The organism is Brevundimonas sp. GW821-FHT12C05 (genome assembly GCF_058807475.1).
Map to the genome: position 1 here is coordinate 219,749 of NZ_JBXAQS010000004.1, position 48,259 is coordinate 268,007.

The following is a 48,259-nucleotide window of genomic DNA, read 5'->3' on the forward strand; positions in this document are numbered from 1 at the left end:
CGGCTTGTGCCGAACTTGAGAACCGTTTGCAAGATGGAGCGCATGCGACCTTTGGGAGCGCTTTCCGTGGGTCGAGGAACGCCGATCTCCATCAGCGGTTGATCTCGCCGCTGCTTTGGATTGAATCAGGGCGACGGGAACGGAACGCGGGAGGCGGCCTTGACCAATTGGACGGATCGTTTCGGCGGGAAGCTGGTGCTGGTCCTGCTCGACAACAAATTCAGTCCGTCGATCAAGAAGGGGCGCAGCCTCTGGGGGCTGCAGCGGGACCTCACCTACAGGACCGGGGACGGAGACGACCTGATCACCGCGCCCGCCGGCTTCGTGACCGACCTCACCTCCATACCGCGCTGGGGCTGGATCCTGCTGCCGCCCGACGGCCCCTGGGTGAAGGCGGCGATCGTCCATGACTTCCTCTACGCCACCTCGGGCACGGGAGAGTGGAAGCGCCGCCGGGACGGGCGGACCCGCGCCGAACCCTACGACCGGGCCGAAGCCGACGGCGTCTTCAGGGAGGCGCTGGAGAACCGCGGCGTCGATCCCGTGCGCCGCTTCATCATCTGGGCCGCCGTCCGGGTGGGTGGAGCCAAGGGGTGGGGAACGGACGATTCGCGCCAGCCGGTCTCGGCGGCCGACGAGGCCTTCGTCCTGGACCGATAGCGGCGGCGACCGCGTCGCGCTGAGGCCATGCGTCGCACGGCCTGCAGAGGCTCTGGTCACTGAATCCTCAAAGCCTAGGGTCCGGCCGTCCGAGTTCAGGAGGCGCGTGTGCAAAGTTCGGGGCGTTTGATCATTCCGGCCCAATCCGGGCGCGGGTTTCGGTTGCGGAAGGGACAGCAGGCCCGCGTGATTGATCCGCAGGGCCAGCAGGTCGCGGACCTGTGGGCCGTGGCCGACCTGGACGGCGAGCCGGACTGGCTCAGCGTTTCCTGCACCCGCGACTTCACGGAACGTCTGTTCCCCCAGATCGGCGAGAGCTTCTTCAGCGGGAAGGGGCAGCCGCTTCTGACGCTGGTGGAGGACAATTCGCCCGGCCCGCACGACATGCTGTTCCCGGCCTGCAACGCGGCGCTCTACGACCAGTTCGGCCGGCCCGGCCATCCGAACTGCCGGGACAATTTTGCAAGCGCTCTTCACGCGGCCGGGGTCGTCGCAGCCTTCACCCCCGAGCCGGTGAACCTGTTCCAGAATTCTCCGCCGCAGCCTGACGGCCGGCTGCAGGTGCTGGCGTCGCGCAATCCGCCCGGCGGCAACGTCGTTCTGCGGGCCGAGACGGACCTGCTGGTGATCCTGACCGCCTGCTCGGTCGACTTCCATCCCACGAACGGGGGGACATGCACCGAGATCGTGGTCGAGATCGAATGATCGACCGGTTCAGCGCGTGAACCGCACGCCCACGGCCAGGGCGCGCGGCGGGCCGTAGCCGGCGATCCCGGTTCCGGTTTCGGACACCTCGATCTCCGCATCGAACAGGTTGGCGGCGCTGATCCATAGGACGGCGGAGTCGTTCAGGCTCCAGTCGGCGCGCAGGTCGGCGGTTCCGCCGGCGTCCAGGACCCGGCTGTTGAGGTCGTCCTCGAACCGGTCGCTCTCCCAGCGCAGGTCGGCGGCGAGGGTCAGACGATCGGTGGCCCGCCAGTCCACCCCGGCGACGGCGCTGAAGCGCGGGGCCTGGGCGGGGCGTAGGCCGGTCAGCTGGGCCGCGGCGGACCCGCCGTCGACCTCGGCGTCGGTTAGCGACAGGGCGGCGCGGAGGCTGAGGGCATCGGTCAGGGTCAGGCGGCTGTCGAGCTCGATCCCCGTCGCGTCGATGGTCCCGGCGTTCTGGCGCTGGCGCAGGACGCCGCCCGCGGGGACGAAGCCCGCGCGCGGGAAGGTGGCCGGGCCGGTCCCGATGGTGACGTTGACGATGGCCTGGTCCAGCCGGGTCCAGAAGGCGGTGGCGGTCAGGGACGCCCGGTCGCCGGTCCAGCTCCAGCCCGCCTCGACGCCGCTGAGGGTCTCGGGCTCGAGCGCGGCGTTGGCTTCGGTCAGGTCATTGCCGACGCGGAACGGGCGGTGCAGTTCGTTCAGGGTGGCGGGACGGAAGCCGTTGTAGGCGGCCAGCCGCAGCGCCTGCCCGGCGCCGATGTCGCGCCGGACGCCGAGGCGGGCGCTGATCACCTCGCCGGAGCGGTCGGGGTCGGTCTCGTCCAGGGTCGGCAGGCCGGTGGCCAGATCCCGCTCGATGCGATGGCCGTCGGCGTTCTCCCAGCGGTCGGCGCGCAGGCCACCGGCGACCAGCCAGGGGCCATGGGTCCACGATCCCTCGGCGTAGAGGCCCATCACTGAGGTCTCGCCGCCGGCGATGCGGTCGCGGGTGAACTGGCCGCCCATGTAGCGGAAGCGCTCGTGCGTCTCGCCCTCGGCGAAGCGGGCGTCGGCGCCCAGCTCCCACTCCAGCCGGGCGACGCCGCTGACCACGACCCGGCGCAGGGCGGCGTTGACGCCCCATCCGGTGGCGGGGGTTTCGTACTGGTCATTGGCGGGGGTGGTGGTGGCGCGGTCGGCGGCGACGGCGACCGAGGTGTTGGCCAGGTCGCTTTCGCGGCGCCAGGCCTGCAGCCGCCAACCGGGGCGGTCGGCGGAGGGCTGGACGGCGGCGGTGGCGGACAGGGCGTTTCCGCTGGCGGTCGACCGGGCGCCCGCGAGGCCGGACCCGCGATCCTCCTCGAAGGCGGAGGCGCGCAGGGAGACGGTGGCCGGACCGACGGGAAGGTCGGCGCGGAGCGACCCGCTGCGGACCTCCAGATCCAGCGGCGTGTCGGCGGCGCCCGCCGCCGCGCCGCGCACCGGGACGTAGCCGTCGCTGGTCTCGTACAGGCCCGAGGCGACGAGGCGGACGGGACCGGCGTTCGTGGCGCCGGAGGCCGACAGGCGCGCGCCGCCGCGCTCGGCCAGCGAGGCGTCGACCGTCCAGCCCGTATCGCGCTCGCGCAGCTGGATGACGCCGGTCAGGGCGCCCGCGCCGTAGGGACCGGCCCCGGCGCCGCGCACGATGTCGAGCCCGGCCAGGCTCTCGGTCGGAACCTGGGACCAGATCACCCAGCCGCCGAAGGGATCGTTCAGCGGCGCGCCGTCCAGGGTCACCAGCGTCCGGCCCGCGCCGGAGGGAGCGATGGCGCGCAGGCTGATGCCCTGCGTGGTCGGATTGGCCGCGAGGCTGGAGGTGCGGCGGAACAGGGAGACGGCGGGAACGCTCGCCAGCGCCTCGTCCAGCCGTTGTTCGGCGCGCAGGTCGCGATCGTCCAGGCGAATGACGGCGAAGGCGGCTTCGCCCGCCGCCGGGGGCAGGCGCGCCCCGGTGACGACGACTTCGGGAAGGTCGGTGGGCGGGGGCGGGGGAATCTGCAGCATGAAGCGCTACAATACGCGGGCGGCGTCCGGGTTGCGCCCCCTCAGGCCGCGACCGCCGCTTCCGCCAAGGGTGTGGCCGACATCACGCGGCGGATGGCGTTGAGCAGGACGTCCGGCTGGATCGGCTTTTGCGCCACGCCGTCCATACCGGCGGCCAGATAGTCGGCCTCGTCGCGCGGGTCGGCGTTGGCGGTCAGGGCCAGGATGGGCAGGCCCGAGACCGGGCCGGGCAGGGCGCGAATGGCGCGGGTGGCCTGGACCCCGTCCATCACCGGCATCTTCACGTCCATCAGGACCAGGTCGAAGCGGGCGACCTGGACCCGCTCCACCGCCTCGCGGCCGTTCTCGGCGGTCTCTGACGTACAGCCGAACAGCTCCAGCACCTTGCCGGCGACGAAGCGGTTGGTGGCGTTGTCGTCCACTACCAGCACATGCAGGGTCTCGTGCGGCGTCGGCGGGAGGGGGCCGTCGTGGGCCGTCGCGACCTCGGCGGAGGCCAGCGGCAGGCGCAGGTCGAAGGTGAAGCGGGCCCCGCCGTGCGGCGAGCGCTCCACGGCGATCCGGCCTTCCATGCGCTCGACGATCTGGCGGCAGATGGCCAGGCCCAGCCCGGCCCCGGCGCCCTCGCGGCCCGCGCGACCGGTGTTGAAGGGATCGAAGATGGAGAGGGCGGCGTCCTCGGCGACCCCCGGGCCGCTATCGTCGACGGTGACGATCATGCGGGCGCCGCCGCCGTCCGGGACCGCGGCGATCTGGACGGCGACCTGGCCCGCGGGCGTGAATTTGATCGCGTTGCCGATCAGGTTGTTCAGCAACTGCTTGAGGCGGACCTCGTCCGCGAGGACGTGGCCGGCGTCCGGGGCCTCGCAGGTCACGGTCAGGGCCAGCGCCTTCTCTTCGGCGCGCGGGCCCCACAGGGCGGTCAGATCGCGGGCCACGGCCTCCAGCGACACCACCCCGGTCTCGAAGGTCATCAGCCCGGCCTCGGCGCGGGACATGTCCAGGGCGTCGGTCAGCAGGCGCAGCAGGCTCTGGCCGGAATCGAGGATGGTGCGGACGTAGGGGCGCATGGTCTCCTGCGTCAGCTCGCGCTCCATCAGGGCGGCGACGCCCAGGACCCCGTTCAGGGGCGTGCGGATCTCATGGCTCATGACCGCGAGGAATTCGGACTTGGCGCGGCTGGAGGTGCGGGCCTCCTGTTCGGCGCGGGCCAGGTCGCGGGCCAGGACGCCCATGGCCTGGGCGCGCTTGCGGTGGATGGCGCTGCCCGCTTGCAGCAAATGCACCCCGGCGCCGACACCGGCGTATCTGCCCTTGGAGACGACCACGAAGCCGTTCAGCAGGGCGCCCAGATTGGCGGCGTCGATCGACTCGAACAGGGTCTCGGCGTCCGCGTCGGCGTCGAGCACGCGCGGGGCCGGGTCCATGAAGCTGGAGGCGGGGCGGCGGGCGTACAGGGCGCGGCCGAACTCGGCGGCCATGCGCAGGGTGAAGGCGTTGCGCTCGACCAGGCCGACCGGGCGTTGTTCCGCATCGACGACGGCGATGGCCAGGGTGTCGGGTTCGCGTTCGAAACGCTCGAAGACATGGGCGCCCGGAGTCTCCGGAGAGATCGGCTCGGCGCCGCTGGCGAAGTCTCCGATTCTGGCCATGCACGCGTACTCCCGATGACGGGGAGTCGGATAAGCGCCGCCACTTAATACGAGCTTTGCCGTACGTGAATGTTTCGAGATATTCTCTTGAAAATCAGTCCGTAAGCGGAGTTTAGAAACGCTTCAGCAGATCGGCGGCGAAGACCGACAGGGTGTCGTCCCGGGCGCCCATGACGATGACCCGGTCGCCCGGTCGGGCCAGGTCGACGATGCGATCGCCGCAGGCCTCGCGGGTGGGCAGGGCCTCGGCCTCGCGGCCGGCGGCGCGGACGCCCGAGGCGATGTCCTCGCTGCCCACCGACTTGTCGGTGGTGCCGCCGTAATAGACGGGCTCGGGCATCAGCAGGACGTCGTCTTCGCGCATCAGGCCGACGAAGGTCTCGATGAACTCAGACTTCATCAGCTTCAGCGGGCCGAAGCCGTGCGGCTGGAACAGGATCAGCAGGCGGCCGTCGAAGGCGTGCAGCGTCTTCAGGGTGGCGGCGATCTTGTCCGGGTTATGGGCGAAGTCGTCGATGACGGTGACGCCGCCGGCGGTTCCGACCACCTCCATGCGGCGACGGATGCCCGAGAAGGTCTCCAGCGCGTGGGCGGCCTCGGCCAGGGGCACGCCCAGCGCGCGGACGGCGCCGAGGGCGGCCAGGGCGTTGGCGACGTTGTGGGCGCCGGGGACGTTCAGGGTGACCGGGTGCTTGGCCCCGCCCTGCTCGGTCAGGGTGAAACGCATGCCGGTCGGCCGGGGCTCCAGGTCATGGGCGTTCAGGGTCGCGCTCTCTTCCCCCAGCGCAAAGGTGACGACCTTCTCCGGCGGCAGGGTCTGGGCCAGGGCGGCGGTCTCGGGATTGTCGAGGTTCAGCACGGCGGTGGCGGCGCGGGCGGTGAAGCCGCCGAACAGCTCGCGCAGCTCCTCCATCGACTTGTGGTCCAGCGAGATGTTGGAGACCACGGCGACGGTCGGATCGTAGCGGGCGATGGAGCCGTCGCTCTCGTCCACCTCGGACACGAACAGGTCGGGCTCGCCGACCAGGGCGCTGGCGAAGGGGTGATCGGCGTCGGCGAAATTCTTCATCACGGCGCCGTTCATGACGGTGGGCTCGCGTCCGGCCTGGTGCAGGATCCAGGCGATCATGCCGGTGATAGTCGACTTGCCGCTGGTGCCCGCCACGCCGATCGAGGTAGGCGCGGCGTTGAACAGTTCGCTGAGCAGCTCGGGCCGGGTCTTGATGGTCGCGCCGACGGCCCTGGCGGCGCCGATGTCCGGGACCGTGTCCTCGATCGCGCCGGTGGCGACGACGATCTGGGCCGCGCGCGCGACGCCCGAGCCGTCCTGGGGATGCAGGGTTACGCCGTGGGCTTCCAGCCAGGCGAACTTGTCCGGGGTGCGGCCCTGGTCGCGCGAGCGGTCCGAGCCCTCGATCCGGTTCCCGCGCGCCTGCACGATCATCGCCAGGGGCAGCATGCCGGAGCCGCCGATGCCGCAGAAGAAATAGTCGTTCGCCATGACGGCTGAGTAGAGGGCGAAACGGGCGAGGGGAAGGGATTGGTTCGCGGGCGCGGCGCGGACTATGAAGGAGGCTACACCGTCCGGGGATCGCGTCTTGAAGATCGGCATCGTCAACGCCAGCTCGCGCTTCTCCAAGGAACGCGGCGAGGCCATTCAGGCGTGGTTCGCGGCCAATGTGCCGGAGGACTCGATCAAGATCGTCTTCCACCCGGCGACCTTCCAGAAGCATGGCCATTTCGGCGGCGACGACGCGACGCGCGCCAATGCCTTCGTCGAGTTCGCCAACGATCCCCGGCTGGACGCCGTCTGGTTCGCGCGCGGCGGCTACGGCTCGTGCCGGATCGCGGAGGCGGTGCTGCCGCGCCTGACGGACGAGGCGCGCAAGAAGCGGTATCTGGGCTATTCCGACGCCGGCAGCCTGCTGGCCATTCTCTACAAGGCGGGCTTCCCGCATCTGGCGCACGGGCCGATGGCCTCGGACGCGGTGCGCCATGACGACACCGCCTGGCGGGCGCTGAACTGGCTCAAGACCGGGGCGTCGTCGTCATGGGAGCCGTCGCTGCATACGGACCCGCGCCCGGCGGTCGCCTTCAACCTGAGCATCCTGGACGCCCTGGTCGGCACGGCGCTGGAGCCGGACCTGACCGGCCATGTGCTGATGCTGGAGGACGTGTCCGAGCCGCTGTACCGGATCGACCGGATGATGTTCCACCTGACCGGCCAGGCCTCGATCCGGCGCGTGGCGGGCATCCGGCTGGGCCGGGTGTCGGAGATCGTGGAGAACGATCCGGACTTCGGCCTGACCGCCGAGGAGATCGCCCGCTACTGGTGCCAGCGCGCGGGCATCCCCTATCTCGGCGCCGCCGACATCGGCCATGACGGGGCGAACAAGGTGGTGCCGTTCGGACACCGTTAGAACACATTTTGCTCGCGTCGGCGGCGAAGTGGATGGACAGCGGTGTCAGTCCTGGGCCATTAACTCGCCGGTAACCCTGTGATCTTGGATCCGGGGTTCGCGGGGGTACGGGGGATGCCGGCCTCGCAGGCGGGCCGGTCGGCGTCGGGGGGCGCCGGCCGGTTCGTCGTTTCAGGACCTCAGCGCGGCGTCACGCCGCTGGCGCAGGTCGCCCGCACGGGCCATCTTGGCTCCGATGAACCGCCGCACCCTTCTGATCCGCGCCGCCGGGCTGCTCGCTGTCGCCGGCGGAGCGTGGTGGGCGCGCGATCACCTGTTGTGGCCCAAGCCGCGCCTGACGTTCGGGCCCGAGGGGGCGACGCCCTGGCTGCCCTATGCGCGGCGCTCAGCCACGCCGACGGTGCGGATCGAGGTCGGCGGCCGCAGCGTGTTGGCCTTGATCGACACGGGCGCCCAGTATTCCGTCATCGACCGCGCCCTGTTCGACGCCCTGCCGAGCGAGGGCCGCTCGCTGTTCGACATGCCGCTGGTGGCCTACGGCGTCGGCGGCGGGGCGCAGGTGGGGCGCGGGACCTCGCTGGACCTGACCCTGCCGGGACTGTCGATCAAGGGACTGCGGGCGGGCATCCTGAACCTGGGGCCGCTGGCCTCGGAGGAAGGGCTGCGGACGCCGCTGATCCTGGGGCAGGACGTGCTCGGCGAGGCGGTGCTGGCGCTGGACCCGGCGCGCCGGTACGCGCGGCTGGTGCGCCGCGAGGCCTTCGTGCGCCCGCCCGACCTGGTCGAGGCGGCGGTGCGGCGCCAGGGCACGGCCCTGCTCGCCGAGCTGACGGTCGAAGGGGCGGCGGTGCACGCCGTCGTGGACACCGGCGCCTCGTCCCTGCTGGGGCTGAGCCGCGAGGCCGCGCACTCGGCGGGCCTGCTGGACGGACGGCCGCAGCGCGAGGGGGTCAGCCTCGTGCTGGGCGGCTCCATGCGCTCGACCATCGTGGAGGCGCGGACGGTGACCTTCGCCGACCAGCTGTACCATCGGGTGGACGTCGGGGTGTTCGACCAGCCGCCGCTGCCCAACTTCCCGGGCGGGCTGGTGGGGATGGAGGCGTTCAGGGACCGGCGCGTGGCGCTGGACCTGGGCAAGGGCACACTGCACCTGTCGCGGTCGCTGGACCTGACGGTAGGCTAGAGCGAAATCGGCTGAGTTGGACGCCGTCCAACTCAGCTCAGATTTCGCTCCAGCATAATTCTGGAGCCTGATTCACGGCATCGCCGGAATCGCGAAGCGATTCCACCTCAGCCGATCAGGCTCTAGGGGCGCGTCTGCCCGGTCCCGCGCACCACATATTTGTAGCTGGTCAGCTGTTCCGCCCCGACCGGGCCGCGGGCGTGCAGACGCGAGGTGGAGATGCCGATCTCGCCGCCGAAGCCGAACTCGCCGCCGTCCGCGAACTGGGTTGAGGCGTTCCACATGACGATGGCGCTGTCGACGGCGTTCAGGAAGGCGGCGGCGGCCTCGGCGTCCTCCGTCACGACGGCCTCGGTGTGGCCCGAGCCGTAGCTGCGGATGTGATCCACCGCCTGATCGAGATCGTCGACCACGCGCACGGCGAGGACGGGGGCCAGGTATTCGGTGGTCCAGTCGTCTTCGTTCGCCGCCGCGATGGAGGGGACCAGCGTCCGGCTGTCGGCGTCGCCGCGCAGGCTGCATCCGGCGGCCTCCAACGCGCCGGCGAGACGGGGCAGCAGGGCCGGCGCGCAGGCGCGGTCGATCAGCAGGGTCTCGGTGGCGCCGCAGACGGAGACGCGGCGCATCTTGGCGTTCAGGACGATCTGCTCGGCCATGTCCGGATCGGCGGCGGCGTGGACATAGGTGTGGCACAGGCCCTCGAGGTGACCGAGCACGGGCACGCGCGCCTCGGCCTGGACCCGGGCGACCAGACTCTTGCCGCCGCGCGGGATCAGCAGGTCCACCGTCCCGTCCAGCCCGGTCAGCAGGGCGCCGACGGCGGCGCGGTCCGGGGTGTCGACCAGCTGGACGGCGTCGGCGGGCAGGCCGGCGGCCTGAAGTCCCTCGACTATGGCCGCATGGATGGCCAGCGAGGATGACAGGCAATCGGAGCCGCAGCGCAACAGGGCGACATTGCCCGAGCGCAGGCACAGGGCGGCGGCGTCCGCCGTCACATTGGGGCGGCTTTCATAGATGATGGCCAGCACGCCGATGGGGGTGGAGACGCGGGCGATGTCCAAGCCATTGGGCCGGGTCCAGCGAGCGGTCTCGCGCCCCAGGGGATCGGGCAGGGCGGCGACTTCGTCCACGGCGTCGGCGATCGCCGAGATGCGGGCGGAGCTGAGCGCCAGCCGGTCGATCAGGGCCTCGGACAGGCCGTTCTCGCGGGCGCGGGCGATGTCCTGGGCGTTGGCGGACAGGATGGCGTCCGAGCGGGCGCGCAGGGCGGCGGCGGCGGCCTGGAGCGCGCGGGTGCGGACCTCGGGCGGGGCCATGCGGATCGCCTCGGCGGCGGCGCGGGCGCGGCGGCCCCGGTCGAGCATCTGATCGGCGATGGTCACGCGTCGCCCTCCAGCACCAGGTCGTCGCGGTGGATGGCGACCTGCGGCCCCTTGTAGCCGACCAGCCCCTCGATCTCGCCGGTCTGACGGCCCTGGATCAGGGTCATCTCCTCGGCGGAGAAGGCGGCCAGGCCGACGGCGGCGGAGCGGCCGTCAGGGGTGACGACGCGGACGCTGTCGCCCCGGTCGAAGCGGCCCTCGACGGCGCGAACGCCCGAGGGCAGCAGGCTCTTGCCGGCGCGCAGGGCGGCCACGGCGCCGTCGTCGACCACCAGCCGACCGGCCGGATCGACGCTGCCCGCGATCCAGGACTTCCACGCCGCCATTGGACCATTCGGGGCGGGGATGAGCGTGGCCCTCGCGCCGCCCAGGACGGCGGCGAGCGGTCGGTCGGCCAGCCCCGAGGCGATGACGGTGGCGCAGCCCGCCGAGCGAGCGATGCGGGCCGCCTCCAGCTTGGTGCGCATGCCCCCCGTGCCGACCGAGGCGGCGGCGTTGGCGGCGCCCGCCATGGCCATGACCTCGGGCGTCAGGGCTTCGACCAACGGCAGGTGGGCGGCGCCGGGATGCGAGCGAGGGTCGGCGTCGTACAGGCCGTCGATGTCGCTGAGCAGGACCAGCAGGTCGGCGCGGGCCAGCTGGGCCGTGCGGGCCGCCAGCCGGTCGTTGTCGCCGTAGCGGATCTCCTCGGTGGCGACGGTGTCGTTCTCGTTGACCACGGGCACGGCCTTGAGGCGCAGCAGGGCGTCCAGGGTCGAGCGGGCGTTAAGCCAGCGACGGCGGCGCTCGGTGTCGTCGCGGGTCAGCAGGACCTGGGCCGGGGTCAGGCCGTGGGGCGACAGGGCCGTCTCCCACGCCTGCATCAGCAGGGACTGGCCCGCGGCGGCGGCCGCCTGTTTCTCATCCAGCCGGGCGGACTTGGACAGGCCGAGGCGGCCGCGTCCGAGCGCGACGGCGCCGGACGAGACCACGACCACCTCCACGCCCCGGGCGCGCAGGTCGGCGATCTCCTGTCCCAGAGACGCGAGACGCGCGCCGTTCGGCCGCCCGTCTTCGATCAACAGGGCGGAGCCGACCTTGAGGACAAGGCGGCGCGAGGCGGCGAGGGCGGAGGCGGCGGAGGAGGACACGGATCGACCTTGCCGCGCCGTGTGCGCCGCAACAAGACGTTCTAGAGATTGCTGAACGTGTCGCAGACCGCCGGATCGCCGCTGTCGTAGCCGCGCCGCAGCCAGACCATGCGGTCGGCGGACGAGCCGTGGGTGAAGCTGTCGGGCGAGACGCGGCCGCCCGAGCGGCGCTGCAGGGTGTCGTCGCCGATGGCCGAGGCGGTCTTCAGTCCCTCTTCCAGATCACCGGCGGTCAGCGCGACCTGGCCGTTCGACACCGCCGAGGCGTTGGCGGCCCAGACGCCGGCGTAGCAGTCGGCCTGGAGCTCGAGCGCGACGGAGTAGCGGTTGGCTTCCGCCTGGCCCGAGGCGCGCTGCTGGGCCCGCCGGACCTGATCCGAGGCGCCGGTCAGGGTCTGGACGTGGTGGCCGTACTCGTGGGCGATGACATAGGCGCGGGCGAAGTCGGCGCCCGAGGCCCCCAGCTGGGTCTCCATCTCCTGCCAGAAGCCCAGGTCCAGATACACCTTGCGGTCGGTGGGGCAGTAGAAGGGACCCATTGCGCTTTGGCCCATGCCGCAGCCGGTCTGGGTGCCTTGTTCGTACAGGACCACGGTCGGCGGCTGATAGCCTTGCAGCTTGGTGCGCCAGACGTCGTCGATATTGGCGCCGATCACGTCGACGAAGCGGCCCGCCTGATCCTCCGGCGTGCCCGCCTTGCCTTCCTGCTGCGCGGCGCCGGCGCCGCCCAGCTGGCTGGTGATCTGCTGGGTCGTCGAGGGATCGATCCCGAAGACGAAATAGCCGATGGCCGCCAGCACCAGGGCGCCGATGCCGCCGCCCGCCAGCCCGGCGGGACCCATGCCGCGCCGGTCCTCGATATTGCCGCCGCGGCGGCCGCCTTCCCAACGCATGACCTGTCCTCCCTCGCCTCAGACCCGAGCGAAGCCGTAACGCGGTCCGGACGCAAGGGATGCGCCCGATTTAGGCATGCTAATTCGGTCTGCGGTCCAGCCAGGCGTCGATCTGGCCGACGCCCGCTTCGGTGGCTTGGCGGCGCTCGGCAGCCGACCGGCGCAGGGCCTGTTCATCCTCCGGCGCGCGCAGGGCGCGGGGCGCGGACGGGACATAGGGGTCGGCGGTGCGGCGGCTCTGGAGATCCATGCGGTTCAGCCGGGTCTCCAGTTCGAGCTCACGCGCCGTGGCCTCGCGCTGATCCGCCTGGAGGCGGAGGCGATCGATCTCGTAGCGGTGCTGCTCGGCCTGCAAACGGTGCTGGTCATAGGCTGAGGCCCCGGGCGGCAGGGACTGGGTCTGGGCTTGCGCCACGCCCGCCAGCAGCAACGGCGCGGCGACGGCGGCGAGGATCAGGGCGCGGGTCATGATCCGAAGATGGTCCCGAGGGGTGGGATCTCCAAGCGTGACCGGAACCGGACCGGGCTGATTCCGGTTGTGGAGATGGAGCGTCGTCCGCCGAAGGAGCCTGCCGTGACCACTTCCCCCGCTGATCCGGGCTTCAGCCGCGATCCGGAACTGGAACAGGCGCGCGGCACCGGGCGACCGGCGAAGTCGGAGATGTCGGGCGAGGATCACACCGACGACCCAGCCCCTGAGCGCCACATCCATTTCTCGCCCGACCCCGAACAGGATCAGGTCATCGCCCAGACCGACGAGCGCTTGACCTCCTGATCCTCCAGCTCGCGCGTGGTCTGCACGCGGTATTCGGCGAGGAAGTCGAGGCCGGTCTTGGGGAAATAGGTCCGGCCCGGGTCGCCGATCAGGACGCGGGTTCCGTTGGCGCGGGCCTGCCCCAGCCAGTCCAGCACCTGTTCGGTCATCGGCGCCTCATAGCAGACGTCGCCGGCGCAGATGACGTCGACCCGGGGCGGCGGGGCGTCGAGCAGGTTCCGGTCCGTGAAGGACAGGGCGACGCCGTTGGCCTCGGCGTTCAGCGCCACCGCGGCCGCGCAGAACGGATCGATGTCCGCGCCGAGGGCGGAGACCGCGCCCGCCTTCAGCGCCGCGATCCCGACCAGGCCCGAGCCGGTGGCGAAGTCCAGCACCCGCTTGCCCGCGACCTCCTGAGGATTGTCGAGCAGCCAGCGCGCCACCGCCTGTCCGCCCGCCCAGGCGAAGGCCCAGAAGGGCGGCGGCAGGCCCAGTTCGCCCAGTTCTTCCTCGGTCAGACGCCAGATCGGCGTGATCTCGTCGGCCAGCCACAACGACAGCTCCGGCGCGTGCGACACGGCCTGCAGTCGGGTGTTGGCGAGGATGAAGGCGGTCGGATCGGTGATGGCCATGGGGCTCCCTAGCATGGCGGGGGGCGCGGGACCCGGCTTGCCGCGACGCCCGTCAGACTATATGTGGCGTATACATATCGTATATTCTGGAGCGCCCGATGGGGATCGTGAACATCGAGGATGAGCTGCACGAGCAGCTGCGCCGGGCCAGCCGGGCGTCGTGCCGGTCGATCAATGCCCAGGCGGCGTTCTGGATCAGGATCGGCATGCTGGGCGAACTGAACCCGGGCCTGACCTTCCAGGAGCTGGCGGCGCGCGAGCTGAAGGCCGCGGGCGTCGGCGCCGCCGATCTGACGGGCGCGGCGGCGTGATCAAGACGCCGGCCGAGGTCGAGCTGATGGCGGAGGCCGGGCGTCTGCTCGCCTCGGTGTTCGCCCATGTGGATGGGCTGCCCCTGGCGGGCATGGACACGCTTGCGGTCAACGATCTGGTCGAGGCCTTCATCGTGGAGCGGCTTCAGGCCCGGCCCGCCAGCAAGGGTCAGTACGGCTACGGCTTCGTGCTGAACAGCTCGCGCAACGCCGTCGTCTGCCACGGCGTGCCGTCGCGCGCCGACGTCCTGCGGGACGGCGACATCGTCAATTTCGACATCACGCTGGAGAAGAACGGCTTCATCGCGGACTCCAGCAAGACCTATCTGATCGGCGAGGGGGCTCCCCCGGCGAAGCGGCTGGTCCAGACCACCTATGAGGCGATGTGGAAGGGCATCCGCGCCGTGCGCCCGGGCGCGACCCTGGGCGATGTCGGGCATGCGATCGAACAGCATGCCAAGCGCGCCGGCTATTCGGTGGTGCGCGACTACTGCGGTCATGGCATCGGGCGCGAGATGCACGAGGCGCCGCAGGTGCTGCATTTCGGAAAACCCGGGACCGGCCTTAAGCTGCGCGAGGGCATGGTCTTCACCATCGAGCCCATGCTGAACCAGGGCCGCCGGACGGTGCGCACCGAGGCGGACGAATGGACCGTGGTGACGGAGGACGGCAAGCTGTCCGCCCAGTTCGAGCATACGGTGGCGGTCACCCGCGACGGCGTCCGCGTGCTGACGCTTCGGGCGGAAGAGGCCAAGCCGGCTCGGGCGCGGCGGGCCGTGAGGGCCTAGGCGGGCCGATAGTGCTGCAGCACGAACCGGTTCCAACCGGTCTTGGTGCGGCTCTCGACGGCGAAGCGGAAGCCGGGCTGTCCGTCCTCGGCGGGCCAATAGGTCATCCGGGCCAGACCGGCGGGCATCTGCGCCTCGAACGCCACCGCGGCCGGGTCGATGTCCGCGCCATCCGCGAGGCGGCCGACCGACCGCTTGCCGTCGTTGGTGAACGAGAAGACGCCCAGTTCGCCGTTCTCGCCGCGGCCGAACAGGGCCGTCTCACGATAGTCGACGCCCGGCAGGGCCCAGGCCGCCTCCAGCCGGATCCAGCCCTTGCCGAACGGCTCGAAGCGGCGCGTGCAGGTGAAGGGCATGCCGTTGTGCTGGCCCTCGGCGACCCACGATCCCAGCAGCGGTTTCAACGGTCCCATCAGACCCCGGCCCCGGCTCCAGCTCACGACGGGATCCGGCCGCTGGCGGCGCGCAGCACCTCGACGTAGCCGCCCGCCACCTCCATCCGCTCGCCCTGCGGCTTGCCCCGTACGGCCCGGTGCAGGGCCGGCAGCCGCCAGCAGGGGACGTGCATGAACAGGTGATGCTCGGCGTGGAAATTGACCCAGTAGGGGGCGATGAAGGCGCGCTCCCACCAGCTTGCACGGGTGGTGCGCGCGGCGCGGAAGGGGTCTTCGGCCGAGCCCTCGACGCAGGCGTGTTCGGCGATGTTGCGCAGGCGGGTGACCATCGGGAACCATGTCGCCATCGGCAGCAGCCACAGGGCGAAATACGCCCACCAGACGCCGACGAGAATGGCGGCGGCGAGCAGGGCCAGATTGACCAACACGAAGGGCAGGATCGAGCGCCCGGTGACGATCGCTTCGTAATCGTGATCGTCGGTCGCCCGCGCAGCCCTGGCGCCGCGCATCGCGGCCAACGGCAGCAGCACCCGCTGCTTGAAGAAGGTCTGTCCGGTCAGGTCGCGGATGATCTTGCGGCGCAGGGACGCGGGCGAGACCGGGAAGGGCGCTGACAGCACCAGGTCGGGGTCTTCCGGCTGTTGGGCGAAGCGATGGTGCGACAGGTGATAGGGGCGGTAGGCGCCGAGCGAGGCGCCGATCGGCACGGCGCACAGCCAGTGGCCGAGAAAGTCGTTCAGCCGCGTGTTCGTCGACAGGCCGCCGTGCGCCGCCTCGTGCATCAGGATGGCCAGACCCAGCTGGCGCGTGCCGATGACAGCGGCACAGAACGGGATCAGCACCGGCCAGAGCACGCCGACGACGACCGCCAGCGCGATGACGCCCCAGCAGTGCGCGACCAGCAGCGGCCCGACCCAGGCGCGGCGCGTCTGGAACGGCGCCCATTCCTCGGGCGTGAACAGATCGGTCGGACGGGCGCGGGGCGCGGCGGGCATGACCGCAGGATACGTCCGTAAGGTCCGTGCGCAAAGAGGACGGTCAATTGTCGGGCGATCCTGACACAAAGTCAGGTTGACATGACATTTTGTCGGTGTAAGGTGAGCCTTACATTCAGTCAGGAGAAGCTGTCATGAGCGTCGTCAACAATGGAACGCCCGCCGGCCGTCGCTACGTCATTCGAACGTTCGCCTTCATGGTCCCCTACGTGCTGATCTGCCTGTCCATGACCATGACGGACGCCTTTGACCAGATCATCGGCAAGCCCGCCGGATGGGGTCTGGCCGCCGTGGTGTCGGCGCCTGTGATCGGCCAGTTGTGGGCCACGCTGAGCCTGATGCGCGAGAGCGACGAGTTCGTCCGCGCCGTCGTCGCCAAACAGTTCATCATCGCCGCCGGCCTGGCCATGGCCCTGGCGACCTTCTGGGGCTTCGCCGAGAATTTCGCGGCGGCGCCGCACCTGCCGGGCTGGCTGATCTATGCCGCCTTCTGGGGCGCTTTCGGCTGCATCTCGCCGTTCATCCGGGCGTCGAACTGATGAAGAACCGTCTCAAGCTTCTGCGGGTCGAGCGGGACTGGACCCAGGAACAGCTCGGTCAGGCGCTGGGCGTGTCCCGGCAGGCCGTGAACGCGCTGGAAACCGAAAAACACGACCCCTCGCTGGACCTGGCCTACCGCATCGCGGTGCTGTTCGACCGGCCGGTCGAGGACATCTTCGAGAACCCTCACGCCTGACCCTCGTCAGGCTCAATCCAAGGACATCGTCATGCTGCACCACCGTCACTTCGCCGGGCGTTCGACCTTCCGCGCCCTGTTCATGGCTTCCGCCGCCGTCGCCGCGATCGGTGGAGGCATCCTGTTCGCCACGGACGTGTGGGCCAAGCCGGCCGCCGCCACGGCCCTCGCCCCCTTCGTCTCTGACCGGCTCTCGGTCGAGGTGGTGGGACAGGGTCCGGACGTGATCCTGATCCCCGGCTTCGGCTGTTCGCGGGAGGTCTGGCGCGCCGAGGCCGAGCGGCTGAAGGCGACGCACCGGGTGCATCTGGTGCAGCTGGCGGGCTTCGCCGGCGAACCGTGGACTCATGGCGACGGCCCGTTCGTCCAGCCGGTCGTCGATGAGCTGGCCCGCTACATCCGCGAGCAGGGCCTGACGGCTCCCGCCGTCGTAGGGCATTCGATGGGCGGCCTGAGCGCCCTGATGCTGGCGCAGCAGAAGCCCGATCTGGTCGGCAAGGTGATGACCGTCGACAGCCTGCCCTTCTTCAGCGCCATGTTTGGTCCGCAGGCCACGGTCGAGGGCGCGCGGCCCTACGCCGAGCAGGCCGCCGCCGGCATGCTGGCCGCCGACGACGCGAGCTTCCGCGCCGGGCAGGTTCGCGGCGCGGCGGGTTATTCGCGCGATCCGCTGACGCGGGAGCGGATGGTGGAATGGAGCGTGGCGAGCGACCGCCACGCCATGGCGGCGGCGATCCGCGACGTCATGCTGACCGATGTGCGCCCCGGGCTGGCGACGATGACCACGCCCGTCTGGGCGCCCTATGCCTCGGACGCCGACGGCGGAGCGCCGGCCGCGATGGCGGACGCGATGTGGCGGCAGGAGTACGCGACCCTGCCCGGCGTGCGCCTGATCCGGGTCGACGGCAGCCGCCACTTCATCATGAGCGACCAGCCGGCGAGGTTCGCCGAGCTGATGGACCAGTTCCTGGCGGACTGAGCCCGACGACGGCGCCCGCTCTCTAGCGGGCGGGCGCCGCCACCGGCGTGACGTCGCCGGTCTTGGCCAATCGGCCGCCGAACTCGTCGGCATAGCCCACGGCCAGCAGCGACCGGAAATTGGCCGCCGGAATGGCGATCTCATAGGCGCCCTCGACGCGTGGGCCGACCTGGTAGGGTCCGATCAGGAAGGTCAGGCCCGCCGCCTTGCCGGGGGCGTCGCCCGGCGTCAGCACGAACTCAGTGACCGAGGCTCGCGGGCAGGAGCCGGGCTTGTCGCCCAGGGGGATGGAGACGCTGTCGGGCACGCGGGCGCGCTTGGCGGCGTTGATCGCGGAGCATAGGGCTTGATCCAGCACCGTCAGGTCCGCGCCGCGCCGGAACAGATCGGCGAAGCCGATCTGCCGCTTCAGCGCCTTGTCCCACAGGATGCCGCCGGTCAGGGTGTTGGGGTGGGCGCCGCCCGAATAGTCGAAATCGACGCGCTTCAGGCTGAACAGCTTGCCGGTCTCGCCCGCGACGGTCAGCTCGATGGTCTTTTCATAGGGCGGGATGTCGGCGTCGTTGCCGGCCTCGGTGCGTTCGCCCTGGGCTCCCTCGATGAACTGGCGCAGCTTGCGGACCTCTTCGGCGTAGAGGCGGGCGTGCAGGTCGGTCTGGCTCTTCAGGCCCTGCGGCAGTTTCAGGCTGACGTTGGCCCAGGGCGTCTTGGACTCGAAGGTCATGGGCGCCGCGGCGTCGGCGGGGGTCTCGATCGCGCCGACGGCGGGTGGAGCAGCAGGGGCCTTGTCCGTCTCGCGGTCGCGGTTGCAGGCGGCCAAGGTGGCGGCGACCGCGGTGGCGATCAGAAGGGCGCGAACGGGGGAGGACATGCGGATCTCCTTCAAAGCGGAAGCTGCACAGAACCGAGGATGATGGCGAGAAGCAGGACCAGCCCCGCCTCCCGGTTCGATTTGAACAGGGCCAGGGCGAACGGGCCGTCGTCCGGACGGATGGACCGGGTCTGCCACGACAGGTGGACGGCGTAGCCGGTCAGACCGACATAGAAGAGCGGGCCGAGCCCGGCCAGAACGCCCGCCAGCGCGGCGAAGGCGACGGCCAGCAGGTAGAAGACGCCGACGCCGAGACGGACATTGGAGCCCAGGCGGCGGGCCGAGGACTTCACCCCGACCATGGCGTCGTCCTCGATGTCCTGCAGGGCGTAGATGGTGTCGTAGCCGAGGGTCCAGAAGACGCCGCCGACGTAGAGGGCGAGGGCGGCGAGGGAGAGATGGCCCGCGCGGATGCTGACAGCCACGGTCGAGTCGGGCGAGACCAGGAAGGCGACCCATGCGGTCGACGCCGCCGCGAAGCCCATCAGGGCGCCCCAGTTGAAGGTCAGGCCGAGCCAGGCCTGGGGCCACCAGGTGATGCGCTTCATGAAGGGGTAGGCGGCGACCAGCAGCAGGGAGGCCACGCCCAATCCGATGGCGGTCCAGTTCAGCGTCAGCAGGATCAGCAGGCTGACCAGCGAGCAGCCGGCGACGAAGCCCAGCGCCTTCTTCACGCTGATCCGCCCCGAGGCGACAGGACGGGCGGCGGTGCGGGCGACCTGCACGTCGATGTCGCGGTCGACGATGTCGTTGAAGGCGCAGCCGGCGGCGCGCATCAGGCAGGCCCCGATGGCGAAGCCGAGGACCAGCCAGAGGTCATAGACGCTGGAGGTCCGCCGCTCGGAGGCCAGCGCCAGGGCGATGCCCTGCCAGCCGGGGATGAGCAGCAGCCAGATGCCGATGGGCCGGTCGAAGCGGCCGAGCTTGAGCCAGGGCTTCAATCCCTCCGGCGCATGGCGGTCCACCCAGTTCGATCCGGCGTCAGGAAGCGGGGCGGAAGTCATGGCGAAGGTTGTAGCGGGTCCTAGCGGGAAGGGGAAAGGGCGCGGATCGTCTCTCCCTCCCCCTTGTGGGGAGGGATGTCGGCGCGAAGCGACGACAGGGTGGGGCATGCCAGAGGATGCTCGACCGTGCGACGGTTCCCCACCCGTCTGTCGCTACGCGACAGCCACCCTCCCCAGAAGGGGAGGGAGAAGGTCAAAGCCCCAACTGCTTCAGCACCGGCCGCAGGTTCGTCTCTGCGGCGCGGAAGTCCTTCCAGGGGTCGGGCTTCTTCAGCAGGGCGGCGGCGTCCGGAAGGGTGAAGGCCTTCGGATCGAGGCCCTTCTTCACCTGGCCCCAGGACAGGGGGAAGGCGATGCCGGCGCCGGGGCGGGCGCGCGGTGACCAGGGAGCCACCGCCGTCGCCATCCGGCCGTTGCGCAGATAGTCGAGGAAGATCTTCCCGCCCCGCGCCTTCTTGGCCAGGGTCGTGGTGAAGCGGTCGGGGTCGGCGGCGCGGACCCGTTCGCTGACCGCCTTGGCGAAGGCCTTGCACGAGTCCCAGTCGATGCGCGCCCTGGCGTCGGCGCGGATGGGGACGACGACGTGCAATCCCTTGCCGCCGGTGGTCTTCACGAAGGGCGTCAGGCCCAGGGACTCCAGCTCGGCCTTCACCACCCTGGCCGCCGAGACCACGTCGTCGAAGTCGAGGCCCTCGTCGGGATCGAGGTCGAAAGTGACCTGTTCCGGCGTCTCCGGATCGCCCGGCTTGCAGCCCCAGGGATGCAGCTCCAGCCCGCCCGCCTGGCCGAGGGCGACCAGGCCGCCGACATCGCTGACGCCGACGTAGGGTTTGGGCTCCTTCACGTCGATCAGCTTCAGCCGCGGGTTGGAGCCGGGCATGGCCTGGCGCTGGAAGAACTTTTCGCCGTCGATCCCTTCCGGCGCGCGGATGATGGACACCGGGCGGTCGGCGACGTGGGGCAGGATGCGCTCGGCGGCCCGTTCGTAGTAGCGGACGAGGTCGGCTTTGGTGATGGCCGCGTGCTCGGCCGTGGCGGGCCACAGCACCTTGTCCGGACTGGAGATGCCGACCCCCGCCACGACCAGCTTTTCTGACCGCGCCTTTTCACCGGGGACGGTAAGCTGGGGCGGGGCGACGACCTTGCTCTTCATCGGTTTCAGCTCGGCGGGGGGCTGCGGTTTGTCGGTGACCTCGGCGGCCGACTTGTCCTGGCGCAGGCCCTTGAAGGCGGCCTGTCGCAGGGTTCCGTTGTCGGTGTAGCCGCCATGTTCGATCTCGGCGACCAGAACGGGCTTCACCCAGTGGACCCTGTGCGGGCCGGAATGGCGCGCGGGCGCCGTCTTGCCGACGAAGGGGCTGGTCTCGGCGGCGGCGGCCTTCAGCGCCGGCAGCAGGGTCTTCATCAGGGGCGCGGAGTAGCCCGTGCCGACGCGGCCCAGATGGCGCAGTCCGCCCTTCTCGCGCACGCCGACGATCAGGGAGCGGAAACGGTCGCCCTCCGAGGTCCAGCCGCCGATGACCACCTCGTCCCGGCCCCGGCATTTCGACTTCAGCCAGGTCGCCGACCGGCCTTCGCGATAGGGCGCGTCCAGCTTCTTGGAGATGACGCCTTCCAGGTCCATGCGGCAGGCGCTTTCCAGCACCGCCGCCCCGGTGGAGGCGAAGTGGTCGACGTAGCGGATGCGCGACCGGGCGGCCTTGGGGATGCGGTCGATATAGGCCTGCAGCCGCGCCTTGCGGTGCGACAGGGGCAGGTCGCGCAGGTCCTCCGGTCCCTCGAACAGCAGGTCGAAGGCGAAATAGATCAGACCGCCGGTGTCCTCGTCCGAGATCGCCGCCTGCAGGGCTGAGAAGTCGGGCATGTGGTCCTCGGCCAGGGCGCACAGCTCGCCGTCGAGGACGGCGTCGGGCCAGCGCGCGGCGTCGGCGGCGTGCTCCGGGAATTTCTTCGACCAGTCCAGGCCCTTGCGGGTGCGCAGGGTGGCGCGGCCGCCGCCGGTGGCGATCTGCAGGCGGTAGCCGTCGAACTTGATCTCATGCGCCCAGCCCGCGCCGCCGGGCGGATAGTCGGTGATCTTGCACAGCTGGATGGGCACGAAGGCGTGGGGCTTCTTCGCGTGAGTGGTGACCGCAGGGCGGGCCGTAGGCTTGGCCGGACCCTTGCGGGTCACCGGCTTGGACGAGGTCCACCGGGCCTTTCCCTCGGCGATCTCGGCGAGGCTGCGCCCGGTTGTGACCGAGGCGTCGATCTCCATGTTCGCGTCGCCTTCGCCGGGGACCGCGAACGCGTCCTTCTCCTTGATCAGCAGCCAGTTGGCGCGCTTGCTCGGCTTGCCCCGGTCGGTGCGCAGGCGGACCAGCACCCATTTGCCGGACAGGCGCTCGCCGTGGAGCACCATCTTGACCTCGCCCTTCCTGAAGGCGGCGTCGAGGTCGTCGGACTGGGGCTCCCATTCGCCCGTGTCCCACATCTGCACCGTGCCCGCGCCGTAGTTGCCGGACGGGATGGATCCCTCGAACGATCCGTAGTCGAGCGGGTGGTCCTCCACCTCGACGGCGAGGCGCTTGACGGCGGGGTCACGCGACGGAGCCTTGGTCACCGCCCAGGACTTGAGGACGCCATCGACCTCGATGCGGAAGTCATAGTGCAGCCGGGTCGCCGCATGCCGCTGGATCAGGTAGCGCAGACCGGTGGCGCGCACCTTGCCCTTCCTGCCCGCGGGCTCGGGCGTGGCGGCGAAATTCCGCTTCTTCTTGTAGGTGTCGAGTTCGCCGGTGGCCGCCATGGCGAGTCGAACGCGGGGCGGCGGGGAGCGTTGCCATTCCTCCCCCGTTGGGGGAGGAATGCCTCACTGGTGGATCGTCTCGCCGTGCTGGGTGTAGTCCAGCCCCTCGATCTCCTCTTCCTTCGGCACGCGCAGGCCGACGGTGTATTTGCAGATCATCAGGATGACGAAGGTGCCGATGCCGCTCCAGGCGATGACGGCGGCCAGGCCGATGATCTGGTTCAGGACGTTGGCGTTCGCCGCCGCCGGATTGATCGCGGCGGTGGCCAGCAGGCCGGTCAGGACGGCGCCGACGATGCCGCCCACGCCGTGCACGCCGAAGGCGTCCAGGCTGTCGTCGTACTTCAGGGCGCGCTTGAGCCAGACGGCGCCGGCGTAGCAGGCCGGGCCCGACAGGATGCCGATGATGAAGGCGCCCTTGGGGTCGACCAGGCCGGCGGCGGGGGTGATGCCGACCAGGCCGGCGACAATGCCGGACAGCAGGCCCAGCAGGGTCGGGCGCTTGTGGTCGATCCATTCGACGGCGGTCCAGCCGATGGCGGCGGCCGCGGCGGCGAGGATGGTGTTGAAGGCGGCCACGGCGGCGATGCCGTCGGCGGCCCAGGCCGAGCCCGCGTTGAAGCCCAGCCAGCCGACGAACAGCAGGCCGGTGCCGATGGCGGTGAAGGCCAGGTTGTGGGGAGCCATGTTGTCCCGGCCGAAGCCCTGACGCGGGCCCAGCACCAGCGCGGCGACCAGGCCGGCGACGCCCGCGTTGACGTGGACCACCGCGCCGCCCGCGAAGTCGAGCACGCCCAGCGAGCCCATCCAGCCGCCGCCCCAGACCTGATGGCAGATCGGCGCGTAGACGATCAGGTGCCACAGGAAGAAGAACAGGATCGAGGCCGAAAACTTGATCCGCTCGGCGAAGGCGCCGGCGATCAGGGCCGGGGTGATGATGGCGAAGGTCAGCTGATAGGCGATCCACAGGAACTCGGGCAGGCCGGGCGCGAGACTGTGCGCCGTGGACGGGGTGACGCCGTTGAGGAAGGCCGCCTGCAGGCCGCCGATGACGCCGTTGGTCGCTTCGGGACCCGTCCCGAAGGACAGGCTGTAGCCGACCGCGAACCACAGCACGGTGACGATGGCCAGGGCGGCGGTCGAATGGGCGATGGTGGCGATGACGTTCTTGCGCCGGACCATGCCGCCGTAGAACAGCGCCAGGCCCGGCAGGGTCATCAGCAGGACAAGCGCCGTCGAGGTCAGGATCCAGGCCGAGGACGCCTCGTTGAGATCCAGCGCCGCCTGGTGGGCCAGAAGCGGGGCGGCAGGGGCGGCAAGCGCTGGGCTTGCGACCAGACAGCAGAGCGTTGCGAGGGCGAGCGATTTACGGATCATGGGCGCGGCGTCCGATGGGCAGATGTCAGAATGCTCGGCCCGAACCGCGTTCGACGCCGCGGATAGGGATAGGACCCTATTGCAGCGCCGCAGGCAATTCATTTCGTGTGCGGTGCAATACTTCGTTTCGCACTGCACGGATCGAGGTTCGAGACCGTCTCCGCGCACGGACCTGTCTTTCGGCCTCGCACCTGCGAAATGAACCTCGGAAGGTTACGAATCTGAAATGTCATTTCGCTTGCGAGTCAATCGCAGGCGGATACCACTGTCATCACCCGGCTTGCCGGGTTGTCTTAATTCAGGGGGTCTCCGTATGCGTTCGTTCCGTCCCGTTCTGCTGGGAGGCGCCGCCGCGGCCGTCCTTCTGGCGTCCGCCTTCCAGGTCCAGGCCCAGGTCGCGACATCCGTGGCCGCTTCGCCCGCCACGCAGGAACGCCTCGCGCCGCTGCCGGACGTCGACATCCCCTTCACCCGGTTCGTGCTGAACAACGGCCTGACCGTGATTGTCCACGAGGACCACAAGGCGCCGATCGTGGCGGTGAACATCTGGTACCACGTGGGCTCCAAGAACGAGCCGGCGCGCCGTTCGGGCTTCGCCCACCTGTTCGAGCACCTGATGTTCAACGGGTCCGAGAACTTCAACAACGACTTCTTCAAGGCGACCGAACTGCTGGGCGCGACCGATCAGAACGGCACGACCAACAACGACCGCACCAACTATTTCCAGAACGTCCCGACCTCGGCGCTGGACAGCCTGCTGTGGCTGGAAAGCGATCGGATGGGCCACCTCGTCGGCGCGATCGACCAAGCGCGCCTCGATGAGCAACGCGGCGTGGTCCAGAACGAGAAGCGCGAGGGCGAGAACCAGCCCTATGGCCGCGTATGGGATCTGATCACGGCGGCGACCTATCCGTCGGATCACCCCTATGGCCACACGGTCATCGGCTCGATGGACGATCTGGAAGCGGCCTCCCTTGACGACGTGAAAGCCTGGTTCCGCGACTATTACGGTGCGGCCAACGCCACCATCGTTCTGGCCGGCGACATCACGCCGGAAGAGGCCCGCGCCAAGGTAGAGCACTATTTCGGCGACATCCCCTCGGGGCCGCCGGTCAGCCAGCCGGAGCGCATGATCGCCCGCATGGAGGGCGCGCAACGCGAGGTCATGTACGACCGTGTCGGCCAACCGCGCCTCTACAAGGTGTGGAACGTGCCGCCGGGCGGCGAGGCGGAGACCCACTACCTGGGAATGCTGGGCCAGGTGCTGTCCTCGGGCCGCACTTCGCGTCTCTACAAGCGCCTTGTGTTCGACGATCAGGTGGCGACCGGCGTGTCCGCGCGGGTTTCGGAAGGCGAGATCGGCAGCCAGTTCACGGTCGTGGTCACCGCCAAGCCGGGCCAGGATCTGGCCAACATCGAACGCATCGTCGATGAGGAGATAAGCCGCCTGCTGCGTGACGGTCCGACCGCCGACGAACTGGAACGCGCCCGTACGGCCGTCGGCGCGTCCTATGTGCGGGGGCTGGAACGGATCGGCGGGTTCGGCGGCAAGTCCGACCGTCTGGCCGCGAGCCAGGTTTTTCAGGGCGATCCGGCCGCGTGGAGAGTGGGCTACGAACGCCTGCTGAACGCCACGCCGGCCAATCTGACCACCGCCGGTCGCGAGTGGCTGACGGATGGCAGCTACGCGCTCGAGGTTCGCCCGTTCCCCGACTTCACGGTCGCGGCGACGGGCGCTGATCGGACCCACATGCCGACGCCGGGCGCGGCCCCCCAGGCGGACTTCCCCAATGTCGAGCACTTCACCCTGTCCAACGGACTGAAGGTGGTGCTGGCGCCGCGCACCGGCGTGCCGACCGTCAGCATGAACCTGATCGTCGAGGCGGGCTCCGCCGCCGACCCTGCCGGAAAGAACGGCGTCGCCGCGCTGACCCCCGCGGTGATGACCAACGGCACCGACAGCCTGACCGCGCTCGAGATCGGCGACCGGGCGCAACTGTTGGGCGCCTCCATCGGGGGGAGCTCATCGGTGGACTACACCAGCGTCTCGTTGAACGCGATCGAGTCGCGGCTCGAGCCGTCCCTGGCGCTCTATGCCGACATCATTCAGCATCCCGCCTTCCGCGCCGATGACTTCCAGCGCTCGCGGGCCCAGCAGATTTCCGGCATCCAGCAGAGCAACCGCAGCCCTGGCGCGATCGCCAGCCGCGTGATGGTGGCGTCCGTGTTCGGCCCTGAGCATCCCTACGGTCGCCCGGCCTCGGGGACGGAAGCGACGGTGAACGCTCTCAGCCCGAGTGACGCCGAAGCCTATCACGCGACCTGGTTCCGTCCGGACAACGCCACCCTGGTGGTGGTCGGCGACACCACCCAGGCCGAGCTGGCGCCGGCGCTCGAACGGGCGTTCCGCACCTGGCGCGCGCCCGCCACGCCCTTGCCGGTCAAACCCGCCGCGCCCGCGATGCCCGCTAGTCACGCCCCGCGGATCTACATCGTGGACCGCGCCGGTCCGCAGTCGTCGATCATCACGGGCCGCCTGGTCGCGCCCTTCGATCCGGCGACGGAAGGCCCCATCAGCGTCGCCGACACGGCGCTGGGCGGCGCCTTCACCAGCCGCATCAACATGAACCTGCGCGAAGACAAGCACTGGTCCTACGGCGCCGGCTCCTTCGTCGGCATCGCGCGCGGCGAGCGGTTGTTCCGCGTCTCCTCCGGGGTGCAAGCCGACAAGACCGCCGAAAGCATCGCGGAGATCCATCGCGAGCTGAGTGAAGTGGTGGGTTCGCGTCCGCTGACCGAGGCGGAGATCGCGGCGGTGCGGTCCAACCTGGTGCTGGGCATGGCCGGGGGCTGGGAGACCAACGCCGCGGTGGCCGACGACCTGACTCGGATGGTCGTCTACGGCGTGCCGGAGAACTACTACGACGGATACGCCGCTTCGGTGAATGGGACGACCCCGCAGTCGGCCTCGATCGCGGCGCGCGCCCTGGTCGGCGATGGTCCGACAACCTGGGTGGTGGTCGGCGACCGTGCGCAGATCGAGTCCAAGATCCGGGCGCTGGGGATCGGCGAGGTCGTGGTGGTCGATGTGAACGGTCAGCCAATCCAGTAGCCGGACGCCAAGCCGACATGAAGAAGGCGGGACCGCGAACGGCCCCGCCTTTTTCTTTGCGGTCCCGGTGACGATGTGGCGTGATCACCGGACAGGGAGGACCTGGCCATGCCGGGACGCGTGCGGATGATGGTGTTGGCGGGGCTGACGACCTGCCTCGCGGCCTGCGACGCGGATCGGCTGTCGACGGCCGATCCGGTCTGGACGCTGTACCGCCGGGATGCGGCGGCGGCCCGCAGGCATGTCGCCACCTTTGACAGCGAGCGCCGTCCGGGCGCCGGCGGAAGCAATGGGCAGGATTGCGAAGCCGTCAGCCGCACTCTGAACGACACGGCGCAAGACGATCGCTTCTGGTGTGAGTTGGGGCGCTATCGCGCCCGGCCCCGCACCGAAAGTCCGTAGGGGGCATTGTCGCCGGCGACGGACATGAAGAAGGCGGGACCGAAACGGCCCCGCCTTCCTTTCGATCGACCTTTGGTCGCCGATCAGTCGCGGCGCTTGCTCAGCAGGCTGCCGAGGTTGAAGGCGCCGGGACCCGAAAAGACCAGGAACAGGAAGACGAAGCAGTAGAGGATGGCCGCGTCCCCCCCGTTGTTGACCGGGAAGGCGCCTTGCGGGGCGTGGGCCAGGAAGTAGGCGACGGCCATGGTTCCCGAGGCGACGAAGGCGGCCGGACGGGTGAACAGGCCCAGCGCGATCAGGACGCCCGTGACCAGTTCGATCACGCCCGCATAGGCGCCGGGGCCGTCGAAGCCCCAGCCTCCGCCCGCGCGCTCGCCGGCCGGGAAGGAGAGGAATTTCTGCGTGCCGTGGGCGAGGAACAGCAGGCCGGACATGATCCGGAGAGCGGCCAGCGCCCGCGGGGTATTGGCGGAGAGGAAGCGAGAAGCCATCGGGAAAACCCTGTCGGTTGAATGGTAACAGCCCTAGTCACCAATCTACCTCAGCTTGGCCGTTGCGCAAGGCCGGCCGGTCGGGTCAGACCGCGTAGAAGTCGCGATACCAGTCCACGAACCGCTTCACCCCGACCTCGATCGGGGTCGAGGGGGCATAGCCCAGGGCGGCGCGGGTCTCGGTCACGTCGGCCTCGGTGCGGGTCACGTCGCCGTCCTGGACCGGCATCAGATTCAGCTCCGCCTTCCGCCCCAGGGCCTCCTCCAGCACCGCGATGTAGCGCATCAGCTGTTCGCGGCGACCGGCGCCGAGGTTGAGGATGCGCCACGGCGCGACGCCGCTGGTGGCCGGGTTCGGCGCCTGCGGGTTCCAGTCGGGATCGACGGCGGCGGGCCTGTCCAGCGCGGCGATCACGCCCTCGACGATGTCGTCGACATAGGTGAAGTCCCGCTCCATCTGGCCGTGGCCGTAGACGTCGATCGGACGGCCTTCGAGGATGGCGCGGGTGAATTTGAACAGCGCCATGTCCGGGCGGCCCCACGGTCCATAGACGGTGAAGAAGCGCAGCCCCGTCGAGGGGAAGCCGAACAGGTGGGAATAGGAGTGCGCCATCGCCTCGTTGGCGATCTTGGTGGCCGCGTAGACGGTCAGCGGATGGGCCACGCCTTGCCTGACCGAGAAGGGCAGGGCGCCGTTGGCCCCGAAGGCCGAGCTGGTCGAGGCGAAGACCAGATTCTCCGCCCTCACCGCTCGCGCGCCCTCCAGCACGGTCAGGAAGCCGACCACATTGGAATCGACGTAGCTCTCGGGGTGCTCAAGGCTGTAGCGCACGCCTGCCTGCGCCCCGAGGTGGACGATGCGGCGCGGCTTCATGCTCGCGAACAGGGCGGCCATGCCGTCCCGGTCGGCCAGATCGAGCGTGTGGTGCAGGTATTTCGGGTGCGCCTGCAGCCGCTCCAGCCGGGCCTGCTTCAGCGCCGGGTCGTAGTAGCTGTTCAGGTTGTCGACGCCGATCACGGTCTCGCCGCGCGCCAGCAGGCGCTCAGCCGTGTGGAAGCCGATGAAGCCGGCCGAGCCGGTGACGAGGACGGGGCCTTGGGCGCTCATGCCGCTTCGTTAGCGCCGACGGGGCGGCCGCGCCACCTCATATCAGGCGCCGCCCGATCAGGCCGGCCAGAGGCGGCAATCCGTCCGTGTCGCCGTCGAGGTTCGTCGACTCGAGCCGGCTGAAACTGCCGTGCGGAAGCCATGTCGAGGTCTTGTGGCCCAGGTTGAAGATGCAGATCAGGACCTCGTCGCCGAGAATGCGTTCGAACACCAGCAGGCCGTCCGGGGCTTCGAGCACTCGCATCGACCCGTGGGTCAGCGCGGGCTGCGTTTTTCGGAAGGCGATCAGGCGGCGGGTCACGGCCAGCTGGGAGGTTGGGTCCGCTTCCTGGCGGTCCGCCGCCAGCGGTAGGTGGCGCGGATCGATGGGCAGCCAGGGTTCGGCGGTGGAGAAGCCCGCATGCGGCGCATCCGCCGTCCATGGCATCGGCGTGCGGGCGCCGTCGCGGCCCAGGGTCTTGGGCCAGTTGGCGATGGCTTCGGGATCGACCAGCCGGTCGAACGGCACCTCGCCCTGCGGCAGGCCCAGCTCTTCGCCCTGATAGAGGAAGACGGCGCCGCGCAGGCAGACCAGCAGCAGCGTCATCATCCGCGCCATGGCCGCCCGGTCGCGACCCTCGGCCCAGCGGGAGACGGCGCGCGGCGCGTCGTGGTTGGAAAAGGGCCAGGAGGGCCAGCCCTGACCCGGTCGACCGTCCCAGACGGCGGCGGTGCGCTTGACCAGATCGGGCGTCAGGGCCGGGGCGTACAGATAGGTGAAGCCGTAGGCGCTGCTCAGCCGATCCCGCCCTTCGGTATAGGCCTGCATCTCCGCATCGGCGCGGTCGCCCGGCACCTCGGCCACGGTGAATCGGCCGCCGTGGCTGTCGGTCAGGGCGCGCAGCCGCTTCAGGAAGTCGACGATGCCCGGCTGGGACTGGTTGTGGATCTTGTCCTGGAAGTCGAAGGGCCGGGTGCGCGGTCCGCCCGGCGGCAGGGGCGGATTGTCGGTCAGCGCCGGATCGTGCATGGCGAAATTGATGGCGTCGAGGCGGAAGCCGTCCACGCCCCGCGCCAGCCAGAACCGGACCACGTCCAGCAGCGCCTCCTGCACCGCGGGGCTGTGCAGGTTCAGCTGCGGCTGCTCGGGCAGGAAGTTGTGCATGTAGTACTGGCCGCGCCGGGCGTCCCAGGTCCAGGCCGGACCGCCGAACACCGACTGCCAGTTGGACGGCGGCGTGCCGTCGATCTTGGCGTCGGCCCAGACGAACCAGTCGGCCTTCGGATTGTCGCGGCTCTGGCGGCTTTCCTCGAACCAGGCGTGCTGGTCCGAGGTGTGGGCGAAGACCAGATCGATCAGGACCTTCAGCCCCAGGGCGTGGGCGCGGGCGATCAGGGCGTCGACGTCGGCCAGGGTCCCGAACACCGGATCGACGTCGCAGTAGTCGGCGACGTCATAGCCGAAGTCCCGCATCGGCGAGGTGTAGAAGGGGCTGAGCCAGACCGCGTCGACCCCCAGCGAGGCGATGTGGTCCAGCCGGGCGGTGATCCCCGGCAGGTCTCCGACGCCGTCGCCGTTCGTGTCGGCGAAGCTGCGCGGATAGACCTGATAGATGACGGCGCCGCGCCATGGATCGGCGATTTCGGCGGGGGAGGCGACGATCCGGTCGGTCACGCAGAGGCCTTGGTCAGCAGCCGGATCAACCGGAAAGCCCATCTTCCTCGCCCTGATCTTGTCCGCAAGGGCCCAAACCCGCCCACTTTTGGTTACGAATTGCCTCAAATCGCTGGACGCGGGCTTTTGCGGATGAAACCAAGACGGTGAAAGGCCGCGCACGTTGAGACGCCGGCCGTGGGGAGTGAGATGACAGACAACCAGCAGACCTCCGCGAAGGGGCTCGGGACCGCCTTCGCCTATGTGACGACCCTGTTCTTCGCATGGGGCTTCGCGACCTCCCTGATCGATCCGCTGATCGCGGCGGTGAAGGGCGTCTTCGAGCTGAACTTCACCGAGGCGCTGCTGACCCAGTTCGCCTGGTTCACCGCCTACGGGATCGTCTCCCTGCCCGCCGCCGCCGTGCTGGCCAAGCTGGGCTACGCCAAGTCGATCGTCGGCGCTCTGGCGGTCATGGTGCTGGGCGCCCTGATCGTGCCGCTGTCGACCGTGTTCGACTTCTATCCGGGCGTGCTGGTGGCCCTGTTCGTGATCGCGGCGGGCGTGACCCTGCTGCAGGTCGCCGCCAACCCCCTGGCCGCGTCGCTGGGGTCGGCGAAGAGCTCGCACTTCCGCCTGGTCCTCTCGCAGGCCTTCAACTCGCTGGGCACGGTGGTCGGTCCCCTTCTGGGCGCGACCGTCATGCTGTCGGGCGGCATCTTCGCCGTCGGCGGCGTCAGCGCCCTGGCTTCGCCCACCGCCCTGATCCTGATCCTGCTCGGCGTCGGTCTCGGTGTCGTCGCCGGCTTCCTGGTCGGCGCCCTGCGCAAGGACATCAAGGGCTGGCTGGCCGTCGGCGCCGCCATCGGCCTAGTGATCGGCTGGGTCGTCTTCCTGCACAACTACATCGGCGGCATGGGCGCCCACGCGGCCTCGATCGCGCCGGAAGCCGCTCCGGCGGCCGGCGCCGCGCCCGCCGTCATGGACCCCGCCGCCCGTGCGGCGACCCTGCGCAACATCGACACCGTCTTCATCGGCCTGGCCATCTTCTTCGGCGTGCTGGGCGCCTTCATCTGGAGCGTGCGCAAGCGCCTGACGGCCGCCAGCGCGGCGGCGGCGTCCGAGGTCGCGGGGTCGCCGCTGCGCGCCCTGTCGTCGGGTTGGGCCCTGTTCGGCACCCTGGCCATCTTCGTCTACGTCGGCTCGGAAGTGACCGTCGGCAGCCTGATGACCAACTTCCTGCACTCGGACGGCGCGCTCGGCCTGCCGATCCACGATGCGGGCCGTCTGGTCGCCCTGTACTGGGCCGGCGCCCTGATGGGCCGGTTCGCGGGCAGCGCCCTGCTGACGCGGGTCCCGGCCGGCTGGCTGCTGGCCGTCTGCACGGCCTGCGCGGCCGTCCTCTGCCTGATCGTGACCCAGACCGGCGGCGTCAACGCCTCGTTCGCGGCGCTGGCCATCGGCCTGTTCAACTCCGTCATGTTCCCGGCGATCTTCACCCTGACGCTGGAACGGTCCTCGGCGCCCGCCTCGGCCACCTCGGGCCTGCTGGTGTTCGGCATCATCGGCGGAGCCGTGCTGCCGCTGCTGGGCGGCTGGATGGCGGACATGACCAGCCTGAACCTGGCCTTCTTCATCCCGCTGGCGGGCTATGTGATCCTGACGATCTTCGCGATCGTCGCGGCGCGCGCCCGGGTGAGCAACGCCGAGGTCGCGGCGACGCCCGGCGGCCACTAGGTCCCAGCGGCAGGCGTAGAATAGGGGCCGTCGGGGGAGACCCCGGCGGCCCTTGTGCGTTCAGGACCATGCGCCCCGTAGTCTGCGGCGCTTGTCCGTGGTTCGCATGTTGTCCCGTATCGTCCGCGTCCTGGTTTCCGGTCTGATCCTCGCCCTGCTGGCGGGGCCGGCGCTGGCGGCGGTGACGGTGACCTTCTACGCCCACCCCGGGGCGCGGGTGCGGGGCGGCTACCTGCTGTTCCCCCACGCCTATGTGCAGGCCCTCGGCACGCTGGACGAAACCGGCGAAGCGGTCGACTGGGCGGCGGGTTTCACCGCCCGCAACCCCGGACCGCAGCTGCTGTTCGTGCGCGACAGGGGCGTGGTCCAGGCGCCGGACGCCCGCTACGTGGGCGAGGGGCGGCCCTATCTGGCGCTGACCGTCAGCGACGCGACCTACCGGGCCATTCGCGACCGGGCTGACTGGTGGAACGGGCCCGAGGGCTGGGTCTATGACCTGAGGCGGCGCAACTGCATCACCTTCATCGCTGATCTGGCGCGCGTGGCGGGGCTGCAGACCGCGCCTGAGCCGTCGATGAAGCCGGGCAGCTTCCTGGAGGCTACGGCGGCGTTGAATCCTCAGGCGGCGTGGCGGGACCCGACCGAAGCCCCGACCCCGCTTCCGGAAGGCCCGGCTTCGCTCTAGTACGGGCAGGCGGCCGCTATCCCAAAGCGGCCACGGAGATCGGGGCTATGGCGATTTTTCCTGTCATCCTGTGCGGCGGCGCCGGCACTCGGCTGTGGCCCGCATCGCGCTCGGACCGGCCCAAGCAGTTCCTCGACCTGACCAGCAATCTCTCATTGTTCCAGGAGACATTGAGCCGGGTCGCGCCGCTGGCGCAGGGCGGCGGGCAGGTGGTGGTGGTGGCCGGTCAGGAGCACCGCAGCATCGTCGTCGAGCAACTGGGCGACATTCCCGCCATCGTTCTGCTGGAGCCGTCGGGTCGGGATTCCGCCGCGGCGATGGCGGCGGCGGCGCACTGGATCGCCCGCCGGGATCCCGAGGGGGTGGCGGCCTTCGTCGCCTCTGACCATCGGATCACGCAAGACGAACTGTTCCGCGCCGCCGTGCGCGAGGCCGCCGAGCTGGCGGGCGCCGACCGGCTGGTGGTGTTCGGGGTCAAGCCGACCGAGCCGTCATCGGCTTACGGCTACATCCAGCCGGAGCAACCCGGCGGCGCCTCGCCGGTCAGGGCCTTCGTCGAAAAGCCGGACCGCGCCACCGCCGTCGACTATCTGGCGCGCGGCTATATGTGGAACAGCGGCAACCTGGTCGCGACCACCCGGACCCTGCTGGACGAACTGAAGGCCTTCGCGCCCGAGATCGAGGCCGCGGTCGCGGCCGCCACGCCGGACGGCGATGGGGCCGTGCTGGAGTTGACCGCGGCGTTCGAGGCTTCGCCGAAAATCTCGATGGACTACGCCGTGCTGGAGCGCAGCCGGAAGGTCTGGGTGCTGCCGGTGGTGTTCGACTGGTCGGACCTGGGCGCATGGGACGCGGTCGCGGCCACTCAGGCCGGCGGACGGGGCGTATGGATCGGGGCCGACGAAGACACGTCGAATTTCGTCCGCGCGGCCAAGGGTATGGTGGTTGCAACCGCCGGCGTCACCGACCTTGCGATTATCGCGGAGCCTGACGCCGTTCTGATCTGCCACCTGAGCCGATCACAGGAGGTGAAGGGACTGGTCGAACGGCTGCGCGAGATCTCGCCGGAACATATCTCGCCGGGCGACCGTGGGATCGCCCTGCCGATCGCGGCCGAGCGCTTCTTCGACTGGATGGATCTGGCGGCCCTGCCGCTATGGGCCACCCTGGGCGGAGCGGGGGACGGCGCCTTTGTGGAGGCGCTGGACGCAAAGGGGCGCCCCGTCGGCGACTTCCGGCGGGCTCGGGTGCAGGCGCGGCAGGCCTATGTGTACAGCAGCGCCGGCCGCCAGGGCTGGGGCGGTCCGTGGGCGGGGCTGGTCGGGCGAGGTCTGGACGCCTTCGAACGCACCAACCTGCGGCCGGACGGCCTGTATCGGACACGGGTCAGCGTCGACGGGGCGGTGCTGGACGACACGCCGTGGCTCTATGATCAAGCCTTCGCCCTGTTCGCCTTCGCCGGCGCCGCCGCGGCGGGGATTGAACCCGAGCGGATGGCGGAGCGGGCGCACCGCTTGAGGGGCGCGCTCGAAGGCCTGCGGCATCCCGCGGGAGGCTGGCGCGAGGCGGGAGACCATCCCTTCCAGGCCAACGCTCACATGCATCTTCTGGAAGCCTGCCTGGCTTGGGAGGCGCTGGAGCCGGACGGGCCCTGGACCGGGCTGGCGGACGGAATCGTGGCGCTGGCCCGGCGGGTCTTCATCGACGCGGACGGCGGCTTCGTGCGGGAGTTCTTCAACGCCGACTGGGCCCCTGCGGAGGGTGAGGACGGTCGGCTGGTCGAACCGGGGCACCAGTTCGAATGGGCGTGGCTGCTGACCCGCTGGAGCCGTCTGCGGGGCGACGCCGGGCTGATGTCGGACGTGCGTCGTCTCTACGCCGCGGGCGATCGCGGGGTGGATGCGAAGACGCGGGTCACGGTCGATTCCCTGAATGACGATCTGTCGGCGCGCTCACGGCAGGCCCGGCTATGGCCGCAGACGGAACGGCTGAAGGCGGCGTTGATCCTCGCGGAAGGCGAGCCCGCCGGGCCCGGTCGCGCGGCCCTGCTGCGGGACGTCGGAGAGGCGCTGGCCGCGATGACCCGGTACCTGGAGCCGACCGGCCTGTGGCGGGACAAGCTGGAGGCGAACGGAACCTTCGTCGTCGAACCGTCCCCGGCGAGCTCGCTCTATCACATCATGGTCGCCTGCGAGCAGCTGAGGGCGCTGGCCCCCAGCCTGCCGGAGTGGATTGAACAGGACGGCGGTGTCTGATGATCGGCGACAGCAGGGTCCTGGGGATCATCACCGCGAGGGGCGGGTCAAAGGGACTGCCGGGCAAGAACCTGATCCCGTTCCTGGGGCGGCCCTTGATCGGCTGGACCATCGCGGCGGCGCAGGCCTCGGTCGGGATTGATCGGTTGATCCTGTCATCGGACGACGCGGCCATCATCGCCGAAGCCAGGGCGATGGGCTGTGAGGCGCCGTTCGTGCGCGACGCAGATCTGTCGGGGGACGAGGCGCGGTCGATCGATGTCGTGCTGGACGCCCTCGATCGCGTGCCGGGATTCGACATCGTGGTCCTGCTGCAGCCGACATCGCCGCTGCGGACCGCGGCGGATATCGACGCCGTCCTGGCCGGGGTGAAGGACGCTGAAAGCTGTGTCTCGGTCAGCGAGGCCGCGGCCCACCCTTGGTTGACGTATCGGCCCGACTCGTCCGGACGCATGGTGGCCTATGCCGAGCCGGACGCCGGCGCGAGCCTGCGGCGGCAGGACCTGCCGCCGGCCTGGACGCTCAACGGCGCGGTCTATGCGGCCCGGGTGGGTTGGCTGCGTCGGCATCGAACCTTCGTGAAGGCCGGGGACACCATCGCCTGTCCGATGCCGCTGGAGCGGTCGGTGGATATCGACACCCTCGAGGACCTGGTCGCAGCCGAGCGGATCGCCGCAGGCTGAATCGTCGCACGCCCGTTTGGTCGCCTTGCTTATGGCGGAGTGTTTGGCGACTAGACATCCATGTCGCTTCCCCTGCGTATTCTTGCCGTCCTGACGATCTCCATCCTTCTGGTGCTTCTTCTTGGGCCGTCCCTGGAGGTGGAGCAGCAGGTCTCCGGTCTGGACAAGGTCGCTCACTTCGGCGCGTTCGGGCTCTTGCTATGGGCCTTCGGCGTGCTGTTCCCGAGCCGCTCGCGCGTGCTTCTGGCGATCTGCGCGGTGCTGGCCGGGGGAGGGATCGAAGTGATTCAGGGCATGATCGGCCGGGACGCCAGCTGGTTCGACTTCCTGGCCGACATCCTCGGCGTGGCCGTGGCGTTGCTGGTCTGGGCGACCTGGAGAGGATTCAGGCCCCGCCAGGCGCGCCAGAGGACCGGCGCGGCCGCGAACGCGAACGTCTGATTCAGGTCTGGCCGGCGGGTATGGCGAGGGTCAGCAAGGCCGCGTCGCTCATGAGCTCGAGCTCACGGTTCGCCAGTTCGCGCTGCAGGCCAGCCGCCGCCGCATAGGCGTCACGGCCCCGCTCCATGAAGTCGGCGATGTTCGAGAGCTCGTGGATGGTCAGCCGATCCGGCCGGCGGCTGCGGGTGGCGAGGCCCAGGACCCCGACCCTGTCCGGCGCGCGTTTGAGCAGGACCACGACCTCCGCCTGACCGGTCAGCCTCGCGTGGACGCCGGACAGCTGGTCCGCCAGGGCGGCGAGGTGTTCGAAAAAGCGGCTGCCCGGGCCGTCGAAAGCCTGTTTCGGCTTCAGGCGCATCGATCCGCGCTTGCCTTTGAAACAGCCCACGAACTGGACGACGGCGAACTGCAGCAGGGCGATATCGACGACCGCGTCGGGCTGCTCCTTCCTCCGCCGCTGAATCAGGATTCTCATGGCGTCGATCGCCTGGTCCAGCACCGTCAGAACAGCGGCCAGTTCGGCGAGGCCGGCGGCATGATCGGTTTCGAGCAGGCGGACTTCATCGACGCCGGGGGGAAGCGACCGCCCGGTTCCCTGTTCAGCGGGGCCGGCGGATCGGGATCGCCATGCCCTGAAACGATTCAACACCCGGCGGCCCCAACTCATTCTTGACCGCCCTTGCTCCGATGTCTCGAGGCGGTTGTCCAGTATTCAGACGTGCAAACGGGCTCGCTCCCGAGAGAGCGAGCCCGTCCATGTCATGGGGACCGGACTGGCTGGATCAGTCGCTTTCGCTGTCGTCGTCGGTGGCGACGACGACCACGCCGACGATCACGGCGGCTCCGATCAGAAGGACCGGAAGCGGGATGCCGGCGAACTCGCTGGAGTCATCGGCGGTCGCGCCGACGCGGTCGCCGATACGATTGGAAATCGGGGCGGCGCCCGCCGCGGCGGCTTGACCGGCTACGAGAAGCAGGCCGGCGGTGATGGCGGCGATGGTCTTCTTCATGGGGATGTCCTCCGAACCAGGCACCACAACGCCGGTTGTCGGCGCGGGTTCCCACGAAATTGGTGCACCGCGACAAACTCGCGGATCGAAGTCGATCCTGATGCATCCACAGCACACCGGCGTCGCCGGCGCTTCTCCTCAACGCCGGCTATTGACGCCAGCCTGGAGCGAAGACATCCAGAACGGGTGTTCCAGTGGTTTGCAAAACTGATTCAGAAAGCTCGTTGCCGCCACCGTTGGCGCATCGATCGACGTGACTCCAATCGTGAGTGGTGCGATCTCTGCCGCGCGAAACGTCGCAAGCCGGCCTGATCATCGTCGGGCCTGTTCAGGGCAGCAGCGGACGATCCGCCGCGACCAGGGCCGCGATCTCGGCCTGAACCTCTTCAAGACGTTGGGCGCGCGTGCCGGCCGAGGCATGCGCCAGCTGCGGGTAGCGAACGCGCCAGTTGGACGCCCCGAAGCGCCGCCAGAAGGCCGGGGCGGCCTCCGGTCGATAGCCGGCCCGGGCCATCAGATACAGACCGACGCGGTCCGCCTGCCGTTCCGGATCGCCGCCCCGGCCGCACAGACGGGGGTTGCAATCGCCTTCGACGACCGTACGGCCGGCGCCTCCGGTCTCGGACCAGCTGCGATGCCGCAGGACGTTGTGCGCCAGTTCGTGGCCGAGGATGACCGCGAGTTCGTCGTCGGTGAGGGCGAAGCCGGCGAGCGCCGTGCTGATGAACAGCCGTCGCCCATCCGCCCGGGCGCGCAGGTCATCGGATGGGTTCAGCTGAACCTCATAGCCACAGGCGCGGCGGGGCGCGACGGCGATGTCCTGTCGCTCTCCCCCGCGCTCGATGGTCAGCACCGCGGGGCCGTCTGAAAGGCTTTCGTCGAGGGTGGCGATGTTCGCCGCCAGACCCTCGAACCGGGGCGGCCCGCCGAAACGGCCCGAAGCGAGGGGGACGCCTCCCACGGCTACGATCAGGTCGCCCGTCCGCAGGCCCGCCGCGTTCGCCGGCGAACCCGACGGCGCCGCCAGAACGCCCGGAAGGTCGCCGCGCAGGCCGAACCGGCCCTCGGCCTCGGGACGAAGTTCGAGGCTGTATTGCGCCGCCGCGTGCAGGGCCCATCCGGCGGACTGGCGGACCACGGGGCAGAGATCGGCATTGGCCTCGGACAGCCGCCAGGCGACGCGCGCCACCGCCAGATCGAGATCCGTGAGCGTGCTCAACCGCTGCGCCGGGGTCGAGGCGGCGCCGGCGGGGCTCGGCGGCGAAACCTGCGACCCGCCACATCCGGCGAGACCGATCACCATCGCCGACGCCGCACAGGCCAGGAACCACCGGGAAAGCATGGAGTGAACAAGACAGGACGCCGCCGCGCGGCGCAACATCAGGACGCGCCCAGGAGGCTGATTTTCGGCTTTCCTTAACGCGAACGGTGGGAGGGGCATGATGAACATCCCTGCGGAGATCATCCTGTGAAGCTGGACGGCAAACGGGTGCTGGTGACCGGCGCCGACGGCTTCATCGGCTCGCACCTGACCGAGCGGCTGATCCGCCGGGGCTGCGACGTGCGGGCCTTCGTCCAGTACAACAGTTTCGGCAGCTGGGGCTGGCTGGACGAGAGCCCCGCCGACATCCGCAAGACTCTGGATGTCTTCGCCGGCGACGTCCGCGACCCGCACGGCGTCCGGACGGCGATGAAGGACTGCGACGTGGTCCTGCATCTCGCGGCGCTGATCGCGATTCCGTACAGCTACCATTCCCCGCAAACCTATGTGGAGACCAATGTCCTCGGCACCCTGAACATCGTGCAGGCGGCGCGGGATCTGGGCGTCGAGCGGGTGGTCCACACCTCCACCAGCGAGGTCTATGGCACGGCCCGGTTCGTGCCGATCACCGAGGCGCATCCTCTGCAGGGGCAGTCGCCCTATTCGGCGTCGAAGATCGGCGCCGACCAGATCGCCCTGAGTTTTCACGCGGCCTTCGGCACGCCGGTCAGCGTCCTGCGGCCGTTCAACACCTATGGACCGCGCCAGTCGGCCCGGGCGGTGATCCCGACGATCATCAGCCAGATCGCGGCGGGGGCGAAGGAGATCAAGCTGGGGGCGACGCACCCGACCCGCGACTTCAGCTTCGTCAGCGACACGGCCCGAGCCTTCGAGGCGCTGGCGGAATGCGACGCCGCCCAGGGCCAGACGGTCAATGCGGGCAGCGGGTTCGAGATCTCCATCGGCGACACGGCCCAGGCGATCATCGCGCTTATGGGGTCGGACGCCCGGATCGTCGCCGACGACCAGCGCCTGCGTCCTGAAGCCAGCGAGGTCGAGCGGCTGTGGGCCGACAGCGATCTGATGCGCGCGCTGACAGGCTGGGCGCCGGAGTACGGCGAGGGCGAGGGCTTCCGGCGGGGGCTCCGGGAAACGATCGACTGGTTCAGCGATCCGGCCAATCTGGCCCGCTACAAGACGGACCGGTACGTCCTGTAGGCGCCGCTGCTAGCGCTCGAGCGGACGGGCGGGATTGCCGACGACGACCGCGCCGGGCGGCACATCCTTTGTCACCACCGCGCCCATGCCGATGATGGCGCCCTTGCCGATGCGCAGCGGCTTGTCCGGCGTGCCCTGCTTCAGGACCGCGCCGGTCCCGACATAGACATCGTCCTCGATCACCACGTTTCCGTTGACCGAGGCGCGGGGGGCCAGGGTGACGAAGTCGCCTATGACGCAGTCGTGGGCGACGTAGCTGAACAGGTTGGCGTGGAAATGCCGCCCGATCACGACATTGGCCGTGATCACCACGTGGTCGCACAGGATGGCGCCCTCGCCGATCTGAGACGGACCGCGGAAGGTGCAGGTGGGGGCGACGATGGAGACGAAGCCGCGCCCTTTCGCGCGCAGATCGGCATCGACGCGGCGGCGTACGGCGGCATCGGCGATGGGGATGGCCAGGACTATGTCGTCCGGCAGGTCCGACATGGCGATGACCGGCACGCCATTGAGAGGGGTTTCTGTAGGCTCAGGCGAGACGAAGGTGACGTTGTCAGCGCCGCCCTGGGCGATAGCGAGGGGCGCGACTTCCCGGCCGAAACCGCCCGTTCCGCACAATCCGATTCGCATGCCATTCTCCCGCCGGGCGCATGCTAGCAGGTAGCAGTTAGCCAAGGCGGGCGTCCAGCGCCTCGTCGGATGGAGGAGCGGTTGGGGAAACGGCGGATCTGCGTGGCGACCAGCGGGCGGGCCGATTACGGCCTGCTGTACTGGCCCATGCGCGACATCGCCGCCGCCGCCGATCTGTCGCTGCAACTGCTGGTCACCGGGACCCATCTGGAGCCGCGCTTCGGCGAGACGGTGCGCCAGATCGAGGCGGACGGGTTCGCGATCGACGCCCGCGTGCCGATGGACCTGGCCGGCGACGGTCCGTCGGCATTGGCCCGATCGACCGCTCTGGCTTTGACCGGGGCGACGGAGGCGCTGGAACGGCTGGCCCCTGATCTGCTGATGGTCCTCGGCGACCGGTTCGAGACCCTGGCCCTGGTGCAGGCGGCGATGCTGACGCGCACCCCCGTGGCGCACATCGGCGGCGGCGACGTCACCGAGGGCGCGATCGACGAGGGCATCCGGCACGCCATCACCAAGCTGTCGCACCTGCATCTGGTCACCCACGCCGACGCCCGCGACCGGGTTGTGCGGATGGGCGAGGCGCCGGATCGGGTGCATCTGGTCGGCAACCCCGGTCTCGACCGGCTGACGCGCGAAACGCGGCCGGATCGCGCGGCGCTGGAGACCCTGCTGGGGCGGCCGCTGGGCGCGCGCAACCTGCTGGTCACCTTCCACTCCGTGACGACCCTGCCTGACCGAGGGCTGGCCGAGTTCGAGGCCTTGCTGGCCGCGCTGGCGCCGCTGTCCGATGTCGCGCTGTGGATCACCCGGCCCAACAGCGATCCCGGCGGCGTGGCGATCAATGCGGCGCTGGACGCCTTCGCGGAGGGGCGGGCGAACGTCAGCCTGCACGACGCGCTGGGCTCGGCCTATCTGCCGCTGCTGGCGACGTGCGACGCGGTGGTCGGCAATTCCTCCAGCGGGCTGGCGGAGGCGCCGTCGGTCCGAACGCCCACGGTCGATGTCGGTCTGCGCCAGGCCGGACGGCTGGCGGGCCCGTCGGTGCTGCATAGCCCGGGCGAGACGGCGGCGATCACCGCCGCCCTGGCCCGCGCCATGGCGGGCGACGTTTCCGGCTTCGATAATCCTTACGGCGACGGGCAAAGCTCGGCGCGGATCGTGGACGCCCTGCGCGCTGCGCCGCCGCGCGACGCCCTGCTGCGCAAACGCTTCTTCGACGGCGAGACCTCCCATGTCTGATCCGGTTCTGATCATCGCCGAGGCGGGCGTGAACCACGACGGCTCGCTGGACGACGCCTGTCGCATGATCGACGTCGCCGCCGAGGCCGGGGCCGACGTGGTCAAGTTCCAGACCTTCGAGCCCGAGGCGGTGCTGACCGCGCGCGCGATGAAGGCGGCCTATCAGGCGACCAACACCGGCGAGGGCGGCACCCAGCTGGAGATGGTTCGCAAGCTGGCGCTGAGCCGGGACGATCACCGGGTGCTGGCGGACCGTTGCGCGACGAAAGGCGTGCGGTTCATGTCCACGGCCTTCGACATGGGCAGTCTGGCGTTCCTGGCCGATCTGGAGATGCCCGCGATCAAAATTCCGTCCGGCGATCTGACCTGGGGAGCCATGCTTCTGGCCGCCGCCAGAGTGGGGCCGCCACTGATCGTCTCGACCGGCATGGCGACGCTGGACGAGGTGCGCGAGGCCCTGGCCGTGATCGCCTTCGGCCTGACGCGCGATGGTGATCCGACGGGGCGGGGGGATCTGGAGCAGGCTTTCGCCGATGGGCAGGCCGCGCTGCGCGACAAGGTCACCCTGCTGCACTGCACGACCGAGTATCCGGCGCCGCTGGAGGCCATCAACCTGCGGGCCATGACCACCATGGCGGAGACGTTCGGCCTGAAGGTCGGCTATTCGGACCACAGTCTGGGACAGACCGTCGCGGTCGCCGCTGTCGCGCGGGGCGCCTGCGTGATCGAGAAGCATTTCACCCTGAGCCGGACCCGTCCCGGACCCGACCATCCGGCCTCGCTGGAGCCCGACGAACTGGCCGCCATGGTGCGCGCCATCCGCGAGGTCGAGATCGCGCTGGGCCGTCCGGAGAAGGCGCCGGCGGTCGCCGAACTGGGCAATCTGGCCATCGCCCGCCGCGCCCTGGTGGCGGCGCGGCCGATCCGGCAGGGCGAGATGCTGACTCCCGACGCCCTGACCGCCAAGCGTCCCGCGGACGGGCTTTCGCCCATGATGGAATGGCGGTTGATCGGAACGGCGGCGCAGCGCGACTATGCGCCGGACGATGCGATCGAGGAGCCCGTTTCGGACGGGCGGGGGACGACCTGATGCGGCACTGGGAAAAGGCCCTGATCGGCCCGGAGGCGACTTTCCGGGACGCCCTGCAGTCGATCGACGCGACCGGCGCGGGCATGGCCCTGGTGGTCGACGGCGACCGGCGGCTGATCGGCGCCCTGTCGGATGGCGACCTGCGGCGCGCCCTGATCCGCGGGGCGGGACTCGAGGACGCCGCGGTATCGGCCGTGAACCGGAGCCCGGTGTGCGCCGGAGAGGGCGAGGACCGGGCGACCATGCTGGCGACCCTGCGCGCGCACAGCCTGAGGCAGTTGCCGATCGTCGATGGCGACGGTCGGGTCGTCGGTCTGGCGACGACCGCCGATTTCCTCGACATCCCCGTCCGGTCCAACCCCGTGATCATCATGGCCGGCGGCAAGGGAGAGCGCCTGGCGGAACTGACGCGCGACACGCCCAAGCCGATGCTCAAGGTCGGATCGCGCCCGATCCTCGACACGATCGTCACCAACCTGTCAGGACAGGGTTTCCGGAACTTCTGGCTGGCCGTGAACTACAAGGCCGAACAGATCGAAACCCATTTCGGCGACGGTTCGGCGGCGGGACTGAACATCCGCTACCTGCGGGAAAGCAAGCCTCTGGGAACCTGTGGCGCGCTCAGCCTGCTGCCGACGCCCTCGGAACCGTTCGTGGTGACCAACGGGGACGTGCTCGCCCAGGCTGACTACAGCCACGTGCTGGATTCGCACCTGCAATCCGAGGCCCAGGCGACCGTCGTGGTGCGCGACTATCAGATGCAGGTGCCGTTCGGGGTCGTGAACGCCGAGGGCGCGGCCGTCGTGCGGATCGATGAAAAGCCGACCCAGAGCTACACCATCAGCGCCGGCGCCTATGTGCTGTCGCCGGAGGCGCTCGATCTGGTTCCGGCCGATACCTTCTATGACATGCCAGCCCTGCTCGCCGAAATGATCCGCAAGGGGCTGAAGGTCCGCTTGCAGCGCGCCGAGGGCTACTGGATGGACATCGGCCGCCCGCCCGACTATGCGCAGGCCAACGCCGACTTCGGGTCGGTTTTCGGGGGCTGATCCTCTTCTGATCGGCAAGTCGGCGGATGGCCGAACCCTGACCACAATGATCAGCCAAGACGCCCGGTGACAGCGAGGCTCATGATTTCCCGACTCTTCCAGCGCAAACCCGCCGCGGCCCCGGTCCGCGCGCCTTCGACGCCCATGGCGCCGGAGGGTGTTGTCGTCTGGGCCGTCGGCGACATTCATGGAAGACTGGATCTGCTTCAGCCGTTGGTGGAGGCGATCATGGCCGACGCCGCCGCATCGACGCCTGACCGAACGATGGCGATCTTCCTGGGCGACTACATTGATCGGGGGCCGGCATCGGCGGAGGTTCTTCGTTATCTCGCCGGGCTGCCGACCGACGCCGGCGTCGAGTGGCGGTTCCTGAAGGGCAACCACGAGGAGGCGATGTTGAAGTTCCTCGACGATCCGTCCTTCGGTCTTGAGTGGTGCCAGTACGGTGGCGGCGCGACGCTGCAATCCTATGGCCTGCGTGAGCCGGACATGAAGCACCGGGCGGAAGCCTGGCGCGCCGTCTCCCGCGATCTTGACCACAGGGTCACGGCAGTCGAACGCGCCTTCCTCGACAATCTCGAACTGAGCATCATGGTCGGCGACTACTTCTTCGCCCACGCCGGCGCCCGGCCCGGGAAGACCCTGGCCGAGCAGACCCCGCGCGATCTGATGTGGGTGCGGCGAACCTTCCTCGATGACGATGCGGCGTTCGAGAAAATCGTCGTCCACGGACATACGCCCGCCGACGCCGTGCACGTCGACCATCGGCGAATCGGCCTCGACACCCGCGCCTACGACTCCGGCATTCTCAGCGCGGCGAGACTGTCGGGCGTGGAACGCACGGTCTTCCAGGCGGTCGCATCTGTCGATGATGATGTCGCCATCTGTGTCGTCCGCTCGACCCTATAGGGTCGAGTGCGGATATATCCGCAACTGCCGTTTCAGATCACTCATCGTTGAGTAACGATGGAATGCCGACGCTTGTTGTTTTCTCGTCCGACGCTACGGTGACCCTCTTCATTTCCTAGTTGGGTGGGTCTCAGCATGTTCGATAGCTTCAGCAACCGTCTGGCGGTCAGCCAATCGAGCCGGTTCTCCGAAGCCTTTGATCCTGTAGAGTCTCAAGGGGGAAGCGGTGGCGGCGGGCAGACGTCGAGCTCCTCGTTCGGCGACGTCGGCAGCTATCAGCCGTGCGCATGCTGCATGCGTTTCCACGGCGCCAGTTCAAACGGTGACGGCGGCGGTCTCGCCGCGATCGTGAACGGCGACGACCGTGGCGGCTCCGGCAACAACAAGCCCTCGCTGTCGATCACCGACGCCGGAACCCAGATCACCCGCACCAACAACAGCTGGGCCACGGGCCTGGGCCAGGCGGCTACGGTCACTTTCGCTTTCCGCATGTCCGCGCCGACCATGCCGAGCGACACCTCCGGCTTCAGTCAGTTCAGCGCCGCGCAGATCGCCGCGACCCTCCAGTCGCTGGCGGCCTGGTCCGATGTCGCCAACATCACCTTCACCCAGGTCACCGACCCCGGAAGCAACTATTCGAACAACGCGACCATGCTGTTCGGCAACTACTCTTCGGGGCAGTCCGGTGCGGCGGCCTTCGCCTATCTGCCGGGTTCACGACAGGGAGGTTTCACGGACGCGACCGACGTCCAGGGGGATGTCTGGGTCAATAGCTCGCTGTCCTACAACGCCGCGCCGGTTCTCTATAATTACGGCACCCAGACCCTGCTGCACGAAATCGGCCACGCCATCGGCCTCAGTCACCCGGCGGCCTACAACGCCAGCGCCGGTCAACAGACCCTGTATGGCCCGCACGCGATCTATTTCGAGGATTCGCGCCAGTACACGGTGATGAGCTATTTCTCCGAGCAGGAGACCGGCGGTAATTTCGTGCTGAACTCAACGCAGCATTTCGCCTCGGCGCCGCTGATGGACGATATCGCCGCGGCCCAGCGCCTGTACGGCGCCAACACCACCACCCGGACCGGCGACAACACCTACGGCTTCAACTCCAACGCCGGCATGCCGTGGTTCTCGGCCACGAGCTCGTCCAGCCCGCTGGTCTTCTGCGTCTGGGACGCCGGGGGCACGGACACCTTTGACTTCTCGGGCTACACCGTCGCCCAGGTCATCGACCTGCGTCAGGGCGCCTTCTCGAGCGTCGGCGGCATGATCGGCAACGTCTCGATCGCCCTGGGCGCGGTGATCGAGAACGTCATCGGCGGCACGGGCGCGGACACCATCCGCGGCAACTCGGGCGACAACCTCATTCGCGGCAACGGCGGGGCCGACGTGATCGACGGCGGTCTGGGCAGCGACACGGTCGTCTTCTCGGGCGCTCGGTCCAGCTACACCATCACTTGGAACGGTCGGGTCGGCACGGTGACGGCGGCGGGGCAGGCCGCGGTGACGATCACCAACGTCGAGTTCCTGCAGTTCTCCGACATGAGGATCGCGGCGGCGCCGACCGGCGGCCTGATGGTCGGCGGCGACGCCACCAACGAGACCATCTCGGGCACGACCTTCAGCGACACCCTCGGCGGCCTGGGCGGCAACGACACCGTCAACGGCCTGGACGGCGACGACTATCTCGACGGGGGTTCGGGCGTTGATATCCTGAACGGCGGCGAAGGCGCCGACATCCTGGTCGGCGGCCTGGGCAACGACACTCTGAACGGCGGCAACGGTATCGATACGGCGGACTATTCGGGCGCCGGGACCGGCGTCACGGTCAGTCTGGCTGAGGGACTGACCAGCGGCGGGGCCGGTTCCGACACCCTCTCCAGCATCGAGAACGTCACCGGCTCGACCTTCATCGACACCATCACCGGCGACGCCAACGCCAACGTCCTGCGCGGCGGAGGCGGCGCGGACACCATCAGCGGCGGCGGCGGCGACGACCAGCTGTTCGCCGGCGCGCCTGGCCAGACGGCCGGCGCCCCCGACATCCTCAAGGGGCAGGCCACCACGAACGGGACCCGCGCGACCGCCGTCTCCCTGGCCGGGGCCTTCGACCTCAAGGAACAATCCGACATCGTCAACTCGACGACCATTCCGCATGCGACGGTCGTGGCCACCGCCCATGCCGGGGTCGAGTATTACGTCTTCACGGTCGAGGCCGGCGCTACGGTCTCGTTCGATATCGACGGCGCTACCTTCGATTCGACGCTGCGTCTGTTCGACGAAAACGGCAACGTGCTCAGCAGCAACGATGACGGCGCGGTCCGCGACGGCGAATCAACAGATTCGCAGATGAACTACACCTTCTTCGTCGCCGGCACCTACTACATCCAGGTCGCGCAGTGGGCGACCAGCAGCCCGGACGGCGCCACCTTCACCACCCGCGACCTGCCCGCCGGCGGGCGCTACACCCTGCATGTGTCCGTCCCGGGCCAGGCCGTCGTGCCGATCGTCCTGGCGGGATCGACCCTGAACGGTGATGCGGGCGCGGATCTCCTGACGGGGGGCGCCGGCAAGGACACGCTGAACGGCGGGGCCGACAACGACATCCTGAACGGCGGGGGGGACAACGACACGCTGAACGGCGGCGACGGCACCGACACCGCCGTGTTCTCGGGCGACCGTTCGGCCTACACGATCAGCACCAGCGCCGGCGTGACCACGGTCGCCGGACCGGACGGCACGGACACCCTGACCAACGTCGAACGCCTGCAGTTCGCCAACGGCCTGTTCGACATCGCGGGAAATGCGATCCAGTCCACCTCCATCGACGGTACGGCGAACGCCGACACCCTCGCCGGCACGGCGAATGCGGACGTGATCAACGGTCTGGCCGGCGACGACGTCATCAACGGCGGCGCGGGCAATGACACGATCGACGGCGGCCAGGGCAATGACACCGCGGTGTTCAGCGGCGCGATGGCCCAGTCGACCGTCGTGACCAACGGCGCGACCACCACCGTGACGGGACCGGACGGCGCCGACACCCTGACCAATGTCGAGTACCTGCGCTTCTCGGACGGCACCCTGATCGTGGGCGCCGGCGGCGGCCAGCTGTTCACGGGGACGGCCGGCAATGATGTGCTGACAGGGACGGCGTTCGCGGATGACATCCGTGGCGGCGCAGGCGACGACGTCCTGGTCGGCGGGATTGGGGCCGATGTGCTGAACGGCGGCGAAGGGATCGACACGGTCGACTACTCCTCGGCGCCTGATCGCATCGCTGTCTACCTTGAGCAGGGCCGGGCCTACGGCGGCGCCGATGCGGAGGGCGACACCCTGTCCGGCATCGAGAACCTGATCGGCACCAACAGCATCAACACCGACTACCTCGTCGGAAGCGCTGGCGACAACCGGCTGAGCGGGCTCGCGGGCGATGATGACCTGCGCGGTCTGGGCGGCAACGATACGCTGCTCGGCGGCGCCGGAGCGGACATTCTCGACGGCGGTGAAGGCGACGACACCCTGATCGGCGGGGCTGGAGCCGATACGTTCATCGGCGGCGCCGGGGTCGACACGGTCGACTACTCCTCGGCGGTGAACCGGATCGACGTGTC

General features: G+C 69.6%; 44 protein-coding genes. 23 read left to right on the forward strand and 21 right to left on the reverse strand.

Annotation, left to right across the window (positions count from 1 at the left end; genetic code table 11):
• Positions 1–159 precede the first annotated feature (159 nt).
• Together AC1RRF_RS14715 and AC1RRF_RS14720 are read left to right on the forward strand one after the other, a co-directional pair.
• On the forward strand, positions 160–660 hold the full coding sequence (locus tag AC1RRF_RS14715) for a DUF1353 domain-containing protein (RefSeq protein ID WP_492835828.1): 501 nt from the start codon (positions 160–162) through the stop codon (positions 658–660).
• Positions 661–768: 108 nt separating this feature from the next.
• On the forward strand, positions 769–1,365 hold the full coding sequence (locus tag AC1RRF_RS14720; RefSeq protein ID WP_492835830.1) for a DUF1989 domain-containing protein: 597 nt from the start codon (positions 769–771) through the stop codon (positions 1,363–1,365).
• 9 nt (positions 1,366–1,374) lie between these two features.
• On the opposite strand, the gene AC1RRF_RS14725 is transcribed toward AC1RRF_RS14720, so the two are convergent.
• The 3 genes from AC1RRF_RS14725 to AC1RRF_RS14735 form a co-directional block, all read right to left on the reverse strand.
• The gene (locus tag AC1RRF_RS14725) at positions 1,375–3,396 is read right to left on the reverse strand and encodes a TonB-dependent receptor (protein ID WP_492835832.1); all 2,022 of its coding nucleotides are present in this window, start codon (positions 3,394–3,396) and stop codon (positions 1,375–1,377) included.
• A 41-nt stretch (positions 3,397–3,437) separates the two neighbouring features.
• Entirely contained in the window at positions 3,438–5,048 is a 1,611-nt protein-coding gene (locus AC1RRF_RS14730; protein ID WP_492835834.1) for an ATP-binding protein, read from the reverse strand.
• A gap of 112 nt (positions 5,049–5,160) precedes the next feature.
• Positions 5,161–6,549, reverse strand: a complete 1,389-nt coding sequence (locus AC1RRF_RS14735; protein ID WP_492835836.1) for a UDP-N-acetylmuramate--L-alanine ligase — start codon at positions 6,547–6,549, stop codon at positions 5,161–5,163.
• A gap of 97 nt (positions 6,550–6,646) precedes the next feature.
• Between AC1RRF_RS14735 and AC1RRF_RS14740 the strand changes: the two genes are divergently transcribed.
• Positions 6,647–7,468, forward strand: a complete 822-nt coding sequence (locus tag AC1RRF_RS14740; RefSeq protein WP_492835838.1) for an LD-carboxypeptidase — start codon at positions 6,647–6,649, stop codon at positions 7,466–7,468.
• A 235-nt stretch (positions 7,469–7,703) separates the two neighbouring features.
• Positions 7,704–8,651, forward strand: a complete 948-nt coding sequence (locus tag AC1RRF_RS14745; protein ID WP_492835840.1) for a retropepsin-like aspartic protease — start codon at positions 7,704–7,706, stop codon at positions 8,649–8,651.
• A gap of 122 nt (positions 8,652–8,773) precedes the next feature.
• Here the strand turns inward: AC1RRF_RS14745 and AC1RRF_RS14750 are convergent, their stop codons facing one another.
• From AC1RRF_RS14750 to AC1RRF_RS14765, 4 genes are all read right to left on the reverse strand, one after another.
• Positions 8,774–10,015, reverse strand: a complete 1,242-nt coding sequence (locus AC1RRF_RS14750; RefSeq protein WP_492835913.1) for a glutamate-5-semialdehyde dehydrogenase — start codon at positions 10,013–10,015, stop codon at positions 8,774–8,776.
• A gap of 14 nt (positions 10,016–10,029) precedes the next feature.
• Complete coding sequence (gene proB, locus AC1RRF_RS14755) at positions 10,030–11,163, reverse strand: glutamate 5-kinase (RefSeq protein WP_492835842.1); 1,134 nt, start codon at positions 11,161–11,163, stop codon at positions 10,030–10,032.
• 41 nt (positions 11,164–11,204) lie between these two features.
• Positions 11,205–12,056 (reverse strand): KPN_02809 family neutral zinc metallopeptidase, encoded by an 852-nt coding sequence (gene ypfJ / locus AC1RRF_RS14760; protein ID WP_492835844.1) that lies wholly within the window; start codon positions 12,054–12,056, stop codon positions 11,205–11,207.
• Positions 12,057–12,135: 79 nt separating this feature from the next.
• Positions 12,136–12,525, reverse strand: a complete 390-nt coding sequence (locus AC1RRF_RS14765) for a hypothetical protein (RefSeq protein WP_492835846.1) — start codon at positions 12,523–12,525, stop codon at positions 12,136–12,138.
• A 105-nt stretch (positions 12,526–12,630) separates the two neighbouring features.
• Here AC1RRF_RS14765 and AC1RRF_RS14770 point away from each other — a divergent pair, with 105 nt between their 5' ends.
• On the forward strand, positions 12,631–12,831 hold the full coding sequence (locus AC1RRF_RS14770) for a hypothetical protein (protein ID WP_492835848.1): 201 nt from the start codon (positions 12,631–12,633) through the stop codon (positions 12,829–12,831).
• Here AC1RRF_RS14770 and AC1RRF_RS14775 read toward each other — a convergent pair.
• Positions 12,792–13,442, reverse strand: coding sequence for a class I SAM-dependent methyltransferase (locus tag AC1RRF_RS14775; protein WP_492835850.1), 651 nt, complete (start codon positions 13,440–13,442; stop codon positions 12,792–12,794). The two genes, AC1RRF_RS14770 and AC1RRF_RS14775, sit on opposite strands and share 40 nt — an antisense overlap.
• A 98-nt stretch (positions 13,443–13,540) precedes the next feature.
• On the opposite strand from AC1RRF_RS14775, the gene AC1RRF_RS14780 reads away from it, so the two are divergent.
• Both AC1RRF_RS14780 and map read left to right on the forward strand, forming a co-directional pair.
• Positions 13,541–13,753 carry a ParD-like family protein gene (locus AC1RRF_RS14780; RefSeq protein ID WP_291832251.1) on the forward strand — a complete coding sequence of 71 codons (213 nt, stop codon included), beginning with the start codon at positions 13,541–13,543 and terminating at the stop codon, positions 13,751–13,753.
• Positions 13,750–14,541 (forward strand): type I methionyl aminopeptidase, encoded by a 792-nt coding sequence (map, locus tag AC1RRF_RS14785; protein WP_492835852.1) that lies wholly within the window; start codon positions 13,750–13,752, stop codon positions 14,539–14,541. The genes AC1RRF_RS14780 and map overlap by 4 nt, the downstream gene beginning before the upstream one ends.
• Here the strand turns inward: map and AC1RRF_RS14790 are convergent.
• Together AC1RRF_RS14790 and AC1RRF_RS14795 are read right to left on the reverse strand one after the other, a co-directional pair.
• Positions 14,538–14,981: a hypothetical protein gene (locus AC1RRF_RS14790; protein ID WP_492835854.1), complete on the reverse strand. Its 444-nt coding sequence runs from the start codon at positions 14,979–14,981 to the stop codon at positions 14,538–14,540. The two genes, map and AC1RRF_RS14790, sit on opposite strands and share 4 nt — an antisense overlap.
• Positions 14,978–15,931 (reverse strand): fatty acid desaturase family protein, encoded by a 954-nt coding sequence (locus AC1RRF_RS14795; RefSeq protein ID WP_492835856.1) that lies wholly within the window; start codon positions 15,929–15,931, stop codon positions 14,978–14,980. Before AC1RRF_RS14795 ends, AC1RRF_RS14790 begins: the two co-directional genes overlap by 4 nt.
• A gap of 134 nt (positions 15,932–16,065) precedes the next feature.
• Between AC1RRF_RS14795 and AC1RRF_RS14800 the strand changes: the two genes are divergently transcribed.
• From AC1RRF_RS14800 to AC1RRF_RS14810, 3 genes are read left to right on the forward strand one after another with little or no spacing between them, the layout of a single operon-like run.
• Positions 16,066–16,470 carry a hypothetical protein gene (locus tag AC1RRF_RS14800; protein WP_492835858.1) on the forward strand — a complete coding sequence of 135 codons (405 nt, stop codon included), beginning with the start codon at positions 16,066–16,068 and terminating at the stop codon, positions 16,468–16,470.
• A complete protein-coding gene (locus AC1RRF_RS14805; protein ID WP_291832255.1) occupies positions 16,470–16,667 on the forward strand; it encodes a helix-turn-helix transcriptional regulator in 198 nt (65 codons plus the stop codon). The genes AC1RRF_RS14800 and AC1RRF_RS14805 overlap by 1 nt, the downstream gene beginning before the upstream one ends.
• A 31-nt stretch (positions 16,668–16,698) precedes the next feature.
• Positions 16,699–17,646 (forward strand): alpha/beta fold hydrolase, encoded by a 948-nt coding sequence (locus AC1RRF_RS14810; protein ID WP_492835861.1) that lies wholly within the window; start codon positions 16,699–16,701, stop codon positions 17,644–17,646.
• A gap of 22 nt (positions 17,647–17,668) precedes the next feature.
• Here the strand turns inward: AC1RRF_RS14810 and AC1RRF_RS14815 are convergent, their stop codons facing one another.
• The 4 genes from AC1RRF_RS14815 to AC1RRF_RS14830 all read right to left on the reverse strand — a co-directional run bounded on the left by AC1RRF_RS14815 (position 17,669) and on the right by AC1RRF_RS14830 (position 23,686).
• Positions 17,669–18,517, reverse strand: coding sequence for a DUF3298 and DUF4163 domain-containing protein (locus AC1RRF_RS14815; protein WP_492835863.1), 849 nt, complete (start codon positions 18,515–18,517; stop codon positions 17,669–17,671).
• 11 nt (positions 18,518–18,528) lie between these two features.
• Positions 18,529–19,521 (reverse strand): 4-hydroxybenzoate octaprenyltransferase, encoded by a 993-nt coding sequence (gene ubiA / locus AC1RRF_RS14820; RefSeq protein WP_492835865.1) that lies wholly within the window; start codon positions 19,519–19,521, stop codon positions 18,529–18,531.
• Positions 19,522–19,714: 193 nt separating this feature from the next.
• Positions 19,715–22,309, reverse strand: coding sequence for a DNA ligase D (gene ligD, locus AC1RRF_RS14825; RefSeq protein ID WP_492835867.1), 2,595 nt, complete (start codon positions 22,307–22,309; stop codon positions 19,715–19,717).
• A gap of 63 nt (positions 22,310–22,372) precedes the next feature.
• Positions 22,373–23,686 carry an ammonium transporter gene (locus AC1RRF_RS14830; RefSeq protein ID WP_492835869.1) on the reverse strand — a complete coding sequence of 438 codons (1,314 nt, stop codon included), beginning with the start codon at positions 23,684–23,686 and terminating at the stop codon, positions 22,373–22,375.
• Between the two features lie 313 nt (positions 23,687–23,999).
• Between AC1RRF_RS14830 and AC1RRF_RS14835 the strand changes: the two genes are divergently transcribed.
• Together AC1RRF_RS14835 and AC1RRF_RS14840 are read left to right on the forward strand one after the other, a co-directional pair.
• Positions 24,000–26,798: a M16 family metallopeptidase gene (locus AC1RRF_RS14835; RefSeq protein ID WP_492835871.1), complete on the forward strand. Its 2,799-nt coding sequence runs from the start codon at positions 24,000–24,002 to the stop codon at positions 26,796–26,798.
• A gap of 108 nt (positions 26,799–26,906) precedes the next feature.
• Positions 26,907–27,200: a hypothetical protein gene (locus AC1RRF_RS14840; protein ID WP_492835873.1), complete on the forward strand. Its 294-nt coding sequence runs from the start codon at positions 26,907–26,909 to the stop codon at positions 27,198–27,200.
• Positions 27,201–27,283: 83 nt separating this feature from the next.
• Here AC1RRF_RS14840 and AC1RRF_RS14845 read toward each other — a convergent pair whose 3' ends face one another.
• The 3 genes from AC1RRF_RS14845 to AC1RRF_RS14855 form a co-directional block, all read right to left on the reverse strand.
• On the reverse strand, positions 27,284–27,691 hold the full coding sequence (locus tag AC1RRF_RS14845; RefSeq protein WP_492835875.1) for a DoxX family protein: 408 nt from the start codon (positions 27,689–27,691) through the stop codon (positions 27,284–27,286).
• Positions 27,692–27,776: 85 nt separating this feature from the next.
• The gene (locus AC1RRF_RS14850) at positions 27,777–28,799 is read right to left on the reverse strand and encodes an NAD-dependent epimerase/dehydratase family protein (protein WP_492835877.1); all 1,023 of its coding nucleotides are present in this window, start codon (positions 28,797–28,799) and stop codon (positions 27,777–27,779) included.
• A gap of 37 nt (positions 28,800–28,836) precedes the next feature.
• Positions 28,837–30,495, reverse strand: a complete 1,659-nt coding sequence (locus tag AC1RRF_RS14855; RefSeq protein ID WP_492835879.1) for an alpha-glucosidase — start codon at positions 30,493–30,495, stop codon at positions 28,837–28,839.
• A 147-nt stretch (positions 30,496–30,642) separates the two neighbouring features.
• Between AC1RRF_RS14855 and AC1RRF_RS14860 the strand changes: the two genes are divergently transcribed.
• The 5 genes from AC1RRF_RS14860 to AC1RRF_RS14880 all read left to right on the forward strand — a co-directional run bounded on the left by AC1RRF_RS14860 (position 30,643) and on the right by AC1RRF_RS14880 (position 36,233).
• Positions 30,643–32,169, forward strand: a complete 1,527-nt coding sequence (locus tag AC1RRF_RS14860; protein ID WP_492835881.1) for an MFS transporter — start codon at positions 30,643–30,645, stop codon at positions 32,167–32,169.
• A 106-nt stretch (positions 32,170–32,275) separates the two neighbouring features.
• Complete coding sequence (locus AC1RRF_RS14865) at positions 32,276–32,854, forward strand: hypothetical protein (protein ID WP_492835883.1); 579 nt, start codon at positions 32,276–32,278, stop codon at positions 32,852–32,854.
• Between the two features lie 47 nt (positions 32,855–32,901).
• The gene (locus AC1RRF_RS14870) at positions 32,902–35,109 is read left to right on the forward strand and encodes an AGE family epimerase/isomerase (RefSeq protein ID WP_492835885.1); all 2,208 of its coding nucleotides are present in this window, start codon (positions 32,902–32,904) and stop codon (positions 35,107–35,109) included.
• On the forward strand, positions 35,109–35,792 hold the full coding sequence (locus AC1RRF_RS14875) for an acylneuraminate cytidylyltransferase family protein (protein ID WP_492835887.1): 684 nt from the start codon (positions 35,109–35,111) through the stop codon (positions 35,790–35,792). Before AC1RRF_RS14870 ends, AC1RRF_RS14875 begins: the two co-directional genes overlap by 1 nt.
• Positions 35,793–35,852: 60 nt before the next feature.
• Positions 35,853–36,233 carry a VanZ family protein gene (locus AC1RRF_RS14880; RefSeq protein WP_492835889.1) on the forward strand — a complete coding sequence of 127 codons (381 nt, stop codon included), beginning with the start codon at positions 35,853–35,855 and terminating at the stop codon, positions 36,231–36,233.
• A 1-nt stretch (position 36,234) separates the two neighbouring features.
• On the opposite strand, the gene AC1RRF_RS14885 is transcribed toward AC1RRF_RS14880, so the two are convergent.
• From AC1RRF_RS14885 to AC1RRF_RS14895, 3 genes are all read right to left on the reverse strand, one after another.
• Positions 36,235–36,900 carry a hypothetical protein gene (locus tag AC1RRF_RS14885; protein ID WP_492835891.1) on the reverse strand — a complete coding sequence of 222 codons (666 nt, stop codon included), beginning with the start codon at positions 36,898–36,900 and terminating at the stop codon, positions 36,235–36,237.
• Between the two features lie 115 nt (positions 36,901–37,015).
• Complete coding sequence (locus AC1RRF_RS14890; protein ID WP_492835893.1) at positions 37,016–37,243, reverse strand: hypothetical protein; 228 nt, start codon at positions 37,241–37,243, stop codon at positions 37,016–37,018.
• 328 nt (positions 37,244–37,571) lie between these two features.
• On the reverse strand, positions 37,572–38,462 hold the full coding sequence (locus tag AC1RRF_RS14895) for a M48 family metalloprotease (protein ID WP_492835895.1): 891 nt from the start codon (positions 38,460–38,462) through the stop codon (positions 37,572–37,574).
• A 249-nt stretch (positions 38,463–38,711) separates the two neighbouring features.
• Here AC1RRF_RS14895 and AC1RRF_RS14900 point away from each other — a divergent pair, with 249 nt between their 5' ends.
• Entirely contained in the window at positions 38,712–39,722 is a 1,011-nt protein-coding gene (locus tag AC1RRF_RS14900) for an NAD-dependent 4,6-dehydratase LegB (protein WP_492835897.1), read from the forward strand.
• A 9-nt stretch (positions 39,723–39,731) separates the two neighbouring features.
• On the opposite strand, the gene AC1RRF_RS14905 is transcribed toward AC1RRF_RS14900, so the two are convergent.
• A complete protein-coding gene (locus AC1RRF_RS14905; RefSeq protein ID WP_492835899.1) occupies positions 39,732–40,352 on the reverse strand; it encodes an acetyltransferase in 621 nt (206 codons plus the stop codon).
• A gap of 102 nt (positions 40,353–40,454) precedes the next feature.
• Between AC1RRF_RS14905 and neuC the strand changes: the two genes are divergently transcribed.
• The 5 genes from neuC to AC1RRF_RS14930 form a co-directional block, all read left to right on the forward strand.
• Positions 40,455–41,594, forward strand: coding sequence for a UDP-N-acetylglucosamine 2-epimerase (gene neuC / locus AC1RRF_RS14910; protein ID WP_492835901.1), 1,140 nt, complete (start codon positions 40,455–40,457; stop codon positions 41,592–41,594).
• Positions 41,587–42,684: an N-acetylneuraminate synthase gene (gene neuB / locus AC1RRF_RS14915; protein WP_492835903.1), complete on the forward strand. Its 1,098-nt coding sequence runs from the start codon at positions 41,587–41,589 to the stop codon at positions 42,682–42,684. The genes neuC and neuB overlap by 8 nt, the downstream gene beginning before the upstream one ends.
• Positions 42,684–43,733, forward strand: coding sequence for a nucleotidyltransferase family protein (locus tag AC1RRF_RS14920; RefSeq protein ID WP_492835905.1), 1,050 nt, complete (start codon positions 42,684–42,686; stop codon positions 43,731–43,733). The genes neuB and AC1RRF_RS14920 overlap by 1 nt, the downstream gene beginning before the upstream one ends.
• A gap of 144 nt (positions 43,734–43,877) precedes the next feature.
• A complete protein-coding gene (locus AC1RRF_RS14925) occupies positions 43,878–44,642 on the forward strand; it encodes a metallophosphoesterase family protein (RefSeq protein ID WP_492835915.1) in 765 nt (254 codons plus the stop codon).
• Positions 44,643–44,936: 294 nt separating this feature from the next.
• A partial coding sequence (locus AC1RRF_RS14930; RefSeq protein ID WP_492835907.1) for a M10 family metallopeptidase C-terminal domain-containing protein occupies positions 44,937–48,259 on the forward strand: 3,323 nt, incomplete at its 3' end.

Excerpts from the sequence above, each read along its gene's own strand:
- AC1RRF_RS14725 (WP_492835832.1), bottom strand. The coding sequence starts at position 3,396 with ATGCTGCAGATTCCCCCGCCCCCGCCCACCGACCTTCCCGAAGTCGTC.
- AC1RRF_RS14730 (WP_492835834.1), bottom strand. The coding sequence starts at position 5,048 with ATGGCCAGAATCGGAGACTTCGCCAGCGGCGCCGAGCCGATCTCTCCG.
- AC1RRF_RS14735 (WP_492835836.1), bottom strand. The coding sequence starts at position 6,549 with ATGGCGAACGACTATTTCTTCTGCGGCATCGGCGGCTCCGGCATGCTG.
- AC1RRF_RS14745 (WP_492835840.1), top strand. The coding sequence starts at position 7,704 with ATGAACCGCCGCACCCTTCTGATCCGCGCCGCCGGGCTGCTCGCTGTC.
- AC1RRF_RS14750 (WP_492835913.1), bottom strand. The coding sequence starts at position 10,015 with ATGCTCGACCGGGGCCGCCGCGCCCGCGCCGCCGCCGAGGCGATCCGC.
- ypfJ (WP_492835844.1), bottom strand. The coding sequence starts at position 12,056 with ATGCGTTGGGAAGGCGGCCGCCGCGGCGGCAATATCGAGGACCGGCGC.
- AC1RRF_RS14765 (WP_492835846.1), bottom strand. The coding sequence starts at position 12,525 with ATGACCCGCGCCCTGATCCTCGCCGCCGTCGCCGCGCCGTTGCTGCTG.
- AC1RRF_RS14775 (WP_492835850.1), bottom strand. The coding sequence starts at position 13,442 with ATGGCCATCACCGATCCGACCGCCTTCATCCTCGCCAACACCCGACTG.
- AC1RRF_RS14780 (WP_291832251.1), top strand. The coding sequence starts at position 13,541 with ATGGGGATCGTGAACATCGAGGATGAGCTGCACGAGCAGCTGCGCCGG.
- AC1RRF_RS14795 (WP_492835856.1), bottom strand. The coding sequence starts at position 15,931 with ATGCCCGCCGCGCCCCGCGCCCGTCCGACCGATCTGTTCACGCCCGAG.
- AC1RRF_RS14800 (WP_492835858.1), top strand. The coding sequence starts at position 16,066 with ATGAGCGTCGTCAACAATGGAACGCCCGCCGGCCGTCGCTACGTCATT.
- AC1RRF_RS14805 (WP_291832255.1), top strand. The coding sequence starts at position 16,470 with ATGAAGAACCGTCTCAAGCTTCTGCGGGTCGAGCGGGACTGGACCCAG.
- AC1RRF_RS14810 (WP_492835861.1), top strand. The coding sequence starts at position 16,699 with ATGCTGCACCACCGTCACTTCGCCGGGCGTTCGACCTTCCGCGCCCTG.
- AC1RRF_RS14815 (WP_492835863.1), bottom strand. The coding sequence starts at position 18,517 with ATGTCCTCCCCCGTTCGCGCCCTTCTGATCGCCACCGCGGTCGCCGCC.
- ubiA (WP_492835865.1), bottom strand. The coding sequence starts at position 19,521 with ATGACTTCCGCCCCGCTTCCTGACGCCGGATCGAACTGGGTGGACCGC.
- ligD (WP_492835867.1), bottom strand. The coding sequence starts at position 22,309 with ATGGCGGCCACCGGCGAACTCGACACCTACAAGAAGAAGCGGAATTTC.
- AC1RRF_RS14830 (WP_492835869.1), bottom strand. The coding sequence starts at position 23,686 with ATGATCCGTAAATCGCTCGCCCTCGCAACGCTCTGCTGTCTGGTCGCA.
- AC1RRF_RS14835 (WP_492835871.1), top strand. The coding sequence starts at position 24,000 with ATGCGTTCGTTCCGTCCCGTTCTGCTGGGAGGCGCCGCCGCGGCCGTC.
- AC1RRF_RS14840 (WP_492835873.1), top strand. The coding sequence starts at position 26,907 with ATGCCGGGACGCGTGCGGATGATGGTGTTGGCGGGGCTGACGACCTGC.
- AC1RRF_RS14845 (WP_492835875.1), bottom strand. The coding sequence starts at position 27,691 with ATGGCTTCTCGCTTCCTCTCCGCCAATACCCCGCGGGCGCTGGCCGCT.
- AC1RRF_RS14850 (WP_492835877.1), bottom strand. The coding sequence starts at position 28,799 with ATGAGCGCCCAAGGCCCCGTCCTCGTCACCGGCTCGGCCGGCTTCATC.
- AC1RRF_RS14855 (WP_492835879.1), bottom strand. The coding sequence starts at position 30,495 with ATGGGCTTTCCGGTTGATCCGGCTGCTGACCAAGGCCTCTGCGTGACC.
- AC1RRF_RS14860 (WP_492835881.1), top strand. The coding sequence starts at position 30,643 with ATGACAGACAACCAGCAGACCTCCGCGAAGGGGCTCGGGACCGCCTTC.
- AC1RRF_RS14865 (WP_492835883.1), top strand. The coding sequence starts at position 32,276 with ATGTTGTCCCGTATCGTCCGCGTCCTGGTTTCCGGTCTGATCCTCGCC.
- AC1RRF_RS14870 (WP_492835885.1), top strand. The coding sequence starts at position 32,902 with ATGGCGATTTTTCCTGTCATCCTGTGCGGCGGCGCCGGCACTCGGCTG.
- AC1RRF_RS14875 (WP_492835887.1), top strand. The coding sequence starts at position 35,109 with ATGATCGGCGACAGCAGGGTCCTGGGGATCATCACCGCGAGGGGCGGG.
- AC1RRF_RS14880 (WP_492835889.1), top strand. The coding sequence starts at position 35,853 with ATGTCGCTTCCCCTGCGTATTCTTGCCGTCCTGACGATCTCCATCCTT.
- AC1RRF_RS14885 (WP_492835891.1), bottom strand. The coding sequence starts at position 36,900 with ATGAGTTGGGGCCGCCGGGTGTTGAATCGTTTCAGGGCATGGCGATCC.
- AC1RRF_RS14890 (WP_492835893.1), bottom strand. The coding sequence starts at position 37,243 with ATGAAGAAGACCATCGCCGCCATCACCGCCGGCCTGCTTCTCGTAGCC.
- AC1RRF_RS14905 (WP_492835899.1), bottom strand. The coding sequence starts at position 40,352 with ATGCGAATCGGATTGTGCGGAACGGGCGGTTTCGGCCGGGAAGTCGCG.
- neuB (WP_492835903.1), top strand. The coding sequence starts at position 41,587 with ATGTCTGATCCGGTTCTGATCATCGCCGAGGCGGGCGTGAACCACGAC.
- AC1RRF_RS14920 (WP_492835905.1), top strand. The coding sequence starts at position 42,684 with ATGCGGCACTGGGAAAAGGCCCTGATCGGCCCGGAGGCGACTTTCCGG.
- AC1RRF_RS14925 (WP_492835915.1), top strand. The coding sequence starts at position 43,878 with ATGGCGCCGGAGGGTGTTGTCGTCTGGGCCGTCGGCGACATTCATGGA.